This is a genomic window from Kribbella voronezhensis (assembly GCF_004365175.1).
GTDB classification, from domain to species: Bacteria; Actinomycetota; Actinomycetes; order Propionibacteriales; family Kribbellaceae; genus Kribbella; species Kribbella voronezhensis.
The window spans coordinates 1,258,431-1,316,101 of sequence record NZ_SOCE01000002.1; the positions used below are offsets into that span (position 1 = coordinate 1,258,431).

The following is a 57,671-nucleotide window of genomic DNA, read 5'->3' on the forward strand; positions in this document are numbered from 1 at the left end:
CGTATCGGACTGGCTCCGCCCAGCAGTCATCGGGCACCTCGCAGCTGGACCAGGTCGGCGAGCTCGGCGTCGGACAGTTCCGTGAGGGCGGCTTCGCCGGCGGTCAGTACTGCGTCGGCCAGTTCGCGTTTGCTGCTCAGCATCGCCGCGATCCGGTCCTCGATGGTGCCTTCGGCGATCAGCCGGTGAACCTGCACCGGGCGGGTCTGGCCGATCCGGTAGGCCCGGTCCGTCGCCTGGTCTTCGACCGCCGGGTTCCACCAGCGGTCGTAGTGCACGACATGGTCCGCGCGAGTCAGGTTCAGCCCGGTCCCTGCCGCCTTGAGCGACAGCAGGAACACCGGCACCTCGCCGGCCTGGAATCGCTCGACCAACTGCTCGCGCCGCTTCACCGGCGTACCGCCGTGCAGCAGCTGACTCGCGATTCCTCGGTCGGCCAGATGACGCTCCAACAGCCGCGCCATCGCGACGTACTGCGTGAAGACGAGCACCGCGCCGTCCTCGGCCAGGATCGTGGCGAGCAGTTCGTCCAGCAGTTCCAGCTTGCCGGACCGCCCGGCCAACCGCGCGCCTTCGGCCTCCTTCAGGTACTGCACCGGGTGATTGCAGATCTGCTTCAAGCCGGTCAGTAGCTTCACGATCAACCCACGTCGCGCCATCTGATCGCTGGCCTCGACCGCGGCCAGCAACTCGCGCACGGTCGCCTCGTACAGGACGGCCTGCTCGCGGGTCAGCGAAACCATCTGGTCGGTCTCCGTCTTCGGCGGCAACTCCGGCGCGATCCCCGGGTCGGACTTGCGCCGCCGGAGCAGGAACGGCCGGACGAGTCTCGCCAACCGCTCGGCGACCTCCTCGTCCTTGTCGGCCTCGATCGGCGTGGCCCACTGGCTGCGGAACGTACCGAGCCGGCCGAGCAGGCCCGGTGTCGTCCAGTCGAGAATCGCCCAGAGCTCCGAGAGATTGTTCTCCACCGGCGTGCCGGTCAGGGCGACCCGCGCCGCCGCCGGGATCGTGCGGAGCGCCTTCGCCGTACCGGAGGCCGGATTCTTCACGTGCTGCGCCTCGTCTGCGACCAGCAGCGCCCAGCGATGCGCCGCCAGCCGGGCCGCGTCGCGACGCAGAGTCCCGTACGTCGTGAGCACGAAACCCGAATCGGCTCCGTCCAGGGATCGACCGGACCCGTGGAACCGGCGTACCGGCGTCCCGGGGGCGAATCGCTGCACCTCGCGCTCCCAGTTGCCCAGGAGCGACGCGGGGCAGACGACCAAGGTCGGGCCGGACGTCTCGGTGGACTCCTGGCGATGGAGGTGGAGCGAGATGAGCGTGATCGTCTTGCCGAGGCCCATGTCGTCGGCGAGGCAGCCGCCGAGCCCGAGCGAAGTCATCCTGACCAGCCACTGCAGTCCGCGGAGTTGGTAGTCGCGCAGGGTCGCTTGGAGCGCGGCCGGCGGCTCGACGATGCCGTCGACCCGGTCGGGATCCGCAATGCGCTCGCGGAGCTCCTCCAGCCAGCGGGCCGGAGTGATGGTCACCTGGCGGCCGTCGATCTCGGCGGAGCCGGTCAGCGCAGCGCTCAGCGCGTCGATGGCGGTGACCGGCTTGAGGACGCGCTCACGCGCCTTGCGGGCCAAGTCGGGGTCGATCAGCATCCACTGGTCGCGCAGCCGGACCAGCGGGCGGGTCGCCTCGGCGAGCTGGTCCATCTCGGCCTCGGTCAGCGGGTCGTTGCCGAGAGCAACTTGCCAGCTGAAGTCGAGCGTCGCGCCGCCGCCGAAGAAGCCCGGCATGTCCGAGGGTGGGCCGTCGGCGGACGTGATCGCGGCGCGAGCGGTCAGCGCCCGGTTGAGACTGCGGGGCCAATGCACGTCGATGCCGGCCGACGCCAGGCGCTGGGCGGCACCTGCCAGCAGGTCGGCGATCTCCTCGTCGGCCAGCTCGATCCGGTCGGGCACGGGGGAGTCGAGCAGGCGGTTGAGTGGCGCCCAGACGCGTGCGGCCCGGCGGATCGCCAGGGTCGCGTCGATTCTCGCTCGCGGACCGAACCCGGGAACGTCCGACGACCACACATCCGCCGCATCGCGTACCAGGGTCGGGTCGTTGAGGCTGTGCAGCTGGACGTCGGCCCGGAACTCCTGCGACTCCGGCAACTCGACCCGCAACGAGACCCGTACGCCGGTGTCGAGGCCGGCCGATACCTCGTCGGCCCACGATCGTAGTCGCGGGACCTGCTGTGGTGCCTTCGCCGCAAACAACGGCCCATGTGCCTTGGCTGCCGCCGCCGACCGGGGCATCCCGTCCGCGACCGCGTCGAGAAACTCCCGCACCAACTCCTCAGCCACCGGCACCCGAACCCCGCCCAACCCCAACCCTGAACCAGAGGTCGACCCCTCACCCTCTCCCGCCATTGCTGGGGTCGAGCCGTCGCCTCCACCCAACGGTGAACCAGAGGTCGAGCTACCCAGCCCTCCCACCGAAGCTGAAGACGAGCGGCCCGCTGAGTCCGCAGCTGGTGAAGGCGAGGGTGAGCGGTTCGCTGAGTCCGCCGATGAAGAGGAGGACGAGGGGGTGGCTGAAGGTGCGGTAGAGGGTGAGGTGGCTTGGGTATCGGGGAGGGCGTCGTTGGTGAGGGGGAGGGCGCGAGCGGTGGGCGGCATGGCTTCGGCCAGGCGGAGGATTCGGTCGACGTCCGCGGCGTCGAGGGGGCCAACTCGCCAGGCGTCGTTGCCGGCGGGGGAGACGCCCGGGAGGAGACGGCCGCGGGCGACCAACTGGAGGGCGATCAGTGACACCGCACCCCAGAACGCCGCTGACGGATGCGCACCCGGCGAAGTCCGAGCCCGACCGAGCACCGGTACCGCGTCGGCAACGGGCAGCTCGATCACAGGCGTCGCCCGTACGCCGACGCCGTCGTCGCCGTCCACCACGAGGTCGAGCGTCGCCTGCTCACCAACCCCGAGCGGCAACGCCCCACCCGCCGGATCCCAGAACGTCATCCGCCCGTCCCGCGGCGGATCCGCCGCGCGAAACACCACCGCCAGCCCCGCCAGCGCTCCGGTCAACGCCCCCGCCTGCCCCGCCACCGCCGCCGTACCGGCCAACCCGACAAACCTCCTTCAACAGCAACAATCGTCAATCAGCTGATCACGCCAGTTCGCCGACGAGCCAGGCACCACGGCACCGGTCTCAGGGCACCGGGATTTCCGTGGCCGGTTGGTCGAACTGGGTTCGGTAGAGCTCTTCGTAGCGGCCGCCGTCGGCGAGGAGTTCGGTGTGGGTGCCGCGCTCGATGATGCGGCCGTCCTCGATGACGAGGATCTGGTCGGCGGCCCGGATCGTGGAGAGCCGGTGCGCGATCACCACCGCGGTCCGCCCCGCCAGCGCCTCGGTCAAGGCAGCTTGGACAGCAGCCTCCGACGTCGAGTCGAGCGCCGCCGTCGCCTCGTCGAGAATCACCACGCGCGGCTGCGCCAGCAGCAACCGTGCGATCGTCAGCCGCTGCCGCTCACCACCGGACAACCGGTACCCGCGCTCACCGACGACGGTCTCCAACTGATCGGGCAGCGACCGGATCAGGTCACCGAGCCTGGCCCGGGTCAGCGCGTCCCACAGCTCCTCTTCAGAAGCCTCAGGCTGAGCGAGCAGCAGGTTCTCCCGAATGCTGTCGTGGAACAGGTGCCCGTCCTGCGTGACCATGCCGAGCGTGTCCCGCAGAGAAGCCGCCGTCACATCCCGCACGTCGACGCCGGCAAGGCGGACCGCACCCGAGTCCACGTCGTACAGCCGGGGGATCAGCTGAGCGATCGTCGACTTCCCCGCACCGGACGAGCCGACCAGCGCGATCATCTGCCCGGGCTCGGCCCGGAACGACACGTCGTGCAGCACCTCGACACCACCGCGGGTGTCCAGCTTCGCGACCTCTTCCAACGACGCGAGCGACACCTTGTCGGCCGACGGATAAGCAAAGCTGACGTTCGAGAACTCGACCGCGACCGGTCCGGCCGGCACCTCGCCCGCATCGGGCTTGTCCTTGATCAGCGGCTCGAGATCCAGCACCTCGAAGACCCGCTCGAACGAAACCAGCGCGGTCATCACCTCCAGTCGCGCACTCGCCAGCGCGGTCAGCGGCGAGTACAGCCGGGTCAGCAGCAGCGCCATCGACACCACGGCACCGGCGTCGAGCTGATTCCGCAGGGCATAGAACCCACCGAGCCCGTAGACCACGGCCAGTGCGAGCGCCGAGACCAGCGTCAACGAGGTGACGAACACCCACTGCACCATCGCGGTCCGTACGCCGATGTCACGCACTCGCCGGGCGCGCACCGCGAACTCCGCGGACTCGCGCGCCGGCCGGCCGAACAGCTTCACCAGCGTCGCGCCGGGCGCGGAGAAGCGCTCGGTCATCTGCGTGCTCATCGTGGCGTTGTAGTTCGCCGCCTCGAGTCCGAGAGCGGCCAGCCGGTTGCCGATCCGGCGGGCCGGGATGACGAAGATCGGCAGGATCACCAGCGCGAGCAAGGTGATCTGCCAGGAGACCCGGAGCATCACGAAGAGCGTGAGCAGCAGCATGACCAGGTTGCTCACCACGCCGGACAGCGTGTCGCTGAACGCCCGCTGGGCGCCGATCACGTCGTTGTTCAGCCGGGAGACCAGTGCGCCGGTGCGGGTCCGGGTGAAGAACGCGATCGGCATCCGCTGGATGTGGTCGAACACGGCGGTCCGCAGATCCAGGATCAGTCCCTCGCCGATGCTGGCGGACAACCAGCGGGTGAGCAGGCCGATCCCCGCCTCACCCACGGCGATCACGGCGATCAGGATCGCCAGCCGCAGTACGGTGCCGAAGTCCTTGTGGCCGACGATGGCGTTGACCACCCGGCCGGCGAGCACGGGGGTGGCGACCGCCAGCATCGCGGCGCCGACACTCAGCACCAGGAACAGCGCGAGTTGTCGCCGGTGCGGCCGCGCGAACGCGAGGATCCGTTTCAGGGTCGCCCGCGAGAAGGGTCTCTTGTCCTCTTGGCGGTGCATGGCGTGGTACATCGAGGTCCACGCGGTCATTTCCATACTCACAGCGATACTCCGGCGGTTCGGTCGGCCTGGATGTCTGAGGTCTGCCGATGGTCCCGCAGGGCACCGACAGTTTCCGAAGGTAGGACCTCAACAGTGCTCGAGGTCAAGGTCAATCCATTTACTGAGGACGCTGCACGAAGTAGCCGGGCGAGTGTAGCCACGTCCAGGTGAGCCTGCGGTCTGGTAGGACGGACCAGCAAGCGGTTCGCCCCGAGAACCGCCCCAATGACGAAGATCGGCGAAAACAGAGTTGTGAGTGAGTACTCACTCAGTTACTCTCGATCGGGTGAGCCCCAGAGCAACCCCACTTCCGCCGGACGAGCGCCGTGCCGCGCTGGTGGAGGCCACGCTGCCCTTGCTCGAGGAGTACGGCACCGACGTCAGCACCCGGCAGATCGCCGAGGCGGCCGGCGTCGCCGAGGGCACGATCTTCCGCGCCTTCGGCAGCAAGGACGCCCTGATCGATGCCGCGATCAGGACCGCGTTCGACGTCGACCCGCTGATCGACGCGCTGGCGGCGATCGACCGGACGCTGCCGCTGCGGGAGCGGCTGGTCGCCGCCGTCGACGTCACCCAGACCCGGTTGCGCGGCGTCTTCAAACTGCTGCTGGCGATGCGGATGCACCGCCCACCCGACTGGAAGGCGGACCCCGACGAGGCCGCCCGCCGCAAACTGGACGGCGAACGAGTCGACGAGGCCTTCATCGACGTGTTCCGCCAGGACGCCGACCTGCTGCGCTATCCACCGGCGGAGGTCGGCCATCGGCTCCGGCTGATCACCTTCTCCGCCACTCACCCATTGATTTCGGACGGTCGGACCATGACCGCCGAGGAGATCGTCGACTTCGCACTCGACGGTGTCCGCAACCATGACCCCGGGGGCAACTGATGCTGCTTCGCCTGTTGCGTACGCACCTGCGTCCGTACGCCGGCAACCTGTCCATGGTGGTCGTCCTGCAGTTGATCGGGACGATCGCCTCCCTCTACCTGCCGACCCTGAACGCCGACATCATCGACAAGGGTGTGGCCAAGGGCGACACCGGCTACATCGTCGGCACCGGCGGCTGGATGCTCGGTGTCAGCCTGGTGCAGATCATCTGCACGGTCAGCGCCGTGTACTTCGGAGCCAAGACCGCCGCGTTGTTCGGGCGCGACGTCCGGGCCGCCGTGTTCCACCGGGTCGGCGAGTTCTCCGCGCGGGAGGTGAACCAGTTCGGCGCGCCGACGCTGATCTCCCGCAGTACCAACGACGTCACCCAGGTCCAGATGCTCGTGGTGACCACCTGCACGATGCTGGTCGCCGCGCCGATAACGATGGTCGGCGGCATCATCATGGCGGTCCGCCAGGACGCCGGCCTGTCCTGGCTGGTCGCCGTCGCCGTACCGTTGCTGGCGGCATCGATCGGCTTGATCGCGAGCCGGATGGTCCCGCAGTTCCGCAAGATGCAGGTGAACATCGACGCGGTCAACCGGGTCCTGCGCGAGCAGATCACCGGTATCCGGGTGGTCCGGGCGTTCGTCCGGGAGCCGCACGAGGTCGAGCGGTTCGGCGAGGCCAACTCCAACGTCACGAACACCGCGATCCGGGCCGGCCGGCTGATGGCCCTGGTGTTCCCGGTCGTGATGCTGATCCTGAACCTGTCCACCGTGGCCGTGCTCTGGTTCGGCGCCTCCCGGGTCGAGAGCGGCGCGATGCAGGTCGGTGAACTGACCGCGTTCATCAGCTACCTGATCCAGATCCTGTTCTCGGTGATGATGGCGACCTTCGTGATGATCATGGTGCCGCGCGCGGCGGTCTGCGCCGACCGGATCAGCGAGGTACTGGACACCGAGTCCTCGGTCCGCCCGCCGGTCACGCCGATCAGGACCTTCGTCGGCCGAGGCGAACTGGTCTTCGAGAACGCCGAATTCTCATACCCCGGTGCGGCCGAGCCCGTACTGCGTGATGTCAGCTTCACCGCGTCGCCGGGCAAGACCACGGCGATCATCGGGAGTACCGGCGCCGGCAAGACGACCCTGCTGTCCCTGGTGCCGCGGCTGTTCGACACCACGGGCGGCCGCGTGCTGGTCGACGGGAGCGACGTCCGGGAGATCGAGCCGGACCTGCTCTGGGAGCGGATCGGCCTGGTTCCGCAACGGCCCTACCTGTTCTCCGGGACGGTGGCCAGCAACCTGCGCTACGGCAACCCCGACGCGACCGACGACGAACTGTGGGAAGCGCTCGAGATTGCCCAGGGCAAGGACTTCGTCGCGGCGATGCCGCAGGGACTGGACTCGCCGATCTCGCAGGGCGGCACGAATGTCTCCGGTGGTCAGCGGCAACGGCTCGCGATCGCCCGGGCGCTGGTCCGCAAGCCGGAGATCTACCTGTTCGACGACTCGTTCTCCGCGCTCGACCTGTCCACCGACGCGCGACTGCGGGCCGCGCTCGCGCCGGTCACCGCCGACGCGTGCGTGGTGATCGTGGCCCAGCGGGTGTCCACGATCATCGACGCCGACCAGATCGTCGTACTGGAAGACGGCGCGATCGTCGGCAAGGGCACCCATGACGAACTACTCCAGACCTGTTCTACGTACGTCGAGATCGTGGAGTCGCAGCGGTCCGCGGAGGAAGCAGCATGACCGACCAGAAGGTGGAAGAAACGGCGGCCGAGGACCGGCCCGTCGAGACGATCAAGTCGACCGAGCGGCCGACCACCGGCCGCGCGTTCGGTCCGCCCGGCGGCATCCCCGGCGACAAGTCGATGAACTTCGGCCCGTCGGCGAAGCGGTTGCTCAGGCGGCTGCGGCCGCACCGGCTCCAGGTCGGCGGCGTCGTCCTGCTCGCGATCGGCAGCGTGTCGTTGTCGGTGGTCGGTCCGAAGATCCTCGGCCGCGCGACCGACATCATCTTCGCCGGCGCGATCGGCAAAGGGCTGCCGAAGGACCTGACCAAGGAGCAGGTGATCGAGCAGGCGCGGGCGGCCGGGAACGGCCGGGTGGCCGATCTGCTCGGCGGCATCGACCTGGTTCCCGGTGTCGGCATCGACTTCGATGCCCTGCGCAACGTGTTGATGCTGGTCCTGGCCCTGTACGTCGGGTCGTTCTTCCTGTCCTGGATGCAGGGCTACATCTTGAACGGCGTGGTCCAGCGGACCGTGTTCGAGCTGCGCTCCGAGGTCGAGGACAAGCTGAACCGGCTGCCGCTGAGCTACTTCGACGGTGCCCCCCGCGGTGAGTTGCTGAGCCGGGTCACCAACGACATCGACAACATCTCGACCAGCCTGCAGCAGACGTTGAGTCAGTTGCTCACCTCGCTGCTGACGGTGATCGGCGTGGTCACCTTGATGTTCGTGATCTCGCCGACGCTGGCGCTGATCGCCCTCGTCACGATCCCGATCTCGATGGTGCTCACAGCGGCGATCGCGAAGCGCTCGCAGACCCGGTTCGTCGCGCAGTGGCGGCACACCGGCGCGCTGAACGGCCAGATCGAAGAGGCCTTCACCGGTCACGAGCTGGTCAAGGTGTTCGGCCGGCAGAAGGAGATCGAGGCGAGCTTCGCGCAGAAGAACGAGGAGCTGTACCAGGCGTCGTTCGGCGCCCAGTTCATCTCCGGTCTGATCATGCCGTCGATGATGTTCATCGGGAACCTGAACTACGTGGTGATCGCGGTCGTCGGCGGACTCCGGATCGCGTCGGGCTCGATGTCCCTGGGTGACGTGCAGGCGTTCATCCAGTACTCGCGGCAGTTCACCCAGCCGCTCACGCAGGTCGCCTCGATGGCGAACCTGCTGCAGTCCGGCGTCGCGTCGGCCGAGCGGGTGTTCGAAGTACTGGATGCCACCGAGCAGGTGCCGGACGAGGAGACGCCGGCCAAGGTGACGGATGCGCACGGCCGGGTGGAGTTCGAGCATGTGTCGTTCTCGTACACCGCGGACAAGCCGCTGATCACCGACCTGAGCCTGGTCGCCGAACCAGGGCAGACGGTCGCGATCGTCGGTCCGACCGGGGCGGGCAAGACCACTCTGGTCAACCTGATCATGCGGTTCTACGAGCTGAACGGCGGCCGGATCACGCTCGACGGCGTCGACATCACCGAGCTGACCCGGCATGACCTGCGGTCGCGGATCGGGATGGTGCTGCAGGACACCTGGTTGTTCGGTGGGACGATCCGGGACAACATCCTGTACGGCAATCTCAAGGCGACCGAGGAGGACATGCTCGCGGCCGCGAAGGCGACGTACGTGGACCGCTTCGTGCACAGCCTGCCCGACGGGTACGACACGGTGATCGACGAGGAAGGCAGCAACGTCAGCGCGGGTGAGAAGCAGTTGCTCACCATCGCCCGGGCCTTCCTGGCCGACCCGCAACTGCTGATCCTGGACGAGGCGACCAGCTCGGTCGACACCCGCACCGAGGTGCTGGTGCAACGTGCGATGGCCGCGCTGCGCTCGGACCGGACCAGCTTCGTGATCGCCCACCGGCTGTCCACGATCCGCGACGCGGACCTGATCCTGGTCATGGAGGACGGCTCGATCGTTGAACAAGGCAACCACCACGAACTCCTCGCGGTGGACGGCGCCTACGCCCGCCTCTACAACGCCCAGTTCAGCGCCGCCGTCGTCGACCACGACGGCGACGAACCGGCCCCCACCCCGGTCCCACCCGTCCCCACCACAGCCCAACTGATCACCGACGACGAAGACGAGTCAGCCCTCACCCCCTGACCCCATCCCCACCTCGAGAAGGGGACGCCCACCCGGGCGTCCCCTTCCTTGTGGATTGAGAGGACAACCCGCGGTGGGCATGCATGGGGGCGCGCCGATCAGGTTGGGAGGGTGGCGAGGACGTAGTCGCGGAACTCGGGCGGGGTGGAGAACATTGGCATGTGGTCGGCGGTGGGGATGGTGGTGAGGGTGGCGTTGGGGGTCTGGGCGGTCAGGCGTTGGGCCCAGAGTTGGGTGGCTTGGAAGTCGCGGTGGCCGATGAGGACGGAGATCGGCGGCTCGAGTTCGGTGAAGCGGGTCTTGATCGGCGGGTCGAGTTCGAGGCCGTAGTACTCGGTCATGAGGCGCATCCGGGCGTTGGCGATCTGGAGGCCGATCAGGAGGCGGCGGGCGTTCTGTGGCGCGGCGGGACACCAAGCGTCGACGTCGAGGGCCGCGACGGCCGGGATGCCGTCGGCGGCCAGGACCTTTTCGCAGTCGGCGAAGTGGCGACGCATCACCTCGCGGGCCGCGGCCTCCTCGGGCGACGGGTCGGGGAACTCGCCGAAGGACGGGGCAACGGCACACACGTGCGTCACCCGCTCCGGGTGGCGATGTGCGAACCCCAACGCGCGACGACCACCCTCCGAGACCCCTACGAGAACCGCCTGGGAGACACCGGCTGCGTCGAGTACCGCGGTGAGGTCGTCGATCTCGCTGTACGGTCCGTACGCCGGTGCCGACAGCCCGGTGTCGCGATAGTCCCACGTGGTGACGCGCGCCCGTTCGGCCAACCAGTCGACGGTCGAGTCCCACATCCGGAGGTCGGCCAACCCTCCGCCGAGGAGCACCACATCGGGCCCGCGACCGTGCTGCTCGTAGTACAGGTAGCCGCCTGGTACGTCGACGAAGTCCTTCGTGTGCTCAGCCATGCACGAAGTCTCAGCCGCCGGCCGGGTCCGCGGTATCGGGAATTCTCCCTATCTGGCCAACCGAGTGGCGATCGGTTTCGGGATCGGGAGACCGCGACGGGTGAGTTCGTTGACGAAGGCCCGTACTGCGGAGTCGCCCGCGGCTGGGGTGAGGGCGACGATGTCGCGGGTCAGCGGAGGAGCGAGACGGCGGATGGTGCCGGTGTAGCCGGAGGGTAGGGCTGTGGTGGGGACGAGTGCGACGCCCAAGCCGGCCGCCGCGAGCTCGGCTGCGGTGGTGGTTTGGCGGGTGCGCATCACCGGAGTGAAGGCGACGCCGTGGCCGGCGAGGACTTCGGTGAGCCAGGCGTGCAGGCCGTTCTCCGGGTCATAACCGATGGTCCGGTACTGCGAGATGTCGGCGAGGCTGACCGAGTCGGTCGTGGCCAGTGGGTGGCTGGGAGTCATCGCGGCGACCAGTTCCTCGGTGCCGATGAGGTCGACGGTGGCCTGCCAGGTGGTCGGGCGGGGGCCGACGGCGAGGTCGGCCTGACCGGATTCGACCAGGCCGGCCAGGGCGTCGGCGCTGGTGAGTTCGGTGAGGGTGAGCTGGATTCCTGGGCGACGGCGGTGCCAGGTTCGCAGTACGGGGGCCAGCAGGCCGGCGGTCATGCTGGCGGCGCAGGCGATGCGGAGGTGACCTTCGGTGCCTTTGGCAACGGCTTGTCCGACGGTGACGACCCGCTCGGCGGCGGCGAGGGCGGCGCGGGCCTCGTCGGCGACGGCGCGGCCCGCGGTGGTCGGGCGGACGCCGCGGGGGAGGCGTTCGAGGAGAGGAGTGCCGATCTCGCGCTCGAGACCGGCCAATTGGTGTGACAGCGCCGGCTGGGAGAGATGCAGAGTCGCGGCGGCCTTCGTGACCGAGCCCGTGTCGAGGACGGCGACGAGGCATTCCAGGGCTCGCAGCGTTGTCATTCGTTCAGTTTATGGGAACTGTCGAGAAGCTTCATGGCACGACGGGATGCCGGCGGCCGTACCAGCGCGTTGGAAGGAGGGCAAGCACCGATCAAGGAGGACACATGAGCGTGGAACTACAGGGCAAGACGATGGTCGTCGCGGGCGGTAGTTCGGGCATCGGACGCCGGCTCGCCACTGACGCCGCCGCGGCCGGAGCCCGCGTGCTGCTCGCCGGCCGCAACCGGGAGAAGCTGGCCGCCTCGCTCGACGGCGCGGCGATCGAGGCGGCGACCGAGGCCGCGATCGGGGCGGCGATCGGGGCGGAGACCGAGGCTGCGACCGGGATGGCGATCGAGGTGGCGGAAGTGGATCTGGCCGACGAGGCGTCGATCGCGGCGTTGGCCGAGCGCGTGGGGACTGTCGACTATCTGGTGAGTGTCGCGAACGCCTCCGCGAACGGACCGCTCGGCGCGCTCGAGCGGTCCGCCGTACTGGCCGCGTTCGATGCGAAGGTGATCGGGGCGATCATGCTGGCCAAGCACTTCGGGCCGCGGTTCGCCGAGGGTGGGGCGATGTTGCTGTTCTCGGGGATCGTGGGCTGGCGGCCGTCGGCGGGAAAGACGGTGACGACGGCAACCAACGGTGCGGTCAGCTTCCTGGCTTCGGCGCTCGCGGTGGAGTTGGCACCGGTCCGGGTGAACGCTCTCTCGCCCGGGATCATCGACTCCGGCGCGTGGGACGGCCTGGGGGAAGGCAAGCAGAAGTTGTTCGACAACACCGCCGCGAAGGTGCCGGCGCGACGGATCGGTCAACTGGCCGACGTTTCGTCCGCGGCCCTGCTCGCCCTCACCAACCCGTTCATCACCGGTGAAACCCTGCACGTCGACGGCGGCGCCCGCTACGCCTAGGGACTGGGCGGCGGCATCGACAACCTTTGAACGGTTCACGGCGTCAGTGCAGTGAGCAAGGTGAAACAGTCGTCGGGGAGGCAGTGGTGGTTGTTCTGGGGATCTCACTCCTCAGTGGCTGGCTACCGGTGTCGATGGAGGCTGCGGCCGCTGTCGCCCTGGTAGCAGCGGTTATCAGGCGAGATCGACGATGGGCCACCCGCAGATTACCCTTCATCGCCGGAGCGGCGTTGGTGCTCGCCTTGGGCGCTGCCGCCGCGAGCCGGCCGTTGTTCGGCATCACGGATCCACTGCCGCTGTCTGTCTGGGTCTGGCTCGGAATGGCAGCGGCCGCACTGCTGGTGGTGACCATCGGCTGGCCGAGCGCCCGGTGGTGGCAGAGCGTCAGTGGCGTGGTCGCGCTCGGACTGGCCTGCCTCGTTTGCGGCAACAGCGTGAACCAGTTCGTCGGCTACTACCCGACGCTCGAATCGGCCATGGCCGCGCTGAGAGGACGCCCGCCCGCAGGCCAGATCACCCTGCAGCAGCTACACGGCAGCCGGCTGCCGGACGCCGCCCAGACCGGCGAACTGGTGAGCGTCGACATCCCGTCCTCGGCAGCGACCTTCAGCCCACGACGGGAGCTCGTCTACCTCCCGCCCGTCTGGTTCCGGCACGGACACCGGCCGCTGCCTGCCGTCGAGATGATCGGTGCCGAGCACGCCGCACCGGAGAACTGGGTGCGGATCGGCGGCGCGGTGCGGGCCAGCAATGCCTACGCGGCTCACCACCAGGGCCGGGCCCCGATCCTGGTCTTCGTCGACGCCACCGAGTCGTTCAACAACGACACCGAATGCGTGAACGGCCCGCACGGCACCGCTGAGGACTACCTGGTCAAGGACGTGCCACGGTTCGTCATCGCGACCTTCGGCGCTTCGCGCGACCCGCGCCACTGGGGCGTTCTCGGCTTCTCGATGGGCGGCACTTGCGCGATCGGCCTGACGGTCGAGCACCCGCAGACGTTCGGGCACTTCGTCGACATCGACGGCGATCTCGGCCCGAACGTCGGCACCAAGGCGCAGACGATCGCGACCCTGTACGGCGGGTCGGCGACGGCCTGGGCTGCCCACGACCCGCTCACGGTAATGGCGCGCCACGGCCATTACCGAGACGTCACCGGCAGGTTCGTCAACGGCAGCAACGAGCACCTGCTGATCAAAGAGTCGAAGCAACTCGCCGCCGCCTGTCACAAGGTCGCCATTCCCGCCGAAGTCGTCGTCCAGCACGGCAGCCACGTCTGGCAGTTCGCCGAGAACGTCTTCGCCCGGACCTTGCCCTGGCTCAGCGCCCAACTCGACCTCTCGTAACCGGGCCTCGGACTGCTACCAGAGCCTCGCAACAGCTGAGATCTAAAGCCCCCTGACCAGGCGGCGTACGGCGAGTTCGGCGAGGAGGCCGGCGGCGTCCGGCAGGACCGAGTCGTCGAAGGTGGCCAAGGGGGAGTGGTTGTCGGCGGCGGCCTCGGGGTCGGGCCCGGCGCAGGCGCTGACGTTGAGGTAGACGCCCGGGACCTCGTTGAGGACGTAGGACATGTCCTCGGCACCGCAGCGCGGGTTCGCGCGTTCGCGGAACCGGTCGGGGCCGAACAGATCGACGATCGTGTCGCGGGCGAACTCGTACTCGGCCGGATTGTTCACCGTCACCGGGTAGCCGATCTGGTACTGCACCTCGGCCGTCAGCCCGTGCGCGGCCGCCATCGACTCGACCAGCCGGGTCGACGTCAGCTGCACCTTCGCCCGGGCCTGCTCGGAGAACGTCCGGACCGTCGCGTCGAAGAACGCGTCGTCGGGAATGATGTTCTCCTTGGTGCCACCCGCGATCCGCCCGACCGTGAGCACGACCGGGTCGAAGACGTCGAACTGCCGGGTGATCATCGTCTGCAGCGCGGTCACCATCTCGCAGGCGACCGGAATCGGGTCCTTGCCCCGGTACGGCGTCGACCCGTGCGTACCGGCGCCGACGACCCGCACGTGCAACTGGTCGGCCGCGGCCATGAACGAGCCCGGCTTGCTGCTCCACATCCCGAACGGCTGCCCCGCCGACCCGACATGCAGACCGTACGCCGCGTCCGCCCGCCGGCCCGCTGCCTCCAGCACACCCTCGCGGATCATGATCGGCGCGCCGCCGCTCGTCTCCTCACCGGGCTGGAACATGAACACCACATCGCCGGCGAGCTCCGCCCGCAGCTCGTGCAGCACCTTGGCGGCGCCGACCAGACCGGCGACGTGCAGATCGTGGCCGCAGGCATGCATCATGCCCGGATGCTTCGACGCATAAGGCACGTCGACCCGCTCGGTCACCGGCAACGCGTCCATGTCGCCACGCAGCAACACGACGGGGCCAGGCCCGCCACCGCCCCGCAGTACGGCGGTGACCGAGGACAGCTCCTTGCCCAGGGTGATCTCGAGGTCGAGACCCTCCAGTGCCCGCAGGACCAGCGCCTGGGACTTGGGCAGGTCGAGATCGTATTCGGGCACCTCGTGGAGCGCTCTGCGAAGCGCGATGATGTCGTCGGCGTGACGCTGGGCGATTTCGAGGGTGCGGCTCATGCAGTTCCTTCCAGAACGGGGTTTCAGGCCTTCGGGCCGAGGTTGAGGGCGGACATCACGCGCTGGGCGCTGCCGCCGAGTTCGAGCAGTTCGACCAGGTCGAGCCAGCGCTCGGGATCCTTCACCTCGGCCGGCAGGGTTGCGTCGACCGTGCCGACCGGCGCGTCCTTGGCCACCGCGACGACCTTCGGCGCGACGTCCAGGTAGTCGCTGGAGTCGAGGATCTTGCGCTTGACCGACGGCGACATCGGCGTCGACGGATCGGCCGCCGCCGTCCGGATCTCGTCGAGTCCGCCGTACGCCGTGATCAGCGAGGCGGCCGTCTTGTCGCCGACGCCCTTGACGCCGGGCAGCCCGTCGGAGGCGTCGCCGCGCAGCGTGGCGTAGTCGGCGTACCGGCTGGCGGGGATCTCGTACTTCGCCAGCAGCGCCTTCTCGTCGTACACCTCCGCGCGCCCGACGCCCTTCGCCGCGGTGTAGATGACCCGGATCCCGCGCGCGTCGTCGATCAGCTGGAACAGGTCGCGGTCGCCCGTGACCACGTCGACCGGCATCGTCGCCTGGTGCGACAAGGTGCCGATGACGTCGTCGGCCTCGTGGTCGGCGGCGCCGACGATCGTGATCCCGAGTGCTTCCAGACAGGCCCGGATGTACGGCACCTGGATCTCCAGCCGGTCCGGCACGTCCTCGACCTGGTCGCCGCCGGACGTCACGAACTCGACCCGCTGCGCCTTGTACGACGGGATCAGCGCGACCCGCCAGGACGGCCGCCAGTTGTCGTCCCAGCAGGCGACCAGGTGGCTCGGGCGGTGGTTCTCCACCAGCCGGGCGATGAAGTCGAGCAGCCCGCGGATCGCGTTGGTCGGCGTACCGTCGGCCGCCTTCATCGTGTCGGGCACGCCGAAGAAGGCGCGGAAGTACAGCGATGCCGTGTCGAGCAGCATCAGCCGCTGTCCGGCGATACCAGTCGTGGAGGTGGTCGTCTCAGCCATGAGGCGATGCTTTCATGCCGGGGTCTCGCGGCAGTAGGGTCACACTCGTGGAGGACCTGGATCGCAAGATCGTCGAGCTGCTCGCGTCCGACGGGCGGATGAGCTTCACCGACCTGGGCAAGGCGACCGGCCTGTCGACATCGGCCGTGCACCAGCGCGTCAAGCGGCTGGAACAGCGCGGCATCATCCTGGGGTACGCGGCAACGATCGACCACACCGCGCTCGACCTGCCACTGACCGCGCTGATCTCGATCCGCCCGATCGACCCGTCCCAGCCCGACGACTCGCCCGAGCGGCTGCGCGATGTCCGCGAGATCGAGTCCTGCTACTCGGTGGCCGGCGACTCCAGCTACGTCCTGATCGTCCGGGTCGCCACGCCGGCCGCGCTGGAGAACCTGCTGGCCGTGATCCGCGCCCGCGCCAACGTCTCCACGACGACGACGATCGTCCTGAGTACGCCGTACGAACGCCGCCCGCCCGCGCTCTGATCCTGTGCCGCGGTTCTGAGATCTGGAGGCCTGGTGGCTGATTCGCCGGGTGTCGCGCCGGGCCGTGCGCTGCTGCGGCCGTGGCACTTCGTACTCGCGTTCGGCATCGTCAGCCTGCTGGCCGACATGGTGTACGAGGGTGCCCGCAGCATCATCGGGCCGTACCTGGCGACGTTGGGCGCGTCGGCCACCGTGGTCGGGGTGGTTGCCGGGGCGGGTGAGTTCATCGGCTACGGGCTGCGGGTCGTCTCCGGGTACGCCGTACGCCGTACCGCTCACTACTGGACCTGGACGATCCTCGGCTACGGGCTGACCGTGCTCAGTGTTCCGCTCATCGGCGTGACGGGTGTGCTGGCGCCCGCTCTGCTTCTCTATGGGACGGAGCGGCTCGGGAAGGCTGTGCGGTCGCCGGCCAAGGACACGCTGCTGTCCCACGCGTCCGCGCAGACCGGTCGAGGCCGGGCGTTCGGCGTACATCAGGCTCTCGATCAGACCGGCGCCATGCTCGGGCCGCTGCTGCTGGCCGCAGTACTGGGGTGGCGGGACGGCAACTACCGTCTCGCCTTCGCTGTGCTGGCTGTCCCGGGTGTGTTGGTGCTGGTGCTGCTGTTCTGGCTGCGGCATCGAGTGCCGAACCCGCTGGCCTACGAAGCGAGCACTGACAAGCCTCAGTCAGGCACCGCGACATCGCAGCGCTTGCCTGCCCGGTACTGGCAGTACGTCGCAACTGTCGCAGTGCTGTCGTGTGGCGTGGCGTCGTTCCCGCTGCTCGCGTACCACGCACAGACCAACGGCCTGCTGACCGATGCGCAGGTGCCCGTTCTGTTCGCCGTGGCGATGTTCGTGGACGGCGTCAGTGGTCTCGTGATGGGTCGCGTCTACGACTCGTGGGGACCGCTCACACTGCTGGCAGTACCGGTCGCGGCGGCCGCGTCGGTGCTCGCGTTCAGCCATGGCGTGGTGTGGATCTGGATCGGCGTCGCCGTCTGGGGTGTGGTCAACGGCGTACTGGATTCCACGGTGAAGGCAGTGGTCACGGAGTTGGTGCCGAGCGGTTCGCGGGCGGTGGCTTTCGGGTGGCTGGCCTTCGTCCGCGGGCTCGGGCTGCTGATCGCGGGCGCGCTGTTGGGGGCGGCCTACGACCGGAGCATCTCGCTCGCCGTCGGGCTGGTGCTGGTTGCCAACGTCATCGCTTTTGGCGGGCTCGCGTGGATTCTGCGGAAGCTCCGGAGCTAGCTCAGGTGTCCTCGACGTGGCGCTGGTACTCGTTGCCGGTGTCGAAGAAGGTGTCGAGGTAGTCGTCGGGCGCCAGGTCGCTGGTGCGGATCAGCGAGTAGACCTCGGTACCGGACAGGATCGTGCTGACGTCGTCGCCCAGGTAGAAGCACTGCGCGAGGCCGAGGTAGGCCCAGGTGGTGCCGTCGATGTACTCCGCGGCTTCGTCCTCGGCCAGCTCGATCGCGGTCTCGAAATCGGCGGCCTGCCAGAGCGTGATCCGCTCCTCGTACGGCGACTCGTCGTCGTTGTCATCGATCAACTGGAAGACGCACCGAACGCTGTACCAGCCCATGGCACCCACCCCCATCAGTCTCCGAACCCTACTGGTTGGCAGCTGAGAGCGGGAGGCTCGGGCAAACCGCCCGCTGGTGTCGGGGTCCCCTGTGCGACGACACCAGCGGGGTGCGGTCAGCTGATCTGGATCAGTTTCTGGGACTCGGCCGCCTCGCGGGACGCGGCCGCCTGGGCGGAGGCCTTCGCGATCGAGTCGCCGGCGTGCTGGCGCCACCAGTCCTGGCCCTCGGCGGGCAGGGTGTCGATCGGGTCGTAGTACTCGTAGGTGCGGTTCAGCGCCTCCGGGTCCTGCTGCTCGATCCCGGTGCGGTAGTTCTTCTTCCAGTACGAGATGCCGCGCACCTCGTCGTACTCCGACAACTGGTGCACCCAGCGCTTCCCGACGTACGGCACGTCGCAGACGATCCGCGGCGTCGCGAACCCCGGCAGGTACCCGAGGATCCCGTGCTGCAAGTGCTGCGCGTCCTTCACCGAAACTCGCCAGTGCTCGGAGAACGGGATCATGTCGCACATGTAGAAGTAGTACGGCGTGATGGTGGCGCCGTCGAGCAGGGCGAAGCACAGGTCCAGCAACTGCGGCACCGAGTCGTTCACACCGCGCATGAGCACGCCTTGGTTGCGTACGTCGCGCAGACCCGCCTCGAACATCGCCTTGGTCGCCTCGGCCACCAGGGGAGTCACCGACTGGGCTGCGTTCACGTGCGTGTGCATGGCGATCATCACGCCACGCTGCCGGCCTAGCAGAGCGACCCGCTCGACACCGGCCCGTACGTCGTCCGACAGCCAGTGCTGCGGCATGCCCATCAGCGCCTTGGTCGCCAGCCGGATGTCGCGGATGTTCTCGATCTCCAGCAGGCTGGTGAGGAACGACTCCAGCCGCGGCCAGGGCATGTTGGCCACGTCACCACCGGACACGACCACGTCGCGCACACCCGGCGTACGGCGCAGGTAGTCGAGCATGTCGTCCAGGCGCTGCTGCGGCTTGATGGTGAACTTCAGCTTGTCGATCACCGGCGTCGAGTTGCCGACCAGGTCCATCCGGGTGCAGTGACCGCAGTACTGCGGGCAGGTCGGCAGAATCTCCGCCAGCACCTTGGTCGGGTAGCGGTGGGTCAACCCCTCCGTGGCCCACATCTCGTGCTCGTGCAGCGAGTCCCGGGTCGCGTGCGGGTGCGACGCCCAGTCGGTGCGCCGGTCCGTGAACATCGGCAGCATGTAGCGGCGTACCGGATCTGCGTAGAAGGCTGCCGTGTAGTCGTCGGCGCCCTCGGGAACGATCGTGTTCAGCATCTGCGGCGGCAGCAGCATCGACATCGTGGCCCGCTCGGCCTGGTCACGCTCGAGGTCCTCGTAGACGCGCTCCTCGAGCAGGTGGCCCATCACGTCGCGCAACTGCTTCACGTTCTTCACGCAGTGCGAGCGCTGCCACTGCACGGAGCGCCACTCCTCGGCGGTCACGTCCTTGAACCCCGGCATCCGGGTCCAGTCGGGCTCGACGAGCTCGGCCCGGCGGTACGCGTACGGCTGCCCGTTGAGTTCGGCAGCGGCAAGCTCCGGGCTGATCAGATCGGTCACGAGTCCTCCTGGGGCTCCACTACGGCGTCGGTCTCATGTGAGGATAGCGATAGAACTTATGGTAGATCCAACGGAACACCGCAAGATTTCCGTCAGATGTCTATCAGAGTAGTATTTTGCCCGGCCATCGGCGAGTCTCGCCACCAGCCGCTCGACGAAGGAGGCCTTGTGCCGAACACTGCTGGTTCACCTGTCGGACTGCACCGCGTGCTCGAACCGGCCGGCGTACTGCCGCAGGCCGCGCGGAAGCTCGACGCGTCGCCCGAGTTGTGGCCGGACGAGGTCCGGATCTCGGTCGAACGGCTGAACCTGGACGCCGCGTCGTACCGGCAGCTGGCCGAGGCGCACGACGGCGACGGGGAAGCGGTGAAGCAGGCGGTGCTCGGGATCGTGGCCGAGCGGGGCAAGATGCAGAACCCGGTGACGGGTTCCGGCGGGATGCTCGTCGGCGTCGTCGAGGAGGTCGGCCCCGAGTCGCCGCTCGGGGTCCAGCAGGGCGACCGGGTTGCGACGCTCGTCTCGTTGACCCTGACGCCGCTGCGGATCACCGACGGACTGGCCCGCTGGGACGGCCGCGGCGAGCAGGTTCCCGCCGAGGGACACGCGATTCTCTTCGCCCGCTCGATCGTGGCGAAGCTGCCCGACGACCTGGTGCCGGAGCTGTCGCTCGCGGTGATGGACGTCTGCGGCGCGCCCGCTCTGACGGCGCGAGTGGTGGCCCAGTATGTCGACAAAGGCACAAAGCCTGTCGTGTCAGTAGTTGGCGGCGCAGGGAAATCGGGCTCGCTCTCGCTGGCTGCCGCCCGCCGCGCCGGCGCCGCCAGGACCATCGGCATCGTGCCCGTCGAAGCCGAGAAGACCAAGCTCGAAGCCGCCGGTCTGGCCGACCAGGTAGCTCTTGCCGACGCCCGCGATCCGGTCGCGCTCGCGCAGGCGGTCGAGGCGGCCGGGGGACCGGCGGACATCACGGTCGTCTGCGTCGACGTACCGGGCTGTGAGCACGGCGCTGTGCTGTCCACGGCGGCCGGCGGCACGGTGATCTTCTTCTCCATGGCGACGTCGTTCTCGGCCGCCGCGCTCGGCGCCGAAGGTCTCGCTGCCGACGTGACGATGCTGGTGGGCAACGGGTACGTGCCGGGCCACGCCGACTACGCGATGGACCTGCTCCGGTCGGAGCGGGGTGTCCGGGAGTTGTTCGAGGGCAGGCTCGCCGCGGAGGGGCAGGATTAGCCCTGTGCGCACACTTCTGACCAACGGTTCCGTCTACTCACCCGCCGACCCCCACGCCACCGCGATCGCCTTCGACGACGGCGTGGTCAGCTGGCTCGGCGACGACACCAGCGCCGCGGCCTATGTATCCGGTGCGGACGAGGTCGTCGACCTGCAGGGCAAGCTCGTCACGCCCGCCTTCGTCGATGCCCACGTCCACACCGCACAGACCGGCGCGCTGCTGACCGGCCTGGTCATGGCCGGTACGACGAACCTCACGCAAGCACTCGACCGTCTCGCGGCCTTCGCGGCGACCCTGGCGCCGGACGCGGTCATCGACGGCTCCGGCTGGGACGAGACCAAGTGGCCCGAGGGCCGCCCGCCGACCAACGCCGAGCTGGACCGCGCGGCCGACGGCCGTCGGGTCTACCTCTCCCGGGTCGACGGTCACTCCGGTGTCATCTCGTCATCCCTCGCTGCTGCCGTGCCGGGTCTGCAGGGCCAAGCCGGGTACGAAGAGAACGGCCGGGTCGAGCGCGACGCGCACCACGTCGTACGGGATGCACTCAGTGAGCTGGTCGGACCTGACCAGCGGCTTGCCGACGCGCGCGCGGCCGTCAAGGCGATGGGCGAGCGCGGCATCGGTGCCTTTCACGAGATGGCGGCTCCGCACATCGGACCGCTGTGGGAGCTTCCGCTCGTTCGCCAGGCAGCTGAGGAAGCAGGACTCGCCGCGACCCTCTACTGGGGTCAGCCTGGCGTCTTCGACAACGTCACGCAGTACGGGCTTGCGGGGCTGGCCGGTGACCTCAACGCGGATGGCGCGCTCGGCTCCCGTACTGCGGCGCTGCGCGACCCGTACGCCGATCGCCCGGACCATCGCGGTCATGCGTATCTCACCGCCGAGCAGATCGCCGGCCACGTGACCGCCTGCACCGAGCAGAACGTCCAGGCCGGGTTCCACTGCATCGGCGACGCCGCCCTCGACAACATCGCGCGGGGCTTCGAGCTCGCCGCCGAGAAGGTCGGCGTCCAGGCACTCGTTGCCGCCCGCCACCGCCTCGAACACGTCGAGATGGTCGACGACGCGGCGATCGCCACGCTGGCCCGGTGCGGTGTCGTCGCAAGTGTCCAGCCGATGTTCGACGGCCACTGGGGTGGCCCGGACGGCATGTACGCCGAGCGCGTCGGCGATCGCTGGAAGGGCATGAACCCGTTCGGTTCGCTCGCCCGCGCCGGCGTGGTACTCGCCTTCGGGTCCGACGCGCCGGTGACCGAGCTCGGCGGCTGGGAGGCGGTCCGCGCGGCCGCGTTCCACCACGACGCGGACCAGCGGATCACCGTGCGAGCCGCCTTCGCTGCTCACACGCGAGGTGGCTGGCGGGCGGCTGGGATCGACGACGCCGGAGTGCTCGCGCCCGGCACACAGGCGACGTACGCCGTCTGGGAAAGCGACGCGGCCCTGGTCGTGCAGACGCCCGATCAGCGGGTCGCCGCTTGGTCGACGGACCCGCGCGCCGGCGTACCGGTGTTGCCCGATCTCAGTGACGAGGCACCAGTGCCTGTTTGTCGGCGGACCGTGGTTGGCGGCCGCACCGTGTTCGACGCAGAAGGATGGTCCTCGTGACCCGAGCAGTGAAGAAGCTGGACCTCGACCCGGTCACCGTCCGGAAGGCGCGCACGCTGGCCCGTAAGGCCGGCAAGCCGATCGTCACCATCGCCAAGCAGCACACCACCGTCTCGGTGGAACGTGCGGTACTGCGGTTGGCCGGCCTGGCGGGTGCCGACAGCGAGGGCATCCCGTGGGTGAACCGGCTGGCCGACACCGTGCGCGCCGACGTCGGCCTGGAACACGGCCTCGCGCTGCCCGTCTGGGACGCGCTGCTGCGCGGCGAGGCGGAAGACCTCTCCGTCCTTGCGCAGAAGGCCGCCTCCGGATCGGTGACCTTCCGGCTGCCGGAGGGACGTGACGCCGTACGAGCCCGTACTGCGTCGCGCAAGGCGGCGGCCGCCGGGCTGAAGAAGGTCGATGCCCGGCGCAAGGAACGCGACCGGCTGATCAAGCGGCACGGCGATCCCGAGCAGCGGCCGTGGATCTACCTGATCGTTGCCACCGGCGACATCTACGAGGACATCCCGCAGGCCCAGGCGGCCGCGCGGGCCGGTGCGGACATCATCGCGGTGATCCGGTCGACCGGTCAGTCACTGCTGGACTACGTGCCCGAGGGCGCGACCCGGGAGGGCTTCGCCGGGACGTATGCGACCCAGGAGAACTTCCGGCTGATGCGGGCGGCGCTGGACGAGTCGTCGCGCGAGCTCGGGCGCTACATCCGGCTGACCAACTACGCCTCCGGGCTGTGCATGCCGGAGATCGCGACGCTGGCCGGGCTGCAACGGCTGGACATGATGCTGAACGACTCGATGTACGGAATCCTGTTCCGCGACATCAACCCGATCCGCACCTTCGTGGACCAGCGGTTCAGCCGGCAGATCCATGCCCGCGCGGGGATCATCATCAACACCGGCGAGGACAACTACCTGACCACCGCGGACGCGGTCGACGCCGCCCACACGGTGACGGTGTCGCAGTTGCTGAACGAGTACTTCGCCAAGGAGGCAGGTCTCGAGGACTGGCAGCTCGGTCTCGGGCACGCCTTCGAGATCACGCCGGAGATTCCGGACTCGTTCCGGATGGAGCTGGCGCACGCGATGCTGGCACGGCAGCTGTTCCCGGACGCACCGCTGAAGTGGATGCCGCCGACCCGGCACATGACCGGCGACGTGTTCCGCGGCTACCTGCTGGACGGGTTCTTCAACCTGGTCGGTGCGATGACCGGTCAGGGCATCCTGCTGGTCGGGATGATGACCGAGGCCGTGGTGACGCCGTGGATCTCCGACCGCGACCTGGCTCTGCAGAACGTTCGTTATGTTTTGGGTGCCGCCGGCAACCTTCATGAGGACTTCCACCCGGCGCCGGACGGCTTCATCGCCAACCGGGCGCGACAGGTGCTGGGGGAGTCCATCGACCTGCTCGAGCGGATCGTCGACGACGGCCTGCTGAACGCGATCGGCGACGGCACCTTCGGTCTGATGAAGCGCCCGCAGGATGCGGGCCGCGGTCTGGACGGCGTCGCGCGCCGCTCGTCGCAGTACTACAACCCGGCCATCGAACTGCTCGAGGAGGCGCAGTGAGCATCATCCGGCCTTATGGCGACACGACCGGCGATGGCATGGTGCAGATGTCGTTCACGCTGCCGATCCCGCACGACAAGCGGGCCGAGGGCGCGGCGATCCAGCTCGCCAACAAGATGGGAATGGACCCGGCGCTCGTCGTACATGCCAAGGCGATGGGACCCGACTTCACCTTCTTCGTCGTCTACGGCCCGGTGAATCACCTGGTCGACACGAGCAAGGTCGAGGTGATCGAGCGCGACTACCCACTGCTGTCGCCGAAGGACGCGAACCTTGCCATCCGCAAGGGACTCCGCCGCCGGCTGACCGTCGTCGGCGCCTGCATCGGCACGGACGCGCACACTGTCGGCATCGACGCGATCATGAACATCAAGGGATTCGCGGGGGAGAAGGGCCTGGAGTACTACCGGGAGCTGAAGGTGGTCAACCTCGGTGCCCAGGTCGCCGTACCGGAACTCGTCCGCCGTGCCAAGGCGGAGAAGGCCGACGCGATCCTGGTGTCCCAGGTGGTCACCCAGCGCGAGGCGCACGTGCTGAACACCAAGGAGATGTCCGCCGCCTTCCGCGAGGCGTACTCCGAGGAGACCCGCCCGGTGTTGGTTGCCGGCGGCCCCCGTTTCACCGAGGCGATGGCCGGCGAGCTCGGCGTCGACCGGGTGTTCGGCCGCGGTACCACGCCGGGTGAGGTGGCGAGCTATCTCGTCGACGCCCTGGTCACCCGCCGCAAGCACGCCCCCGTCCGGAGGACCGCATGACGAACTCGATGTCCAAGGCAACGATCGGTCTGAGCGTCACCCACCGCCGCTACATCCCGTACAGCCACGCGCACTACGCGGGCAACCTGGTCGACGGCGCCTACGTGCTCGGCCTGTTCGGCGACGTCGCGACCGAGGTGTGCATCCAGGCCGACGGAGATGAAGGATTGTTCGCTTCTTACTCCGACGTCCAGTTCCTGCAACCGCTGCGGGCCGGCGACGTGGTCGAGACGACCGCCACGATCACCCGGGTCGGCAACCGCAGCCGGGAGCTGTCGTTCGTCGCTCGCGTGGTCTGCCGGGGTCGCGCCGACCTGTCCGAATCGGCCGCCGAGGTGCTCGCGGAACCGCTCGAGATCACCCGGGCGACCGGCGTCGTCGTCGTACCCGCCCGGCAAGGTTGAGTGACGATTAAGTTGCCCTGGGTAACAATTACGTGGAGTACCGAGATCGCTCTGTAATGTAACTTCGACCATTCGGCTCCGAACCGCTTGGCAGCGCAGCCGAAAGTGTTACAACCGCCCGATGCGGCCCTGGCAGAGGTTGACACCGTCGCCCTGAGCGAGCATCGTTTTGGGAGTCGTCATATCCCGTTTCTCCTACGGTTCAACGAAGTTCGGCCACCGGAAGATCCCGCGACGCTGACCAGGCCAGTGCCAGGCTTGAGTCGACGGGGGCTGAGATCCCCGGTGGTTAGCCCCCCGCGGGGCAGAGGTGGAAGAGGCTCGGCGCCCAGTAGACAACAGCCGGGTGGCTCGCATCCAGCGGCCAGCCGGTTGGTCCGAAGGCCCGCCGAGCCTCTTTCCTTTGCCCGGCTTTCGGCCCCCGCGGTTCTCGGAATCCGTCGACCGCGCACGACGCGGCTACTGACCGGATACATCCGCGCGCCTCGCGCGTTGTACCGTCGTGCGACCGGTATCGGCCGGGTCGGTGAGGCGAAGGGGTGCGCGCGTGGAGCGGCTTAAGGCGTTGGGTCGGCTACTACCCAGGCTGTTGGTGGCGGTAGCGGCCGGCTGCGGCCTCGGGCTGGTCTTCGAACCGCACGACCACGCGTGGCTGGCCCTGATCGCCATCCCGCTCTTCCTGGCCACCCTGAACGGCGTCTCGATGAAGGGCGGCTTCCTGGTCGGCTCCGGCTTCGGCATCGCCTATTACCTGGTCCTGGTGCCCTGGCTCAGTGTCATCGGCGGCGACGCGGCGATCGCCCTGGCAGTCCTCGAAGGCCTCTTCTACGGCGTGTTCGGAGCGCTCGCCAGCCAGACTCTCAAGCATCGGCTCTGGATGCTCTGGATCCCGTGCCTGTGGGTCGCCACCGAGTTCGCGACCGGCTCGGTCCCGTTCGGCGGCTTCCCGTGGGGCCGGCTGGCCTGGGCGTTCTCGGACTCCCACCTCGGCCGGCTCGCGGCGTACGTCGGTATCTCCGGTCTCAGCTTCGTCATCGCGCTGCTCGGGGTCCTCGTCTACGCCGTACTGCGACGCCGTAGCGCCTTCAGCCTGCGCTTGGTGTCTTTGGTGGTCGGCCTCGCTCTGGTCGGTCTCACGTCGCTGCTCACTCTGTCGACCGCCGGCAACGGCAAGACGGTCACCGCGGCGATGGTGCAGGGCAACGTGCCGGGCAAGGGGCTGGAGTTCCTCGGCCGCGCCCGGACCGTGACGAAGAACCACATGACCGCGACGCTCGATCTGCAGAAGCAGGTGCTGGCCGGCACCCAGGTGAAGCCGGACCTGGTCATCTGGCCGGAGAACTCCACCGACATCGATCCGTACAAGGACGCCGAGACCCGGCAGGACATCGAGACGGCCGTCCAGGCGGTGAAGGTGCCGATCCTGGTCGGCGCGGTGACCGAGGGGCCGGGCCCGAACGAGCGGCAAACCACCGGCATCGTCTGGGACCCGCGCACCGGTCCCGGTCAGCGGTACGCGAAGCGGCACCCGGTGCCGTTCGGTGAGTACATCCCGTTCCGCGACCAATTGCTGCCCTACATCAAGCGGCTGGAGATGATCGGCCGGCAGACGGCTCCGGGCGTGGGGCCGGGAATCATGCCGATCGCCGGTACGACGTACGGCGATCTCATCTGTTTCGAGCTGGCCTACGACAACGTGGTGTCCGACGTGGCCAAGGGCGGCGCCCAGATCCTCATCGTGCAGACCAACAACGCGACGTACGGCGGCACCGGGCAGCCGGAGCAGCAGTTCGCGATCACCCGGATGCGCGCGATCGAGACCGGCCGGACCGTCCTGATCGCGTCCACCTCCGGGATCTCCGGGGTGATCCGCCCGGACGGTACGGTCGAGCACAAGTCGGGTCAGTTCGTCTCCGACGTGTACGTCGCGTCCGTCCCGGTCCGCGACGGGCAGACGCTGGCGACGAGGCTCGGCGGCTGGCCGCAGTGGATCTTGTCCGGCCTGGGGATCATGGGAGCAGCGCTGGCGTTGCTGGCGCGCCGCAACCGCAAGACTGCCGACCCCGGCACCCCACCGGCTCCGGCCGCCGACCGCGCCAAGGTGCCCGTCTAAGTCAAGGAGAGGGCTGAGAGCGATGCCGTGGTTCATTGCCGTCGCACTGCTGGTCGTGCCGATCATCGAGATCTACGTGATCATCCAGGTCGGACAGGTGATCGGCGGCTGGCCTACTGTCGGGCTGCTGCTGGTCGAGAGCGCGCTGGGGGCCTGGCTGATCAAGCGGGAGGGCAAACGGGCCTGGAACGCGCTGCGGACGGCGTTGCAGACCGGGCGGATGCCTGGTCGTGAGCTGGCGGACGCCGCGCTGGTCCTGATCGGCGGGACGCTGCTGCTGACGCCGGGGTTCGTCACCGACATCTTCGGGTTCTTCTTCGTGCTGCCGTTCACCCGGCCGCTCGCGCGCAAGGTGCTGTCGGGGTTCCTCGGCCGGCGCATCGTCGCCCAGCTCGGCGGCAACCCGATCACCGGTTTCATGCCCGGCACCTACCGCCCACCCACCGCGGAACAATACGAACAGGCCCGCCGCCAACCGTCCGACGACATCATCCAAGGCGAAGTCATCGACCCGGACCGCCCCCAAGACAAACCCCCAACAACCTGACCCCACCACTTGGCCGAGGTGAGAGAAGGCGTGGGGTGCGAGAGCTGACCCCACCGCTTGGCTGAGGTGAGGTAAGGCGTGGACTGCGAGAGCTGACCCCACCGCTGGGCTGAGGTGGGGAAGGCGGGGGCTGGACGTGCGAATGGGCCGTCACCACTTGGAGTGGTGACGGCCCATTCGGGTGGATCAGGCGCTGCGCTTGCCGGTGGTGCGGGTGCGGTGCAGGTGGGCGGGGCCGATCTCGCCGGAGCGGAGGAGGGCTACTCGCTCGGCGAGGAGTTCCTCCAACTCTGAGATGCTGCGCCGCTCGCGGAGCATGTCCCAGTGCGTGCGGGCGGGCTTCTCCTGCTTCGGCTCCGGCTTCTCACCGGTGGAACGGGCGGCCTCGCTGCCGCAGTGCGGGCACTCCCAGATCGCGGGCACCTCGGCGTCGTGCGCCATCGTGACCTCGACCACATGGCCGCGCGGGCAGTCGTAAGTGATCATCTGGCGCGGCGCGAACTCGACGCCGCGGTCATCCTCGAAGCTGACCCCACCCAGCCCCGAACCACGCAGTACGCGATTAGACATGTCAAACCTCCGAGATTCGTCATCCGTGCCAACGGTCGGCCGACCCGGATCATTCCCATTTTGGCATGCCCGCGCCCCAGGTTCGCACCTGACAGCACCGTCATCACGCCCTGTCATCGGGTGTTCACAAATCACCGTGTGTCGCAGGACACAGTGGTGATGACGCTGAAGAGGGCCGTGAGGTTCACAGCCTGTTGCCAGGAAGTGGGCAACGATTCCTCAGCAAACGGTCCTAGCGTCTGCGTCCATGGTCCTCCCACGCCACAAACTCCGTGGCCTCAGCGTGCTCAACGTGGCCCTGGTGGCCGTCGTCGTGGCGATCGCCGTCAGCGCCTACCTGCTGTTCTTCAAGAGCGACTCCCAGGCAGCCGGTACGACGCGGCCGTCGGTGGCCGTCAGTCGTGGGGACGTGACGGCGAGCGTGAGTTCGAGCGGCACCCTGCAGAGCCCGCAGACCGCGTCGCCGCAGTTCGAGACCTCCGGCACGGTCACCTCGGTGCTGGTGAAGGTGGGCCAGGTGGTGGCGAACGGCGCCACGATCGCGAAGATCGACCCGAGCGCCGCGGAGCGCGCAGTACGGATCGCCGACCAGAACCAGACCGCCGCGGCCGACTCCGTCACAGCCGCCGAGCAGACCCTCGACGACGCCCAGGAGGCCGTGGACGCGGCCGAAGCCACCCCGACACCGACTCCCGGCAACGGTCAGCAGAACCAGTCCCAGGGCCAGAGCCCGGAGGTCGCCCTCACCAACGCGAAGGCCAGCCTCGCCCGGGCCAAGGCGGACAAGGAACAGGCGGACCAGAATCTCGAAGGCGCCCAGGCAGATCTGGCCGCGACCACGCTGAAGGCACCCATCGCCGGCACCGTCACAGCGATCAACGGCACCGTCGGCTCGGTCGCCGGCGGCTCCGGCAACAGCACGGGCAGCTCCGGCTCCTCGGGTACCGGCCAGGGCAGCACCGGTACGACGAGCAGCGCGACCGCGTCGAGCGGCGGCTTCGTCGACATCTCGGACCTCAAGTCACTCCAGGTCGTGGCCGCGTTCCCCGAAGCCGACGCGATCAAGATCAAGGCCAAGCAGAGCGCCACCGTCACCCTGAACGCCGAACCCGGCACCACCCTCACGGCCACCCTCACCTCGGTCTCCCCGACCCCGACAACCACGAACGGCGTCGTCTCGTACTCCGCGACCTTCGCGCTGGCGAAGCTGCCGGACGGCGCGCGGATCGGGCAGACCGCGAACGTCTCGGTCCAGACCGCGAAGGCGTCCAACGTCCTTTACGTCCCGAGTACGGCGATCGTCACCAGCGGCACCTCCCACACGGTGACGATGGCGGACGGTTCAGGCACCCGCGAGGTTCAGCTCGGTGTCCGCGGCGACAGCTTCACCCAGATCACCTCCGGGCTGAACGAGGGCGACCGGGTCGAGCTGATCCAGGGCGCCATCGGCGGCGGTACCGCGGGCGGCACCGGGCAGGGCCGGAACGGGCAGTTCCCCGGCGGGCAGTTCCCGGCCGGCGGGATCGGCACGGGTACCGGCGGAGGCATCAACCGTGGCCGCTGACGCCCTGATCGACATCCGCAACGTCACGAAGACCTACGGCGCGGGGGAGACCGCGGTCCATGCGCTGCGCGGCGTCTCGCTGCGCGTCGAGGCCGGCGAGTACGTCGCGGTGATGGGCTCGTCAGGCTCCGGCAAGTCGACCCTGATGAACATCCTCGGCTGCCTCGACGTGCCCACGCGCGGCGAGTACTGGCTCGACGGCACGAACGTGGCCCGGCTGACCGAGGACCAGCAGGCGCTCGTCCGGGGCCGCAAGATCGGCTTCGTCTTCCAGTCGTTCAACCTGATTCCCCGGACGTCGGCGCTCGCGAACGTCGAGCTCCCACTCACCTACGCCCACCTGCGCCGGACCGAGCGGCGACAGCGCGCCCGGCGAGCTCTGGAACTGGTCGGCCTGGCCGATCGGGAGGATCACCGGCCGAACCAGCTCTCCGGTGGTCAGCAGCAGCGGGTCGCGATCGCGCGGGCCCTCGCGACCGGCCCGCGGATCCTGCTGGCCGACGAACCGACCGGCAACCTGGACGCGCACTCCACCGACGAGGTGCTCGGCATGTTCGACGAGCTGAACGCCGAGGGCCGGACGGTCGTGGTGATCACCCACGAGACCGAGGTCGCCCAGCACGCCCGGCGGCTTGTGCAGTTCTCCGACGGCCGCATCGTCTCCGACGAGAAGGTGACCCGCTGATGTCACCTCGCGATCTGTTCGGCGCGGCCCTGCGCGGCCTGGGGGCGAACAAGATGCGCTCGCTGCTGACCATGCTCGGAGTGGCGATCGGCGTCGGTGCCGTCATCGTTCTCGTTGCTGTCGGCAACGGCTCGGGCAAGGCCGTGCAGGATCGGCTCGAGGCGATGGGGACGAACCTGCTCACCGTCTCCACCAGCGGTGGCGGCGGTGGTTTCCAGCGCGGCCAGGCCGGTCCTGCCGCCCAGCAGTACAGCCTCACCCTGGACGACGCTGCAGCCCTCGCCGACGACCGCCTCGCGCCCGACGTGGCGGCGGTCGCTCCGGTGATGACCAGCAGCGGTACTGCGACGAACGGCGACGTCAGCTACACCATCAATCAGGTGATCGGCACGACCCCGGAGTACCTCCCGGCGACGAACACCCCGGTCGGCACGGGCGCCTCGTTCACCAAGCAGGACGTGGACAGTTCCCGGCGAGTGATCCTGCTCGGCCAGACGGCCGCGACCGAACTCTTCGGCCGCGTGACTGCGGCCGTCGGACAGACGGTCAAGGTGGGCGCGGTCGACTTCTCCGTGCTCGGGGTGCTGGCGAGCAAGGACAGCACCGGGTTCAACGACCCGAACGCGACCGCGATCGTCCCGATCAGCACGCTCCGGGCGACCCAGGCCGGCTACGGCCCGCTGAACCAGATCGTCGTTCAGGCCGCGGACAAGGACAAGGTCGACACCGCCCAGGCCGAGGTGACGCAGCTGCTGACGGCACGTCATCAGGTGCCGGCGACCACCACCTCGCCGTACCGGATCACGAACTCTGCCCAGATCCTGCAGACCAGCCAGGACACCGCGGCGACCTTCACCGCACTGCTGGCGACGGTGGCCGCGATCAGCCTGATCGTCGGCGGCATCGGCGTCACCAACATCATGCTCGTCACCGTCACCGAGCGGACCCGCGAGATCGGGATCCGCAAGGCCCTCGGCGCCCGGCGGCGCGCGATCCTCGGCCAGTTCCTGATCGAGGCCACCCTGCTGAGTCTGCTCGGCGGAACCGTCGGGGTGATCGCCGCGCTGGTCGTGAGCCGGTTCCAGCTGGCCGGCGTCCAGCCGGTCCTGGTGCCGTCGTCGATCGCGCTCGCCTTCGGCGTCTCCGCGGCCGTCGGGCTCTTCTTCGGCAGCATGCCGGCCCACCGGGCTGCCGGTCTCCGTCCCATCGATGCACTCCGCCACGAATGAGAGAGGCTCGCTCATGAGCACGCCCAACCAGACCCCGGACGAGTTCGCGCAGATCGGCAGCGACGACGAGGTGAACGAGGCCCTGAAGCCGAAGAAGACGGTGAACTTGCCGGCGGCAACCGCCGTACTGGCCGGTGTCGTCGTCCTCGCGATCGGCCTGGCCGGCGGCGCCGGACTGCACGCGGCCTTCGCCAAGGACGCCACGACCCCGCAGGCCGGTGCCGGGCGGGGCGCCGGTGGGTACGGCGGATTCCGTGGCCAAGGGCAAGGAACCGGGCAGCCCGGAATTCCGGGCGGTCAGGCCGGCAACGCCGCGATCGGCACGGTGGTGTCTGCGAACGACTCACAACTCGTGGTGAAGACCCAGAACGGTGACGTGACGGTCAAGCTGACCGGTGACACGGCGATCGACATCACCAGCAAGGGCAAGGCGAGCGACCTGAAGGCAGGCGAGCAGGTGGTCGTCAGCGGAGAGACCTCGAACGGCACTCTCACCGCCCGCACGGTCCGCCAGGGCGGCCTCGGCGGCTTCGGCCGCAACCCGAGCGCCTCGCCTTCCAACTGAACCGCCTACTGAGCGCGCTCGCGGACGACGCGAGCGATGTCCAGCCGCCGAACGGCCCGGACGGCAGGCCACTGTGACAGAGCGGCCGCGATCAGTACGCCGAGAGCAGCGGCCGGCAGCGCCCACCAACTGAGGACGAGGTCGAAGCGGAACAGGTCGCTCGAGAACGTGTCCAGGAAGGCGTGCGCAGCGACGACTCCGGCGACCAGACCGAAGGGCAGTCCCAGGCCGGTCGCTGCCAGGTTCTCGGTGGCAAGAGTGCCTGCGGTACGGCGTAGCGGAACCCCGGCCGCCCGCAGGGTCGCGAGCTCGTTGGTGCGCTCGACCACGTTCACCGCCATCGTCACGTAGATGACGGCGCCGGCCAGGATCGCGCCCAGCAGGACCATGATGGCGATGAACGCCCAGAACAGGCCGAGGTACTGATTGATGGCGGCGGTGACAGCGTGGGCATCGGCGTACGCCACTACTCCTGGCAGTCGGCTCACGTTCTGGCGCATCGTGTCGCGGTCGACTCCGTCGTCGAAGCGGACGAGGTAGGTGTTGACTGTGGAAGCAGGAAGTACCTGCGCTGCCAGGCGATCCGCACTGTAGAGCGAGGTGCCGACGGGTTCGTCGAGCAGTCCCATGAGCCGGGCCGAAACGGTGTGACCACCGGGTGCCGACAAGGTGAGTTGGTCGCCGACAGCGATGCCGAGTTTGTCGGCGACGGCAGCACCCGCAAGCACTCCGTCGTCCGGCAGCGGCAGCCATTGTCCCGAGGTCGAGCGGAAGCGATGCATCGCCGTACCGACAGGGAAGGCCTGGAGTTGCGTCGCGTAGGTTTTGTTGCCGAAGGCACCAACTACTTGCCCGGTCCGGCTCCGCTCGACTGCTGCGATCCCGCGTACTTCGTGCAGGCCGGAATCGGCTGTTCCGGTCGCCGTCACGACAGTGGCATCCTGCCGTTCGATCTGCCCGTACTGCTTGTCCAGGGCGGTGGACACGCTGGTGAGCATCCCGATCGAGGCCAGCACGAGCACCAGCGCCAGGACCGCACCGAGCATGGTGGCGAGAGTTCGCCGTGGTCCGCGGAAGACATCGCGCAGCGCCATCCGGGCGGAGACCGGCAGCCAGCGCATCCGGGCGACCAACCTGCTCCAGGCGCCTGGCGGCCGTGCCCCGGTTTGATTGCGCATCGCCTCTGCGGGCACGGTACGAGCAGCGGTCAGCGCTGGTGCTGCGGCACCGCTCAGCCCGACCGCGGCACCGAAGGCGAGGCCGATCAGGACCAGTCCCGGATGCCAAGCAGTCACCGTGTCAGGGATACCGAGCGCCCCGGTATAGGCCCTCGTGATCGCGCCGGTGGCAACCACTCCAACCGCGGCCCCGGCCAGGCCACCGAACAAGCCGACCAGCAGACCTTGCTGGAGATAGTGCCGGACCAGTCGGCCGCGACGGGCACCAGCCGCCATCAGAGTGCCGATGATCGACCGCTCGGCCAGCACCCGGCGTGCCAGCAGCACGTACGCCGCGACGGCCGCGGCTGTCAGGAACAGCAGCGGGAAGGCGATGGACAGTTCCGAGAACCCGTTCAGGTCTTCGCGCAGCGTTGCGTTGGACGCCTGGTAGACCTGCGCGACGACGTCGGTGGCTCCCGCGCGGCGCAGCGAGGCGCTCGTCGCGGCGACGTCGGCATGCGTCGGATCAAGTTCTGCCAGCACCTGGTTCGGGCCGCCTCCGGTCCACTGCCGAACGGCCTGCTCATCCGCGAACAGGACCGCGAACGCGTGTGGGTCGCCGAGCACGTCCTGCCGGCTGCGAGCCGGCCAGATGTACTCCGCCGAGCGCGCGATTCCGCGGATCGTGACGCGATGCCAGCCGTGGCCGGTGAAGACCTGGACGCTGTCTCCGACGGTCAGCCCGAAGGTGTCCGCGGCATGTCGCTCGACGAGCACGCCGTCAGGATCGTCGGCGCTGAGGTACTGCCCAGCACTCACGTCCACCGCGTCGACCGCCGGTTGATGCCCGGCGGGGAGTCCGACCACCCGGCCCACCAGTTTGGTGCCGTCGATCATCAGCGGCGGATCCGTCTGGGTACGAGTCGTCACAGCCGCGGCACCGGCGTCGCGGGCTGCTGCTGCGATCGACTCAGGGTTGCCGCCCGTCGCGCTCACGTCGGCGAAGTGCAGCCGGTCGTAGGTGAAGCGGTAGGAGTCGCTGAGGTTCCGGAACGCCCCCGCACTCGCGATGAACAGCGCAACGCCGAGCATCACCGTGATCCCGACCGCGATCACCTGTGCCCGTTGACGCCGCAGATCACGAAGGGTCTTCCGTGTCGTCGCGCGCATCTGGCTCACCAGGCCACGTCGGCAGCATCGGCCGGCTGGGCGTTACGCCGTACCGACTCGATGCGTCCGTCGACCACGGTGACGACCCGGTCGGCGACCTGTGCCACGGACGCGTTGTGGGTGACCGTCACGACCGTGCGGCCTTCGCGGTTCAGGCGCTGCATCAACTGCAGGATCTGCCGCCCGGTTGCCAGGTCCAGGGCGCCGGTCGGCTCGTCGGCGAGCAGCAGGTCGGGGCCGGTGGCCAGCGCCCGGGCGAAGGCCACCCGCTGTTGCTGTCCACCGGACAACTGGGCCGGGAAGTGATCCATCCGGTCCGCGAGACCGACGGCGTCCAGCAGTCCCGGTACGGCGGACATCTCACCCCGGCCGGTGAGCTCGATGATGACCTCCACGTTCTCGCGCGCCGTCAGGGTCGGGATCAGGTTGAAGAACTGGAAGACGAATCCCACGTGGTCGCGCCGGAACTCCGACAGATCGGCAGGGCTCCGGCCGGAGATCTCCTCACCGGCGACGACCACCTGCCCGTCGGTCGCCGCCTCGATGCCGCCGATGATGTTGACCAGCGTGGTCTTGCCGGACCCACTGGGTCCGAGCACGACCACGAACTCGTCCGGTTCGATGTCGAGATCGATGCCCCGCAGAGCCGAGACGGCGGCATCACCTTTGCCGTACACCTTGGTGACGCCGGACAGGTGCAGCCCTGCCCGGGTCGTCTTCGTCGTCTCGGTCTTCACAGTCATGATTCCTCCGATCCGAAGACGCCCTGGGTGTAGGCGGTGACCACGTCCGCGGCCCACCGGCGCATGCCGTCGGGTGTCAGCGGGTCGATCCCCAGGACGTCGGTGAGATGGTCACGCAGCAGCACGACGGCCAGGTCGTTGACCAGCAAGAAGGCGGCCCGGACCGCCGGGTCCTCGGCAGGACGCAGGACGCCGGCCGCGGACAGTTGCTCGGTCATCGCGGCCGTCGCCGCGTACCAGCGGCGGAACAGTTCCCTGCCCGTGCCGTCCCCGGTCAGCAGCAACCGCCGTAAGTAGGCAGGGACGGGGGAGTCCGTCGGCAGGCTGGTCAACATCAACTCGGCCAGACCGGAGGTCCCTTGCGGACTCGTGTCGGACAGCATCGCCGGATCGCCGGCCACGGCGGCGAACATCTCGTCGAAGATCCCCGCGACGTAGCTGTCCACGACCTCGCGAAGACCCTGCTTGGAGCCGAAATGGTGGATCACCAGGCCTGGTGACACCCCGGCCGAGGCCGCGATGTCGCGCACGGTCACGGCGTCGGGACCGCGCTGCGCGAACAGTTCGAGCGCGCGGTCCCGGATCTGTGCCCGGGCCGTCAGGTCACTGGAAGATGAACGCATGTACAGCATACTAAACATCTGTTCAGCCGACGGCAAGAGCGCGGCGACAGCAGACCTCCGATGAGTTATTGACTCTGAGCTTCGGAAAGCGCTATCTTCCGACGAAATGAGGCGCAAAAAGTACAAATCGCCTCTTCGTCGACAGGAGAAGATGGCATGCCGAGGTCGTTGAGAAAGTTCGCCGCAGGGTCGCTGGCCGGGGTACTCGTGCTGGCCGTGGCCGGTTGTGGTGCGGGTGGTGCCAAGCCGGTCGCGCAGGATCCGAAGGCGCCGCTGGAGTTGTGGACGCGGACCACGCCCGGTGGCGACGGCGAGAAGGGGATGAAGAAGCTGGCCGCGGCGTTCGAGGCGGCCACTGGTCAGAAGGTCGTGGTCACGGCGATCTTCGACGACTTCGAGACGAAGCTGTCCCAGCGTGCCGCCCAGAAGGACCTGCCGGACCTGGTGCTGAACGACTCGTCGCAGCTGGGCACCATGGTCAGCCAGGGCATCGTCCGCGAGGTCGACCTGGGCTCGATCAAGGGCAGCGACCAACTGCTGGAGTCCGCGCTGTCCGTCGCCAAGTCCGGCGACGGCAAGACGTACGGCGTCCCGTACTCCGCGCAGGCCAGCGCGCTGCTGATCCGCAAGGACTGGCGCCAGAAGGTGGGCCTGGCGGCGCCGAAGACCTGGGACGACCTGACCGCTCTCGCGAAGGCCTTCACCACGCAGGACCCCGACGGCAACGGGAAGGCCGACACATACGGCCTCGCCGTGCCGGGTTCGACCAAGCGCGGCTATGCCTCGTGGTACTTCTCCAACTTCCTCTGGGCCGCCGGCGGCGACTTCATCGCCAAGCAGTCCGACGGGAAGTACAAGCCCGCGATGTCGACGCCGGAGTCGGTGGCCGCCACCAAGTGGTTCCGCGACCTGGCCTGCACCAGCAAGGTGATCCAGCCGGGTGCGGCGACCATGGACACCCCGCCCACCAACGAGACGTTCGAAGCCGGCCGGACCGGTCTGTACGTCGTCGGTCCCTACCTGCTGCCGCGGTTCGACGCCGGCCTGGGCAAGGACAAGTACGAGGTGGTCCCGGTGCCGAAGGGGCCGAAGGACTCGACCGTCCTGGCCGAGGGTGGCAGCGTCTACCTGATGGCCGGGTCGGCCAACGAGGCCGGCCAGAACGCGTTCGCCTCCTTCATGATCTCGGCCGACGGGCAGAAGCTCGGCATGGCCGGCCAGAAGGCGTTCAACGTGCAGTTGCCGGTGAACAAGACCGTCGACATCACGGCCGTCCGCAAGGACCCGCGCTGGAAGGTCTACGCCGACGCGTACCGCGACAGCGGCCGCTACGCCCCGTCGATCCCGAACTGGACCCCGGTGCGGCAGGACACGGCCGACACGATCAACGCCTTGATCGCCGACTGCAGCCTCGATGTGACCGCCGAACTCACCAAGCTGGACAAGAAGCTGGCCGAGACCCTCGGCAAGCAGGGCGTCGCCGCATCATGAGCGTCAGCGAGGCGCCGGCGGCGACAGTGGAACCGCCGCCGGCCGAGCAGCCGGGTCGTGGCCAGTGGTGGTCGCCCGTACGGCGTACCGGCAACCGCCGCGCTCCGGGCAGGGCCGCGGGACAGCGGAGCCGGCAGGGTGGGAAGTGGTGGGTGCCGTGGTTGTTCCTGGCGCCCGCGCTGATTCTCTTCACCTACTTCAAGTTCATCCCGATGGGGCGGGCACTGGTGATGTCCGCCCAGGATGTCCGGCCCTATCTCGGCAACACCTGGGTCGGCACCGCCAACTACAGCGAGATCCTGGGTTCGGAGAGCTTCCGGTCCGCGCTCAAGAACACCGTGGTGCTGGCGATCGGGCAGACCTTCGGCTCGATGCTGCTCGGGTTCTGCCTGGCCCTGCTGGTGGAGGGGCAGACGCGCAAGCTGAGCTTCATCCGGTCGGCGGCGTTCCTGCCGGTCGTCGTACCGATGGCCGTGGTCGCCGAGTTGTGGCGGATCATGTACCACCCGACCAGCGACGGTCTGCTCAATCAGGTGATCGGGCTGGTGGGCCTCGGGCCGTCCGGCTTCATCAACGATCCGGACACGTCGCTCGCCTCGATCGCGGTCACCGGGATCTGGCGCGGCGCGCCGTACGACATGATGATCTTCCTCGCCGGGCTGGCCGGGATCGACCGCGGCTTGTACGAGGCCGCGACGGTCGACGGAGCCTCGACCCGGCAACGCATTCTGCACGTGACGCTGCCCGGTTTGCGGCCGGTGTTCGCCATCTTGTTCGTGCTCGCCGCGGTCCGGGGCTTCCGCAGCTTCACCGAGGTCTTCCTGCTGACCAACGGCGGTCCGAACGGATCGACCGAGGTCGTGATGACCCTGATCTACAAGCTCGGACTGGAACAGAACCGGCTCGGAGTGGGTTCGGCGGGCGCGGTCCTGCTGTTCCTCGCGACCCTCGTGCTGACCGTCTGCGTCCAGTTGCTGCGAAGGAGGAGGACCGCATGAGCGCCGCCACCGAGACCGCGTTGGGTCTCACCGAGAGCAAGGGGATCGGCGCGCGGATCGCCAAGCTGGTGATCTACTCCGGCCTGTTCGTCGTCTTCGCCGGGCCGCTGCTCGCCTTGCTGGTGAGCTCCTTCAACCACATCTCCGACCCGACCCAGTTGAGCGTCGTCCCGAAGACCCCGACGCTGGACAACTTCCGGATCGCCTTCGACCACGGCGTCCTGAAGTACCTGCTGAACTCGTTCTTCGTGGTCGGTTTCGGCCTGCTGCTCCAGGTGGCCGTCTCGGTGCTCGCGGGGTATGCGCTGGCTCGCAAGGTGTTCCCGCTGATGACCGTGGTGCTGGTCGCGATCCTCGCCACGATGATGCTGCCCGAGGAGATCCTGGCGCTGCCGCTGACCCTGGTGCTCGGAGATCTTCCGCTGGTGCACCTGAACCTGATGGGCACGCTGGCCGGGATGATCGTGCCGCTGGGTGCGTGGGCGTTCTCGATCCTGGTGATGACCGAGTTCATGAAGGACGTCCCGCGTGAGCTCGAGGAGGCGGCCCGGATCGACGGCGCCGGCGAGCTGCGGATCTTCGCCCAGATCATCCTGCCGCTGTGCAAGCCGGCGCTCGGGGTGATCGGGGTGTTCGGCTTCACGATGATCTGGGACCAGTACCTGCTGCCGTTGCTGGTAGCAACCAATTCCGACAGCTACACCCTGCCGCTGGCACTGCGGACGCTCCGGATCGACCCGGTAGTCACGCCCGGCGTGGTGATGGCGGCGTCGCTGCTCGCCCTGCTCCCGTCGGTCATTGTGTTCCTGCTGTTCCAGCGATCCTTCGCCCGTGGCCTCACCGCGGGTGCCTTGAAGGGATGACAGTGATGAAGGACTGGTTCCGCCACGACCGCTTCGGCATGTTCGTCCACTGGGGCCTGTACTCGCTGGCTGCCCGCCACGAGTGGGTGAAGAACCGGGAGAAGCTCACCGACGCGCAGTACCAGCGGTACTTCGACCGATTCGACCCGGATCTGTACCGGCCGCGCGAGTGGGCCTGGGCGGCACGGTCGGCCGGCATGCGGTACGTCGTCCTGACGACCAAGCATCACGACGGGTTCTGCTTGTGGGACAGCGAGCTGACCGACTACACGGTCATGAACACGCCGTACGGCAGGGATCTGCTCGAGCCGTTCGTCGACGCCTGCCGGGCCGAGGGGCTGAAGGTCGGCTTCTACCACTCGCTGATCGACTGGCATCATCCGTCGTTCCCGATCGACGGCCTGCATCCGCAGCGGGACGACGAGGAAGCCAAGGCCGCGCCGCGCGACCTCGCGACGTACCGAAAGTATCTGCACGGACAGGTGCGCGAACTGCTCACCAGGTACGGCACGATCGACTACCTGTTCTTCGACTTCTCGTACGCCGGGCGTTCGCACACCTGGGGCGGCAAGGGTGCGGAGGAGTGGGGTGCCGAGGAGTTGCTGGCGATGGTTCGCGAGCTGCAGCCGGACATCCTCGTCAACGACCGCACCGGCCTGCCCGGCGACTTCGTCACCCCTGAGCAGTACCAGCCGTCCGGACCGATGACCGGGCCGGACGGGCCGATCAGGTGGGAGGCCTGCCAAACCCTCAACGGGAGTTGGGGCTACGACCGGGACAACTTCGACTACAAGAGCCCGGACCTGCTGGTGCGGATGCTGATCGACGGCGTCGCCAAGGACGGCAACCTGCTGCTGAACGTCGGGCCGACCGGCCGGGGACTCATCGACCCCGTCGCGCAGACCACGCTCGAGGCGATCGGCGACTGGATGCGGCTGCACGAGCGGTCGATCTACGGGTGTGGCGCCTCCGGGCACGTGCCGCCTGCCGATTGCCGCTACACACAGAACGGCAACCGGCTCTACCTGCACCTGTTCAGCTGGCCGTTCAAGCACGTGCACCTGCCCGGACTGGCCGGCAAGGTCCAGTACGCCCAGTTGCTCTCCGACGCTTCCGAGATCCGGCTGATCGAACCGGATCCGGAGCGGATCGCGGAGAACACCCAGCCCGGCAGTCAGCCGCCGGGCACGCTCACCCTCGAACTGCCGGTACGCCGGCCGGACGTCACCGTACCCGTCATCGAACTGTTCCTCACGCCATCCGCCTGATCGGGAGCACCTCATGGAACGTCGTACTTTTCTCACCGCCGCAGGTGGCGTCGCCGCCGGAGCGGCGGGTCTGGTGGCCGCTGCCGCCGGCGCGCTCCCGGTGACGGCCGCGCCGTCGTCCACCGGGATCGGCGGGCTCGCCCCTGCCGCCGATCCCACCGAATCCGAGTCGGCGGGCCGGCGGCGGCTCGTGCAGTCGCTGGACGAACTGCGGCAGGCTGTCGGTCAGGCGGTCCCGGGCACCGTGATCACTGTTGCCAACGGCACCTATGACGTACCGGCCGGCGCGCCGATCGCCCTGGCCGGTGTTCGCGGCCGGCCCGGCCGGCCGGTCGTCGTCCAGGCCGAGTCGCCGGGCGGTGTCGTCCTGACCGGCGAGCAGAGCTTCGTGCTGACCGGCTCGACGGACGTCACGCTGAGCGGGTTCGCGTTCCGGCAGCAGACCACGCTCGACATTCCGCCGGACTGCAAGCGGATCCGGCTCACCCGCAACGACTTCCAGCTGGCCGATATCGCGGGTGTGCACTGGGTGATGGTGCGCGCGGACTATTCGAGCGTCGACCACAACGACTTCCACGGGAAGTCGACGCTGGGCATCTACCTCGGCATCGAGGGCGCCGGGACCGACGGGATGGCCCGCGGCGTCCACATCACCCGCAACCACTTCCGCGATCACACCTTCCCCGGCGACAACGGCGGCGAGCCGATCCGGCTGGGCGTGTCGCCGAGAGCGCTCTCCACCGCGGCTGCGGTGGTCGAGTTCAACCTGTTCGAGCGCGCCAACGGCGACCCCGAGGCGATCTCGGTGAAGTCGTCCGGCAACGTGATCCGGCACAACACGATCCGGGACAGCATCGGGGGGATCGTGCTGCGGCACGGCAACGGCACGCGGGTCGAGGGCAACTACCTGCTCTCCGGAGCGAACGGGATCAGGATCTACGGCAACGACCACCAGATCCTGAGCAACTACCTGGAGCGGGTGAGCGGGATCGTGCTCGGCAGCGGGAGCCTGCGCGATCACTACCCGGGCGAACCGCCGACGTCGCGGACCGGCAACGACGCGCCGGACCGGGTCCGGATCGCGTTGAACAGCTTGCTGGACTGCACGGGCGGTATCAGCGGCGAGAGCCACCGGACCCTGCCGCCGCTGGACTGCACGATCGCCGACAACCTGCTGGTGGCCGACGCGGGACAGCACGTGAACATGCCCTTCCAGGACGGCATCAGCTGGTCGGGCAACCTCGTCTGGGGCGCTGCCGCCGATGGCAACGCCCCGGCCGGCACCTTCACCCGGGTCGATCCGAAGCTGGTGGCGGGACAGGACGGCGTACGGCGGCTGTCGGCCGGCAGCCCGGCGATCAACGCGGCCACCGGCTCGTATCCGGGCGGCACCCTCGACCTGGACGGTGAGCCGCGCGGCCGCCGGGCCGATGTGGGAGCCGACGAGTACGGGTTCCGCAAGCCCAGGTTCCGCCCGCTGACCGCGGCCGATGTCGGGATCCACGCCCGATGAGCACCGAGCGCGCCGCGGTTGCCGTCCGAGGTGACGAGGAGATCATCCGCACTCACCTTGATCGGCTCCGGCTGGATCTGGTGGTGGCCAGCCGGATCACCCATGTCCACCGCGAGTGGTACCGCCCACTGCAGCCCGATCCGTTCTCGCGGCTCTACCTGATCCTCGAAGGCGAGGGCCGGCTGGTGGTGGGGGAGCAGGAGCTCTACCCGAAGCCGGGTGAGCTCTGCTACCTCCCCGCCGACGTACCGATCTCGTACTCGACGATCAGTGACAACACGTTCCGCAAGCACTGGCTGCACTTCTCCGCGCTGATCGGCGACCGGGACATCGGCGAGATGCTGACCCTGCCGTTCATCGTTCCCAGTCGTGCGCCGGCGGAAGCGGCTGCCCTGTTCGAGCAGGTCGGCGCCGCGGATCGCGACCCGCCGGGTCTGGCGACGCCGCTGCGGATCCGGTCGGCGTTGACCGCGTTGTTCGCGCACTACCTGGACAGCGCGCCGCCCGGTTCGATCCGGTTGTCGGCGCAGCAGACCGAAGAGTCCGGCATCGTCCGCTACATCGAGGACAACCTCGCCTCGGCGCTGACCGTCGAGCAGTTGGCCGCCGAGTTCGGGTTCGAGCTGAGTGCGTTCATCCGGCACTTCCGGACCGAGTTCGGGTTGTCGCCGAAGCAGTTCATCAAGCGGGCCCGGATCGAGCGGGCGCAGCGTGAGCTGGTGACGACCGCGCGGCCGATGGAGGAGATCGCCGCCTCGGTCGGGATGGACCAGTCGTACTTCTCGAAGGTGTTCCGTCAGGTCAGCTCGGTGACCCCGAGCGAATACAGAAAGCTCTACCGCCAGCGTAGTTAGGAGCTTGTCATGGATCGTCGTACCTTCTTGGCCGGCGGCACCCTCGGTGTCGCCGCAGTCGCCCTGCAACTGTCCGGCGGGCGTCGTGCCGACGCGCAGGTGTCGGCCGTCGTCACCTCGCTGTCCCAGCTGCAACAAGCGATCAACAGTGCCGGCCCCGGCACCACGATCACGGTCGCGAACGGCTCGTACGCCGTACCGTCGGGCTCACCCGTCACGATCAGCGGCCGCCACGGCACCAGCACGGCGCCGATCACGATCGTGGCCGAGTCGCGCGGTGGCGTCACGCTCACCGGTGCGCAGAGCTTCGTGTTCGCCAACTCGTCGTACGTGACGATCAGCGGGTTCGCGTTCCGGCAGAGTACGACGCTGGAGATCCCGGCCGACTGTCCCCGGATCCGGCTGACCCGCAACGACTTCCAGCTCGCCGCGGCTGCGGGGCACTGGGTCGTCGTGCGGGGTGACGACGTGAAGATCGACCGGAACGTGTTCCACGACAAGTCCACCCTGGGCGTCTATCTGGTGATCGACGGACCGGGCAGTACGGCGATGGCGCAGCGCACGAACATCGCCCGCAACTACTTCCGCGATCACACGTACTCCGGCGACAACGGCGGTGAGCCGATCCGCCTCGGTGTCAGTGGACGCGCACTGTCCACGGCGGACGCCACCGTGGAGTACAACCTCTTCGAGCGGGTGAACGGCGACCCCGAGGCGATCTCGGTGAAGTCGTCGGGCAACACGATCCGGTACAACACCATCCGCTCGTCGACCGGTGGGATCGTGCTGCGGCACGGCAACGAGAACCGGGTCGAGAGCAACTATCTGCTGTCCGGTGCGAACGGGATCAGGATCTACGGCAACGACCACCTGATCGTGAACAACTACGTCGGTGGGGTCGGCAGCGCCGGGATCGTGCTCGGCAGTGGAACCGAGCGCGATCACTACGAAGGCGAGCCCGAAGACAGCCGGCGCGGCAACGACGCTCCGGACCGGGTCACGATCGTGCTGAACACCCTGCGGAACAACGCTCAGGCAGTGGTCGGCGAGAGTCAGCGGACGATACCGCCACTGGGCTGCCGGATCTCGGACAACCTCCTGGTCGGCGACAGCGGTTCCCTGGTGGACATGCCTTACCTGCAGGGCATCACGTGGTCGGGCAACATCCTGTGGGGCTCGGCGTCGAACGGCAACATCCCGTCGTCCGGCTTCACCCGGGCCGACCCGAAGCTCGTCGCGGGCTCCGACGGCGTCTACCGGCTCAGCACCGGCAGCGCCGCCGTCAACGCCTCCAGCCAGGACCACTCCAGCCAGGTCACCGACGACCTCGACGGCCAACCCCGGGTAGCCCCGTACGACGTCGGCGCCGACGAACTCTCCACCGCCACAACCCTCCGCCACCCCCTCACCCCCACCGACGTCGGCCCCAACGCCCCGTAGCAAGACCCGGCTGACCTCGCAGCGTCGTGGTACCGGCGTGCGCTCGGCCCGCGCGAGGCGGGTCGAGCGCACGCCGTACAGGTGTCAGACCAGGGCGGGCTGGGTGTTGCCGGCTTCGGTGATGCCGCGGCGCATGTCGACCCGGGCGAGCAGGACCAGGCCGACGACGAAGAAGATGCCGAGGGCAACGATGGCGGGCCGGTAGGAGCCGGTGAGCTGGTGGACCAGGCCGAAGACGAGGGTGCCGAGCCACGAGGTGCCGCGTTCGCCGGCCTGGTACAGGCTGAAGTACTCCGCCTCGCGGCCCTTCGGAATCAGTTGGCTGAACGCCGACCTCGACAGCGCCTGGGTGCCGCCGAGGACGATCCCGATCGCCAGGCCCATCGCGAGGAACGGCGCGATCTGGTGCGCGGGCAGCAGGAAGCCGGCGATCACGATCACCATCCAGACCACCAGGCCGCCCATGATCGTGCGCTGGCTGCCGTAGCGCCGGGCGAACCGGCCGAAGGCGAGCGCGCCGAAGAACGCGACGAACTGGACCAGCAGGATCGTCATGATCAGGATCTGCGTCTCGAAGCCGAGTTGCTTCTCGCCGTACGTCGAGGAGACCGAGATGACGGTCTGGATGCCGTCGTTGAAGAACAGGTACGCGACCAGGAACAGCAACGTCATCGGGTACGACCGGACGTGCCGCAGGGTGGCGAAAAGCTGCCCGAAACTCTGCTTGATCAGGTTGCCGCCGACCGGTACGACGCTCGCCGGTGGCCGGTCCTTCAGCCGCAGGTAGGGGATGAGGGTGAACAGGCCCCACCACAACCCGGCGCTCAGCAGACTGAGCCGGACCGCCGTCCCCTTGCCCAGGCCGAGCGCGTCGTGCGCGGTGACGACGCCGAGGTTGATCGCCAGCAGGATGAATCCGCCGAGGTAGCCGAACGCCCAGGCGCGCGAGGAGACGTCGTCACGATCGTCCGGCGCCGCGATGTCGATCAGGATCGAGTCGTACACGACCAGCGACGACCCGAGACAGAGGTTGCCGAGGAACAGCAGCAGCGCCCCCAGCGCCCAGCGGTCGCCGCTGACGAAGACCATGCAGCAGGCGGCCAGGGCACCGGCCCAGGCGAAGCCGCACATCAGCACTCGCTTGCGAGGCGACCGGTCCGCGATCGCTCCGACGACCGGCAGGAACAGCGCCGACATCAAGGTGGCGACGGTGACGACGTAGAAGGCCAGCGAGCCGGGGGAGATGCCGAGACCGAGGACGTGCAGGTTGGTGTGGCAGGGGTCGTCCGTCGTACCGACTCGTCCGCAGGCAGCGGTTTCGGCCACCGAGGTGAGGTACGGCGCGAACAGTACGGTGCCGACGGTGGTGACGTAGCCGGAGTTGGCCCAGTCGTAGAGGCTGAACCCCCAGTATTCGCGCTTGTCCACGCTGTCCGGGGCGGAGAGGATTCCCATGCGGAGGAGTGTGGCAGGTACGGGGCCGATCCGGGCTCAGGCCCGGCTCACGGCCACTGCCCGCGTTCGATCAGTATGTCGCGGAGCAGGTCGGTGCGATCGGTGATGAGCCCGTCCACTCCGGCGTCCAGGAGGCGGTGCATGGTCGCCGGGTCGTCGACGGTCCAGACGTGCACCTGCTTGCCGAGGGCATGCGCGCGCCGCAGCAGTCCCGACGTGAGGACCTTGAGGCGGCCGTAGTACTCCGGGATCTGCAGGCAGGCGCCGGGGGAGTCGAAGCGAAAAGGGGAGAACCGGATCCGGGCGATCTCCTGCTCACCGAAGCCGGTCGCCAGGCGTTCCCCGAGCTCGGCGCGGATGCGCTTGACCCGGGCCTGGGAGAACGACGAGACGCAGACGCGGTCGATGGCGCCGGCCTTCCGCAGTACGGCGGCCGCGGGCAGGACGCCGTTGTCGGCCTTGATGTCGAGGTTGAGCCTGGTCGCCGGGAAGTGCTCGAGCACGTCGGTGAGCAGCGGGATCGGCTCGTGACCGTTGATCCGGGCCTTCTTGACCTCCGACCACGGCAGCTGGGAGATCACGCCGGTGCGATCGGTGACGCGGTCGAGCCGGTGGTCGTGGAAGGCCACCACCACCCCGTCGCTGGTCGCGTGCAGGTCGGTCTCCAGGTACTGGTACCCGAGTCCGACCGCCTGCTCGAAGGCATGCATCGAGTTCTCGTAGCCGACGTTGTCAGGGTGCAGGGCGCCGCCGCGGTGGGCCATCGCGATCGGCCCGTCGTGGTCGAGATACGGATACACACCCGGCAGTATCGCCGAGTGCCGGCAGCCCGGAGGCTTGTAGGTCAATCGATTGCACGGCTAGGTTCAGGATTACCGTGCGCTTCGACGGCACTTATCCGGGCGACTGGCCCCATCGAGAACGCCCGACGTGTACCGCGAGCGGCGGCACTGTGCGGTCCCCGACCCTCCCGAGCCGGGGGCCGCGTGCACTGAGGCTCGACTCGGCCGGGCGGGGGCTGGTTGGGTAGCGTGGTGTCGGTGACGGATATCAGCCGACCCCGCCCCGAGCTGTGGACTCTCGATCCCGGCGTCCTGCATCTCAACCACGGCTCGTACGGCGCGGTGCCGCGGCGTACCCAGGACGTTCTGGCGTCCCTGCGGGCGGAGACCGAGGCCAACCCGATGGCGTGGTTCCGCTCGGTCGCCGACCGGCTGACGGCCGCCCGGCTCGAGTTGGCGTCGTACCTGGAGACCGACCCGGCCGGCTTCGCGCTGGTGCCGAACGCGAGCGCCGGCGTCACGGCCGCGCTCGCCACCGTCCCGATCGCGCCAGGCAGCCGGATCGTGCTGACGAATCACGCGTACGGCGCGGTGCGGTTCGCGGCGGAACGCTTCGCCCGGCAGCACCAGGCCGAGGTCGTCGTCGTCGACGTGCCGCTGGAATCCGACGACGACACGGTGGTCTCGCTCATCTCCGCGGCCCTGGGCAGCACCACCGCCGCCCTGGTGGTGGACCAGATCAGCTCGGCGACCGCGATGATCTTCCCGATCCGGCGCCTGGTCGAGGCGTGCGCGCGGTACGACATCCCCGTCATCGTCGACGGCGCCCATGCACCCGGGCTGCTCGACGCCCCGGCCGGCGACGGCGCCGACTTCTGGACCGGCAACTTCCACAAGTGGCCGTGCTCGCCGCGCGGGACCGCCGGTCTGGTGGTCGCGGAGAAGTGGCGGGCGCGGACGTTGCCGCTGATCGTGTCCTGGTCGGAGTACGACGAGCGGCTGCCGGAGCGCTTCGACATGCAGGGCACCTTCGACTACGCGCCCTGGATCGCCGCACCCGAGTCGTTGCGGGTGCTCGCCGACCTCGAGTGGCAGCGGCGCCGGACGCAGCTGTCGGCGACCCTGGACGAAGGTGCCCGGGTGATCGCGAAGGCGCTCGGCTCGTCGGTGCCCGAGGTGGTCCACCCGGCTCCGACGATGCGGTTGGTGGAACTCCCCTTCCCGGGCGAGCCGACGCCCGAGGCCGGCGCGGCTTTCAAGCTCCGGGTGTCGCGCGAGCTCAAGGCGGAGATCACCCTGACCGCCTTCGACACCCGGGTCTTCATCCGCCTCTCCGCCCACGCCTACAACAGCCTGCGCGACTACGAATTCCTCGCCGAGCGCTTGCCTACCTTGTTCTGAGGGTCGCTGAACGATCGTTCGCCGTGAACCGCGAGCTCGGCCAGCACTGCGGCGGGGTCGCCGGCCTCGACGAGCTCGAGCAGGTGACGGTGCCTGGCGACGTGCTCGTTGAGATCTTCGTGGTAGTGCTCGCGGGCGTAGAGGTTGCGCGCCATGCAAAGCAGGAGCTGCTGCTGCACCGACGCGTAGGCCTCTTCGAGTCGCCGGTGTCCCGCCAGCGCGACGAGGGAGGAGTGGAACCGGTAGCCGGCCTGCACGAGGCTGCCGCGGTCCTCGGCCGCCGCGCAACGCTCCATCTCCACCAGCGCTTCCTGGGCGACCTTCAACCGGTCCGGGAATCGCACGGGGACCGCGAGCTCCATCGCCAGCCGCTCCAGCGCGGATCGCAGGGTGAGGATCTCGAAGACGTCCTGATCGGTCAGCGTGGCCACCATCGACCCGCGCCGCGGCCTGGTCACGATCAGCCCTTCCTGCTCCAGCACCCGCAGCGCTTCGCGCAGTGGGGGACGGCTGATGCCGAGCTGCTCGGTGAGCCGTTCCTCGATCAACCGCTCACCCTCGGCCAGCTCACCGGCCAGGATCATCCGCCGGATCGCGTTGGCCGCGAGCTGGACCAGGCTCAGTGACTCCAGTGCACCCTGCGACTCGCTCATTCCCACCGACTCCTAGCTGCCATTCGACGTGCCGCCCCGAACCACCGCGGGGGCCGATCCCAGACCCTGCAAAGTAGCGGGTCATCCCTCGAGTTGTCGCCGCCACCCTTGTCAGCGTCGATTATCTATTGTAGACAATAGTTCATAGACAGGGCGGCCGTGAACTGGAGGCGTTCCCGTGGCCCAGCATGAATCTCCCGCAATCTCCGCCGGAACAGCACGGCTCGGATTCGCCGGCCTCGGCAATCTGGGCAAGCCGATGGTGCAGGCACTGCTCCGGAACGGCTGGACAATCTCGGTCCTGGACCGGGACGCGGCCCGGGCCGGGGATCTCGACGGCGTCCGGGTCGTTCCCACAGCGGCCGGGCTCGCCGACTGCGCGGTGGTCGCGCTAGCTGTTCCGGACGACGAGGCGGTCAGCCAGATCCTCGACGAACTCGTCCCGCTCCTCGCGGCGGGATCGGTGGTCCTGATCCACAGCACGATCCTGCCCGGTACGGCGAAGCGCCTTGCAGAGCAGGCCGAGCGCCACGGTGTCGGGTTGCTCGACGTACCGGTCAGTGGTGGAGCCGAGAGAGCGCTCGCCGGCTCTCTGACGGTGATGGCCGGTGGTCGGGCCGAGGTGCTGGAACGGGTCGGACCGGTGCTCGATTCGGTCGCCGGCGAGGTGATCCATGCCGGACCGGCCGGTGCCGGCGCCGCGGTCAAACTCGCGAACCAGTTGATGATGTTCGCCGCCCTGGCCGGGGTCCAGGAGGCACTCGAGTTGGCCGCAGCGTACGACGTACCGGAGCGGACCGTGCTGGAGGCGGTGTCCACGAGCACAGGGGACTCGTGGATCACCCGCAACTGGGGCTTCTTCGACCAGACCGTGGCCGCCTACGACAGCGCCGGTACGCCGGTCCGCGACCGGCCGTGGAGCAAGGACCTGTGGGACATCGTGGCAGCGGCCCGAGATCGCGCTCTCCCGTTGCCGGTCGCCGGTCTGCTCGCGCAGCACCTCGCCGAGCGGGTCGAGGAGCACGCACGCAAGGGATCCGGATCGTGAAGAACTCGGAGCGGACCGGACGCGAAGGGCTGACGGCGTACCTGTTCCTGAGCCCCTGGCTGGCCGGGATCCTGCTGCTGACGATCGGGCCGATGCTGTACTCGGCGTACCTCGCCTTCACCGACTACGACCTGCTGAGCGCGCCCAGGTGGATCGGCCTCGGGAACTTCCGCCGGATGTTCTCCGCGGACCCGAGGTACCTGTCGTCGGTCAGGGTCACCCTCGTCTATGTCGCGGTCTCGGTGCCGTTGCTGCTGATCGTGTCGATGGCGCTCGCCCTGCTGCTGAACAAGGGAATCAGGTTCCTGTCCGGTTACCGCGCGCTGTTCTATCTGCCCTCGCTGATGGGCGCGAGCGTCGCGATCGCCGTGCTGTGGCGGCAGATCTTCGGTGGGACCGGGCTGGTGAACCAGGTGCTCGGTCTGTTCGGCATCAAGCACGGCAGCTGGGTCGGCAGTCCCGGCACCGCGCTGTGGACGATCGTCACACTCAACTTGTGGGCGTTCGGCGCCACGATGATCATCTTCCTGGCCGGCCTGCGCCAGGTCCCGGCGGAGTTGCACGAGGCAGCCGCGGTCGACGGCGCCGGGCCGATCCGTCGCTTTTTCAGCGTCACGCTGCCGCTGATGACGCCGCTGATCTTCTTCAACCTGCTGCTCGACACGATCCACGCGTTCCAGGCGTTCACCGGCGCGTTCGTGGTCAGCCGTGGCACGGGCGGCCCCACCGACTCGACCTTGTTCTACACGCTCTACCTGTACCAGCAGGGATTCGCCGAACTGAAGATGGGCTACGCCTCGGCGATGGCCTGGGCGCTGGTGATCGTGCTGGCTGCCTTCACCGGTTTCCTCTTCCTCACCGCCCGGCGCTGGGTCTACTACGGAGACGAACGATGACCACCTTGTCGATCAGCCGCCCGTTGTTCGGCCGGCGCCGGACCCGCAGCCCGATCGTGACCGGACTCGTCCGGCACGCCCTGCTGATCGCCGTCCTGGTCGTGATGCTCTACCCGGTCGTCTGGATGGTGGCCGCGTCGTTCCGGCCGTCGGCCGAGGTGATGAACAGCCTCGGGCTGTTCTCGAGGAACTACACGCTGGACAACTACAAGCACGGCTGGAGTGCCGGGCAACTGAACTTCTCCCGCTACTTCCTCAACTCGATCGCGATCACCGCGCTGTCGATCGCGGGCAACCTCTTCTCCTGCTCGCTGACCGCGTACGCGTTCGCCCGGCTGGAGTTCCCGTTCAAGCGGGTTCTGTTCGGCCTGCTGCTGGCCACGATGCTGCTGCCGTACCACGTGACGCTGGTGCCGCAGTACATCTTGTTCAACCGGCTGGCCTGGATGAACACCTATCTGCCGCTGGTGGTGCCCAAGTGGCTCGGGGTCGAGGCGTTCTTCATCTTCTTGATGGTCCAGTTCATCCGGACCCTGCCGCGTGAGCTCGACGACGCGGCCCGGATCGACGGCTGCGGGCACTGGCGGACGTTCAGCCGGATCATCATGCCGCTCGCGCTGCCGGCCATCGGCACCACCGCGTTGTTCACCTTCATCAACAGCTGGAACGACTTCCTCGGTCCGCTGCTGTACCTGAACCGGCCGGAGCTGTGGACCGTCTCGCTCGGCCTGAACTCGTTCCTGGACGTGACCGGGGAGTCGGCGTACGGCTCACTGTTCGCCATGTCCACCCTCGCCCTCGCGCCGATCGTGGGGTTCTTCCTGGGCGCCCAGAAGCTGCTCATCGAAGGCGTCGCGACCACCGGCCTCAAGTAAACAGGAGACAGTCATGAAGAGACTCGGTACGGCGGCCCTGGCGTGCGCGGCACTGCTGGCGGTCGCCGGATGCAACGGTACGTCGGTCAGCGGATCCGGTGGCGGCGACACCGGATCGGCCCAGAACGGCAAGGGTGATGTCACCGGCAAGCTGCAGCTGACGTTCTGGGGCGGTGCGAACCGTGCGGCCAAGACGAACGCGGTGGCGGACCTGTTCGTCAAGGCGCATCCCGGTGTCACGATCGACCGGCAGAACGCCGATTTCGGCAACTACTTCAACAAGCTGAACATCCAGGCCTCCAGCAAGACGCTGCCCTGCGTGATGCAGTTGCAGGGACGGCAGCTGAACGACTACACCAAGCGCAAGGTGCTGCTACCGCTCGACCCGATGATCGAATCCGGTGCGATCAAGGTGGACGACATCCCCAAGGAGGTCGTCGACACCGGCCGCGGCCCGGACGGCAAGCTCTACTTCCTCCCGTACGGCGCCGCGTACGACGCGGTCGGCGTCAACGCGACGCTCGCCAACCAGGCCGGGGTGGGCCTGCCGCCGGAGGGCTACAACTGGACGCAGTACACGGAGTGGATGGCCAAGGCGCAGGCGAAGCTGCCGGCCGGCACCTTCGCGGCCGGCTCCCGCGGCGGTCTGCCGAACTTCTTCATCGCCTACAACCTTGCCAACGGCAAGCAGTTGTTCACCAACGACGGGAAGCTCGGTTTCGGCAAGGACACCCTCGTGGAGTACTGGACGATGTGGGAGAAGCTCCGCAAGGCCGGTGTCACGATGAGCGCCGACACCCAGGCCGACGAGCCCGAGGGCGCCGAGCAGGGCTTCATCGCGCAAGGCAAGCTGATGACCGACAGCATCCCCGGCAACGCGCTCACCCCCGCCTCGGCCACTCTCGCGAGCAAGGGCGGGGGGCAGAAGCTGACCACACTGCCGATGCCGTCCGGTCCGAGCGGCTCGGGCAACGCGATGTTCACGTCCGGGTTCGCGATCCCGACGAACTGCGACAACGTCCCGACCGCGGCCGCCTTCATCGACTTCTTCACCAACGACCTCGAGGCAGGCAAGGTGTTCAAGTCCGACAACGGCGCGGCGACCAACACCAAGGTGCTCGAGGCGCAGATCAAGGATCCGGCCCTGCCCGCGCTGAAGAAGCACGAACTGGAGCTCTACCGGCAGATCGTGGCCAAGAACCCGCCGACGATCCTCTACCCGCCGGGCTACCAGGCCACCTTCGAGTCGGCGTACACCCGGGCCTACGAGGAAGTTGCCTTCGGCAAGAAGACGGTCGAGCAGGCGGCGGACTCGTTCCTCAAAGAGGCGAACGCGGGACTGGGTGGCTGACGTGGCCGAGGGCGCACTGGACGGACTGCGGGTGCTGGACCTGACCCAGGTGATGGCAGGGCCGTTCTGCACGATGCTGCTGGCCGACCTGGGGGCCGACGTGATCAAGATCGAGAACCCGGCGACCGGCGACCAGACGCGGCGGTCCTGGGGCTACGCGGTGACGGGGGAGGACAGCCGGGCCTTCCTGGCCCTGAACCGGAACAAGCGCAGCGTCTGCCTGGACCTCAAGTCCGCGCAGGGTCTGGCCGACTTCCACCGGCTGGCCCGGTCGGCCGACATCGTGGTGGAGAACTTCCGCCCCGGCGTGACGAAACGCCTCGGCGTCGACTACGAGACGCTGTCCGCCTTGAACCCGCGGCTGATCTACGCGAGCGTCTCCGGGTTCGGCCAGACCGGCCCGTACGCCGACCGGCCGGGCTACGACCTGATCGCGCAGGCGATGTCGGGTGTCATGAGCATCACCGGGACGCCGGGCGGGGTGCCGGTGAAGTGTGGACTGCCGGTCGGTGATCTCGGGGCGGGCATGTTCTGTGCCTTCGGCATCGTCGCCGCGGTGCACGCCCGGGAGCGGAACGGGCGCGGACAGCAGGTGGAGACCTCGCTGTTCGAGTCGGCGCTGGCGATGTCGGTCTGGGAATCGACGGAGTACTGGGCGACCGGCGAAGTGCCCCAGCCGCTCGGCTCCGCGAACCGGATGTCGGCGCCGTACCAGGCGCTGCGAACCAAGGACGGCTACCTGACGCTCGGGGCCAACAACGAACGGCTGTGGCAGCGACTGTGCGCGGCTCTCGAGTTGCCCCAACTGCCGGCCGACCCGCGGTTCGTGACCAACACGGACCGGATGAAGCATCGTGATGAGCTGGCCGGCGTACTGGAAGAGGCCCTTGCGTCGGCGACCACCGACGAGTGGGTTGACCGGCTTCTCGCTGCCGGCGTTCCGGCGGGGCCGATCCGTAACTATCGCCAGGTGCTCGACGAAGATCCACACGTCCGGGCCCGCGGGATGGTGCAGGAACTGGACCATCCCGTCGAGGGACGGGTGCGGGTGCTCGGGTCGCCGGTCAGGTTGAGCGGTACGCCGGCGCAGTTGCGAAGGCACCCACCGCTGCTCGGCGAGCACACCGAAGAGGTTCTCTCGGAGCAGCCGTCGTGAGTCCGGCCGAGCTGATCGTTCGGTCCGACGGCCCGATCCTCCGCCTCTGGCTCTCGAACCCGGGTCGCCGCAACGCCATCACCTGGTCCATGTACGACGGGCTGCTCGGGATCCGCGACGTCGTGGCCGATGATCCCTCGATCCGGGTCGTCGTACTGCGCGGCGCCGGTGGTGAGGCGTTCGCGGCGGGGACCGACATCCGGCAGTTCGGGGACTTCAGGACCGGCCAGGACGGCGTCGACTACGAGCACCGGGTCGGCGAGGTGCTGACCAGCCTGCTCGGGATCCGGGTGCCGGTGGTCGCGGTGGTGGACGGACCGGCCGTCGGCGCCGGACTGGCGATCGCCGCCTGCTGTGACCTGGTGGTCGCCACGCCCGATGCCGTCTTCGGCGCACCCGTCGCGCGGACCCTGGGCAACACCCTGCCGCCGCTGGTCCTCGCCAGGCTGCAGCAGCGGCTCGGAGCAGGACGAACGATGGCGCTGCTGCTGACCGCTCGGTTGCTGCCGGCAACGGAGGCCGAGACCGCGGGTTTCGTCACCAAGATCGTCGATGCCGAGGCGCTGGAGGAGTACGTCGAGGATCTCTTGCTCACGATCCGTTCCAACGCACCGCTGACGTTGGCCTCGTTGAAGGAGATCGAGCGCCGCGTCCTGGCCGAAGGCGCGAACGCCGCCGCGGACGACGTCCTGGCCGCCGTCTACGGCAGCCGGGACTTCCGGGCCGGGGTGGCCGGCTTCCTCGAGCATCAGCCGGTCGAATGGGAAGGACACTGAGATGCCGGTGATCGACGCACATCACCATTTCTGGCGGGTCGCCGCGCAGGAACAGCCCTGGCGGAACGACCGGCACGGCTCGATCGCGCGCGACTACACCCCCGACGACCTGCGGCCCGAACTGATCGCCGCCGGAGTGGACAGCACAGTGCTCATCCAATCGGTCGACGAACCGGCCGAGAACGACCGGCTGGCCGCCTACGCGGCCGAGGCGCCGTTCGTGGCGGCTGTGGTCGGCTGGCTGCCACTGTCGGATCCAGCGGCCGCCAGGGCCGAGCTCGAGCGGCTGGACAGTCCCGTACTGCGTGGTGTCCGCTGCCTGGTCGGGCGGGATCCGCTGGACTGGTTGACCGAGCCGGACTCGGTCGCCCTGTTCAAGGAACTCGCCACGGCCGGCCTGAGCTGGGACGTCGTACCGGTCACCGCGGCACAGACCGCCGCGGTCGTGGCGCTGGCGCACGCCGTACCGGAATTGCGGATCGTGGTCGACCATCTCGGCCGGCCGCCGATCGATTCAGGTGGCTGGGAGCCGTGGGCAGGACAGTTGCGGCAGTTGTCCGAATGCCCCGGGATCGCGCTGAAGGTGTCCCTCGGCATCGACCTGCTGTCCGCGGTGCCCGCCTGGCCGTCGGACCTGGATCGCTATCTGCGCTGGGCGGTCGACTGTTTCGGCGCACAGCGGTTGATGCTCGCCAGCAACTGGCCCGTCGTACTGCTGCGGGCCGACTACCAGCACGCGTGGAACAGCCTGCGCGAAGTCGTCGAGCGCGCGCTCGACGACCCGAACGAACTCGCGGCGGTCCTCGGAGGCACCGCCGCGCACTACTACCGGATCAATGGAAAGGTCTCTTGATGACTGTCAGCGAAACTGCCAACGCGAACGACCTGTCCAGCCTGTACCGGCACCTGCGGGTGGTGGACGTGGCCGATGCGCTCGACGGCATCGGCTACTTCGACATCGGGCTGATGTCGCCCGACGTCCGGCCGCTGTGGCTCGGGATGAAGTTCTGGGGCCAGGCCGCCACCATCCGGGCGGTGCCGTCGAACCGGCCGATGTGGAAGCTGGAGTCCACCCAGGACATCGTCGAGGCCCACCGGATCTGGTTCGAGGAGACGGGCAACGTGAAGCTGCCCGACGAGCTTCCGGCCGGTCACGTCGTGGTGATGGATGCCGGCGGCGGCAAGGAGGTCGGCTTCTGGGGCTCGGAGAACGGCATGGGCGCGGTCCAACGCGGTGCGGCCGGGATCGTCACCGACGGGTACTGCCGCGACACCGCCGAGATCACCGCCCAGCGCACCCCGATCTGTTCGAAGGCCCGCGGCCGGACGATCATCCCGGGCCGGATCAAGGTGGTGGAGACCCAGACCACCATCGCCTGCGGCGGTACCCAGGTGAGCCCCGGCGACATGGTCGGTTGTGACGACGACGGGGTCATCGTGGTCCCGGCCGACGTCGCCGAGGAGGTCGCCGTACATGCCCGGGCCATCCTGCTGGCCGACATGCGAGCGCGCCGCAAGCACTACGACGCGCTCGGCATGAAGCCGGACAGCTCGGTCGACTTCGACGCCGTCGAGCGGTACTACGCCGAGTTGTAGCCGATGGCCGTCGGGAGCGATCAGCCCTTGATCGCTCCCGAGGTCATGCCGGCGACGATCTGGCGGTTGAAGAAGAGGAACATGATCAGGGGCGGGATCGTGATCAGCAGGATGTTCATGAACAGCAGGTTGTACTGCGTACTGAACTGACTCTGGAAGTTGTAGAGGGTCAGCTGGACCGTCGCGTTCTGGTCGCCGGGCAGGAAGTACAGCGGGTTGGTGAAGTCGTTGAACACGGCCACCGACTGGACGACGACCACCGTCACGATCACCGAGCGCAGCAGCGGGAAGATCACCCCGAAGAACAGCCGCAACGGGCCGGCCCCGTCGATGGTCGCCGCCTCGTCCAGCTCCCGCGGAATGGTCGCGACGAACGCCCGGAACAGCAGCACGCAGAACGACAGCCCGAAAGCGATCTCGATCAGGATCAGTCCGGGCATCGTCTTGAACAGGCCGAACTTCTGCAGCACCCAGATCGTCGGCACCACGGCCGGCGGGATGATCAGGCCGGACAGCACCAGGAAGTTGATGAAGCCGTTCCACCGGCTCCTGCGGCGCTGCAGGACGAAACCGGCCATCGCCGCCAGCACGACCATGCCGGCGACGCTGGCCACGGTCAGGATCGTGCTGTTGATGAACGCGATCACCAGCATGTAGTCCCGTGCCTTGACCACCTCGACGAAGTTCTGCACGATCCGCAACTGGTGCGGCCAGGAGAAGTCCAGCGAGGCCGCCTGCTGGCGGTCCTTCACCGCGGTCAGCACGATGAAGGCGAACGGGATGATGAACACGACGATCGACACCACGATCGCGACCGCGCTGAGCAGGTAGTTGCGGCCCGGCTTGTGGTTGACGAGCTCGGCGGTGCTCACAGATCCACCTCCTTGCGGTTGAGGAAGTACGACAGCGGCAGCACGATCGCGGTGACAGCGATGAACAGCACCACGTTCCCGGCGGTCGACAGACCGTAGAAGCCGGCCTGG

52 protein-coding genes (1 of these 52 only partly in view) are annotated in these 57,671 nt (G+C 68.4%); 35 read left to right on the forward strand and 17 right to left on the reverse strand.

Annotation, left to right across the window (positions count from 1 at the left end; translation table 11 throughout):
* Positions 1-26: 26 nt before the first annotated feature.
* On the reverse strand, positions 27-2,654 hold the full coding sequence (locus tag EV138_RS33025; protein WP_500778650.1) for an SCO1167/SCO6262 family helicase: 2,628 nt from the start codon (positions 2,652-2,654) through the stop codon (positions 27-29).
* Here EV138_RS33025 and EV138_RS37765 point away from each other — a divergent pair.
* Positions 2,598-2,786: a hypothetical protein gene (locus EV138_RS37765; RefSeq protein WP_202867098.1), complete on the forward strand. Its 189-nt coding sequence runs from the start codon at positions 2,598-2,600 to the stop codon at positions 2,784-2,786. The genes EV138_RS33025 and EV138_RS37765 overlap by 57 nt on opposite strands.
* A 397-nt stretch (positions 2,787-3,183) precedes the next feature.
* On the opposite strand, the gene EV138_RS33030 is transcribed toward EV138_RS37765, so the two are convergent.
* Positions 3,184-5,055 carry an ABC transporter ATP-binding protein gene (locus tag EV138_RS33030; RefSeq protein WP_202867085.1) on the reverse strand — a complete coding sequence of 624 codons (1,872 nt, stop codon included), beginning with the start codon at positions 5,053-5,055 and terminating at the stop codon, positions 3,184-3,186.
* A 298-nt stretch (positions 5,056-5,353) separates the two neighbouring features.
* On the opposite strand from EV138_RS33030, the gene EV138_RS33035 reads away from it, so the two are divergent.
* Genes EV138_RS33035 through EV138_RS33045 form a run of 3 tightly spaced genes read left to right on the forward strand, consistent with a single transcriptional unit; the run spans position 5,354 to position 9,773 of the window.
* On the forward strand, positions 5,354-5,956 hold the full coding sequence (locus tag EV138_RS33035; protein ID WP_133983842.1) for a TetR/AcrR family transcriptional regulator: 603 nt from the start codon (positions 5,354-5,356) through the stop codon (positions 5,954-5,956).
* Positions 5,956-7,689, forward strand: coding sequence for an ABC transporter ATP-binding protein (locus EV138_RS33040; RefSeq protein ID WP_133983844.1), 1,734 nt, complete (start codon positions 5,956-5,958; stop codon positions 7,687-7,689). Before EV138_RS33035 ends, EV138_RS33040 begins: the two co-directional genes overlap by 1 nt.
* Complete coding sequence (locus tag EV138_RS33045; protein ID WP_133983846.1) at positions 7,686-9,773, forward strand: ABC transporter ATP-binding protein; 2,088 nt, start codon at positions 7,686-7,688, stop codon at positions 9,771-9,773. Before EV138_RS33040 ends, EV138_RS33045 begins: the two co-directional genes overlap by 4 nt.
* A gap of 98 nt (positions 9,774-9,871) precedes the next feature.
* Here EV138_RS33045 and EV138_RS33050 read toward each other — a convergent pair whose 3' ends face one another.
* Together EV138_RS33050 and EV138_RS33055 are read right to left on the reverse strand one after the other, a co-directional pair.
* Positions 9,872-10,684 (reverse strand): alpha/beta fold hydrolase, encoded by an 813-nt coding sequence (locus tag EV138_RS33050; RefSeq protein ID WP_133983848.1) that lies wholly within the window; start codon positions 10,682-10,684, stop codon positions 9,872-9,874.
* Between the two features lie 48 nt (positions 10,685-10,732).
* Positions 10,733-11,638 carry a LysR family transcriptional regulator gene (locus tag EV138_RS33055; protein ID WP_133983850.1) on the reverse strand — a complete coding sequence of 302 codons (906 nt, stop codon included), beginning with the start codon at positions 11,636-11,638 and terminating at the stop codon, positions 10,733-10,735.
* Positions 11,639-11,742: 104 nt separating this feature from the next.
* Here EV138_RS33055 and EV138_RS33060 point away from each other — a divergent pair, with 104 nt between their 5' ends.
* Together EV138_RS33060 and EV138_RS33065 are read left to right on the forward strand one after the other, a co-directional pair.
* Entirely contained in the window at positions 11,743-12,528 is a 786-nt protein-coding gene (locus tag EV138_RS33060; RefSeq protein ID WP_202867031.1) for an SDR family oxidoreductase, read from the forward strand.
* An 86-nt stretch (positions 12,529-12,614) separates the two neighbouring features.
* Positions 12,615-13,874 (forward strand): alpha/beta hydrolase, encoded by a 1,260-nt coding sequence (locus tag EV138_RS33065; RefSeq protein WP_133983851.1) that lies wholly within the window; start codon positions 12,615-12,617, stop codon positions 13,872-13,874.
* Between the two features lie 42 nt (positions 13,875-13,916).
* Here EV138_RS33065 and EV138_RS33070 read toward each other — a convergent pair whose 3' ends face one another.
* The gene (locus EV138_RS33070) at positions 13,917-15,116 is read right to left on the reverse strand and encodes a M20 metallopeptidase family protein (RefSeq protein WP_133983853.1); all 1,200 of its coding nucleotides are present in this window, start codon (positions 15,114-15,116) and stop codon (positions 13,917-13,919) included.
* 23 nt (positions 15,117-15,139) lie between these two features.
* Positions 15,140-16,060, reverse strand: coding sequence for a 5'-3' exonuclease (locus tag EV138_RS33075; RefSeq protein ID WP_133984651.1), 921 nt, complete (start codon positions 16,058-16,060; stop codon positions 15,140-15,142).
* 95 nt (positions 16,061-16,155) lie between these two features.
* Between EV138_RS33075 and EV138_RS33080 the strand changes: the two genes are divergently transcribed.
* Together EV138_RS33080 and EV138_RS33085 are read left to right on the forward strand one after the other, a co-directional pair.
* Positions 16,156-16,596: an Lrp/AsnC family transcriptional regulator gene (locus tag EV138_RS33080; RefSeq protein WP_133983855.1), complete on the forward strand. Its 441-nt coding sequence runs from the start codon at positions 16,156-16,158 to the stop codon at positions 16,594-16,596.
* A gap of 33 nt (positions 16,597-16,629) precedes the next feature.
* Positions 16,630-17,832, forward strand: coding sequence for an MFS transporter (locus tag EV138_RS33085; protein ID WP_202867032.1), 1,203 nt, complete (start codon positions 16,630-16,632; stop codon positions 17,830-17,832).
* Position 17,833: 1 nt separating this feature from the next.
* On the opposite strand, the gene EV138_RS33090 is transcribed toward EV138_RS33085, so the two are convergent.
* Both EV138_RS33090 and EV138_RS33095 read right to left on the reverse strand, forming a co-directional pair.
* A complete protein-coding gene (locus tag EV138_RS33090) occupies positions 17,834-18,166 on the reverse strand; it encodes a DUF4288 domain-containing protein (RefSeq protein ID WP_166678843.1) in 333 nt (110 codons plus the stop codon).
* 116 nt (positions 18,167-18,282) lie between these two features.
* Complete coding sequence (locus tag EV138_RS33095) at positions 18,283-19,743, reverse strand: KamA family radical SAM protein (RefSeq protein WP_133983859.1); 1,461 nt, start codon at positions 19,741-19,743, stop codon at positions 18,283-18,285.
* 168 nt (positions 19,744-19,911) lie between these two features.
* Here EV138_RS33095 and kdd point away from each other — a divergent pair, with 168 nt between their 5' ends.
* The 7 genes from kdd to EV138_RS33130 all read left to right on the forward strand — a co-directional run bounded on the left by kdd (position 19,912) and on the right by EV138_RS33130 (position 27,963).
* Entirely contained in the window at positions 19,912-20,973 is a 1,062-nt protein-coding gene (kdd, locus tag EV138_RS33100; protein WP_133983862.1) for an L-erythro-3,5-diaminohexanoate dehydrogenase, read from the forward strand.
* Between the two features lie 4 nt (positions 20,974-20,977).
* Positions 20,978-22,579 (forward strand): amidohydrolase, encoded by a 1,602-nt coding sequence (locus tag EV138_RS33105; protein WP_133983864.1) that lies wholly within the window; start codon positions 20,978-20,980, stop codon positions 22,577-22,579.
* On the forward strand, positions 22,567-24,144 hold the full coding sequence (gene kamD / locus EV138_RS33110; protein ID WP_238158537.1) for a lysine 5,6-aminomutase subunit alpha: 1,578 nt from the start codon (positions 22,567-22,569) through the stop codon (positions 24,142-24,144). The genes EV138_RS33105 and kamD overlap by 13 nt, the downstream gene beginning before the upstream one ends.
* Positions 24,141-24,899: a lysine 5,6-aminomutase subunit beta gene (kamE, locus tag EV138_RS33115; RefSeq protein WP_133983868.1), complete on the forward strand. Its 759-nt coding sequence runs from the start codon at positions 24,141-24,143 to the stop codon at positions 24,897-24,899. Before kamD ends, kamE begins: the two co-directional genes overlap by 4 nt.
* Positions 24,896-25,303, forward strand: a complete 408-nt coding sequence (gene kal, locus EV138_RS33120; protein WP_232828190.1) for a 3-aminobutyryl-CoA ammonia lyase — start codon at positions 24,896-24,898, stop codon at positions 25,301-25,303. Before kamE ends, kal begins: the two co-directional genes overlap by 4 nt.
* A 547-nt stretch (positions 25,304-25,850) precedes the next feature.
* The gene (gene lnt, locus EV138_RS33125; RefSeq protein WP_133983870.1) at positions 25,851-27,416 is read left to right on the forward strand and encodes an apolipoprotein N-acyltransferase; all 1,566 of its coding nucleotides are present in this window, start codon (positions 25,851-25,853) and stop codon (positions 27,414-27,416) included.
* Positions 27,417-27,438: 22 nt separating this feature from the next.
* Positions 27,439-27,963 carry an FxsA family protein gene (locus EV138_RS33130; RefSeq protein ID WP_133983872.1) on the forward strand — a complete coding sequence of 175 codons (525 nt, stop codon included), beginning with the start codon at positions 27,439-27,441 and terminating at the stop codon, positions 27,961-27,963.
* Between the two features lie 186 nt (positions 27,964-28,149).
* Here EV138_RS33130 and EV138_RS33135 read toward each other — a convergent pair whose 3' ends face one another.
* On the reverse strand, positions 28,150-28,533 hold the full coding sequence (locus EV138_RS33135) for an RNA polymerase-binding protein RbpA (protein WP_112247234.1): 384 nt from the start codon (positions 28,531-28,533) through the stop codon (positions 28,150-28,152).
* Positions 28,534-28,780: 247 nt separating this feature from the next.
* Between EV138_RS33135 and EV138_RS33140 the strand changes: the two genes are divergently transcribed.
* Genes EV138_RS33140 through EV138_RS33155 form a run of 4 tightly spaced genes read left to right on the forward strand, consistent with a single transcriptional unit; the run spans position 28,781 to position 32,576 of the window.
* Positions 28,781-30,097 carry an efflux RND transporter periplasmic adaptor subunit gene (locus tag EV138_RS33140; RefSeq protein ID WP_133983874.1) on the forward strand — a complete coding sequence of 439 codons (1,317 nt, stop codon included), beginning with the start codon at positions 28,781-28,783 and terminating at the stop codon, positions 30,095-30,097.
* A complete protein-coding gene (locus EV138_RS33145; RefSeq protein WP_133983876.1) occupies positions 30,087-30,782 on the forward strand; it encodes an ABC transporter ATP-binding protein in 696 nt (231 codons plus the stop codon). Before EV138_RS33140 ends, EV138_RS33145 begins: the two co-directional genes overlap by 11 nt.
* A complete protein-coding gene (locus tag EV138_RS33150; protein WP_133983878.1) occupies positions 30,782-32,011 on the forward strand; it encodes an ABC transporter permease in 1,230 nt (409 codons plus the stop codon). Before EV138_RS33145 ends, EV138_RS33150 begins: the two co-directional genes overlap by 1 nt.
* A gap of 13 nt (positions 32,012-32,024) precedes the next feature.
* Complete coding sequence (locus tag EV138_RS33155; RefSeq protein ID WP_133983880.1) at positions 32,025-32,576, forward strand: DUF5666 domain-containing protein; 552 nt, start codon at positions 32,025-32,027, stop codon at positions 32,574-32,576.
* 5 nt (positions 32,577-32,581) lie between these two features.
* Here EV138_RS33155 and EV138_RS33160 read toward each other — a convergent pair whose 3' ends face one another.
* The 3 genes from EV138_RS33160 to EV138_RS33170 are packed head-to-tail and all read right to left on the reverse strand — an operon-like array spanning position 32,582 to position 36,272.
* Positions 32,582-34,906: an ABC transporter permease gene (locus tag EV138_RS33160; RefSeq protein ID WP_133983882.1), complete on the reverse strand. Its 2,325-nt coding sequence runs from the start codon at positions 34,904-34,906 to the stop codon at positions 32,582-32,584.
* A gap of 5 nt (positions 34,907-34,911) precedes the next feature.
* Positions 34,912-35,649 (reverse strand): ABC transporter ATP-binding protein, encoded by a 738-nt coding sequence (locus EV138_RS33165; RefSeq protein ID WP_133983884.1) that lies wholly within the window; start codon positions 35,647-35,649, stop codon positions 34,912-34,914.
* The gene (locus EV138_RS33170; RefSeq protein WP_133983886.1) at positions 35,646-36,272 is read right to left on the reverse strand and encodes a TetR/AcrR family transcriptional regulator; all 627 of its coding nucleotides are present in this window, start codon (positions 36,270-36,272) and stop codon (positions 35,646-35,648) included. The genes EV138_RS33165 and EV138_RS33170 overlap by 4 nt, the downstream gene beginning before the upstream one ends.
* Before the next feature lie 156 nt (positions 36,273-36,428).
* Here EV138_RS33170 and EV138_RS33175 point away from each other — a divergent pair, with 156 nt between their 5' ends.
* Genes EV138_RS33175 through EV138_RS33205 form a run of 7 tightly spaced genes read left to right on the forward strand, consistent with a single transcriptional unit; the run spans position 36,429 to position 44,699 of the window.
* Positions 36,429-37,763, forward strand: coding sequence for an ABC transporter substrate-binding protein (locus EV138_RS33175; protein WP_133983888.1), 1,335 nt, complete (start codon positions 36,429-36,431; stop codon positions 37,761-37,763).
* Positions 37,760-38,761: a carbohydrate ABC transporter permease gene (locus tag EV138_RS33180; protein WP_238158538.1), complete on the forward strand. Its 1,002-nt coding sequence runs from the start codon at positions 37,760-37,762 to the stop codon at positions 38,759-38,761. The genes EV138_RS33175 and EV138_RS33180 overlap by 4 nt, the downstream gene beginning before the upstream one ends.
* The gene (locus tag EV138_RS33185; protein WP_133983890.1) at positions 38,758-39,624 is read left to right on the forward strand and encodes a carbohydrate ABC transporter permease; all 867 of its coding nucleotides are present in this window, start codon (positions 38,758-38,760) and stop codon (positions 39,622-39,624) included. Before EV138_RS33180 ends, EV138_RS33185 begins: the two co-directional genes overlap by 4 nt.
* Positions 39,625-39,629: 5 nt before the next feature.
* A complete protein-coding gene (locus EV138_RS33190; RefSeq protein ID WP_133983892.1) occupies positions 39,630-40,892 on the forward strand; it encodes an alpha-L-fucosidase in 1,263 nt (420 codons plus the stop codon).
* Between the two features lie 13 nt (positions 40,893-40,905).
* Positions 40,906-42,405: a polysaccharide lyase 6 family protein gene (locus EV138_RS33195; protein ID WP_133983894.1), complete on the forward strand. Its 1,500-nt coding sequence runs from the start codon at positions 40,906-40,908 to the stop codon at positions 42,403-42,405.
* Positions 42,402-43,259, forward strand: a complete 858-nt coding sequence (locus EV138_RS33200; protein ID WP_133983896.1) for a helix-turn-helix domain-containing protein — start codon at positions 42,402-42,404, stop codon at positions 43,257-43,259. Before EV138_RS33195 ends, EV138_RS33200 begins: the two co-directional genes overlap by 4 nt.
* A gap of 9 nt (positions 43,260-43,268) precedes the next feature.
* Positions 43,269-44,699 carry a polysaccharide lyase 6 family protein gene (locus EV138_RS33205; protein ID WP_133983898.1) on the forward strand — a complete coding sequence of 477 codons (1,431 nt, stop codon included), beginning with the start codon at positions 43,269-43,271 and terminating at the stop codon, positions 44,697-44,699.
* 84 nt (positions 44,700-44,783) lie between these two features.
* Here the strand turns inward: EV138_RS33205 and EV138_RS33210 are convergent, their stop codons facing one another.
* Both EV138_RS33210 and EV138_RS33215 read right to left on the reverse strand, forming a co-directional pair.
* Positions 44,784-46,154: an MFS transporter gene (locus EV138_RS33210; RefSeq protein ID WP_133983900.1), complete on the reverse strand. Its 1,371-nt coding sequence runs from the start codon at positions 46,152-46,154 to the stop codon at positions 44,784-44,786.
* A gap of 47 nt (positions 46,155-46,201) precedes the next feature.
* Entirely contained in the window at positions 46,202-46,954 is a 753-nt protein-coding gene (locus EV138_RS33215) for a glycerophosphodiester phosphodiesterase family protein (protein WP_133983901.1), read from the reverse strand.
* Positions 46,955-47,194: 240 nt separating this feature from the next.
* Here EV138_RS33215 and EV138_RS33220 point away from each other — a divergent pair, with 240 nt between their 5' ends.
* Complete coding sequence (locus EV138_RS33220) at positions 47,195-48,337, forward strand: aminotransferase class V-fold PLP-dependent enzyme (protein WP_133983903.1); 1,143 nt, start codon at positions 47,195-47,197, stop codon at positions 48,335-48,337.
* Here EV138_RS33220 and EV138_RS33225 read toward each other — a convergent pair.
* Entirely contained in the window at positions 48,298-48,990 is a 693-nt protein-coding gene (locus tag EV138_RS33225; protein WP_133983905.1) for a GntR family transcriptional regulator, read from the reverse strand. The genes EV138_RS33220 and EV138_RS33225 overlap by 40 nt on opposite strands.
* Before the next feature lie 178 nt (positions 48,991-49,168).
* Here EV138_RS33225 and EV138_RS33230 point away from each other — a divergent pair, with 178 nt between their 5' ends.
* The 8 genes from EV138_RS33230 to EV138_RS33265 are packed head-to-tail and all read left to right on the forward strand — an operon-like array spanning position 49,169 to position 56,688.
* A complete protein-coding gene (locus EV138_RS33230) occupies positions 49,169-50,038 on the forward strand; it encodes an NAD(P)-dependent oxidoreductase (RefSeq protein WP_238158539.1) in 870 nt (289 codons plus the stop codon).
* Positions 50,035-50,934 carry a carbohydrate ABC transporter permease gene (locus EV138_RS33235; protein ID WP_238158540.1) on the forward strand — a complete coding sequence of 300 codons (900 nt, stop codon included), beginning with the start codon at positions 50,035-50,037 and terminating at the stop codon, positions 50,932-50,934. Before EV138_RS33230 ends, EV138_RS33235 begins: the two co-directional genes overlap by 4 nt.
* Positions 50,931-51,809, forward strand: coding sequence for a carbohydrate ABC transporter permease (locus tag EV138_RS33240; RefSeq protein ID WP_133983909.1), 879 nt, complete (start codon positions 50,931-50,933; stop codon positions 51,807-51,809). Before EV138_RS33235 ends, EV138_RS33240 begins: the two co-directional genes overlap by 4 nt.
* Before the next feature lie 13 nt (positions 51,810-51,822).
* Positions 51,823-53,160, forward strand: a complete 1,338-nt coding sequence (locus EV138_RS33245; RefSeq protein ID WP_133983911.1) for an ABC transporter substrate-binding protein — start codon at positions 51,823-51,825, stop codon at positions 53,158-53,160.
* Between the two features lies 1 nt (position 53,161).
* Positions 53,162-54,316, forward strand: a complete 1,155-nt coding sequence (locus tag EV138_RS33250; protein ID WP_238158541.1) for a CaiB/BaiF CoA transferase family protein — start codon at positions 53,162-53,164, stop codon at positions 54,314-54,316.
* Positions 54,313-55,092, forward strand: a complete 780-nt coding sequence (locus EV138_RS33255; protein WP_133983913.1) for an enoyl-CoA hydratase — start codon at positions 54,313-54,315, stop codon at positions 55,090-55,092. The genes EV138_RS33250 and EV138_RS33255 overlap by 4 nt, the downstream gene beginning before the upstream one ends.
* Before the next feature lies 1 nt (position 55,093).
* A complete protein-coding gene (locus tag EV138_RS33260) occupies positions 55,094-55,945 on the forward strand; it encodes an amidohydrolase family protein (protein ID WP_133983915.1) in 852 nt (283 codons plus the stop codon).
* A complete protein-coding gene (locus EV138_RS33265; protein WP_133983917.1) occupies positions 55,945-56,688 on the forward strand; it encodes an RraA family protein in 744 nt (247 codons plus the stop codon). Before EV138_RS33260 ends, EV138_RS33265 begins: the two co-directional genes overlap by 1 nt.
* A gap of 20 nt (positions 56,689-56,708) precedes the next feature.
* Here EV138_RS33265 and EV138_RS33270 read toward each other — a convergent pair whose 3' ends face one another.
* Together EV138_RS33270 and EV138_RS33275 are read right to left on the reverse strand one after the other, a co-directional pair.
* Complete coding sequence (locus tag EV138_RS33270; RefSeq protein WP_133983919.1) at positions 56,709-57,560, reverse strand: carbohydrate ABC transporter permease; 852 nt, start codon at positions 57,558-57,560, stop codon at positions 56,709-56,711.
* Positions 57,557-57,671: the final stretch of a carbohydrate ABC transporter permease gene (locus tag EV138_RS33275; RefSeq protein ID WP_133983921.1), read on the reverse strand. 806 nt of this gene lie beyond the right edge of the window; the window shows 115 of its 921 coding nt (coding positions 807-921); the start codon falls outside the window, past its right edge — the gene reads right to left on this strand; it ends in the stop codon at positions 57,557-57,559. Before EV138_RS33275 ends, EV138_RS33270 begins: the two co-directional genes overlap by 4 nt.

Coding starts and splice junctions, on each gene's coding strand:
- EV138_RS33025 (WP_500778650.1), bottom strand. CDS start 2,654: ATGCCGCCCACCGCTCGCGCCCTCCCCCTCACCAACGACGCCCTCCCC.
- EV138_RS33030 (WP_202867085.1), bottom strand. CDS start 5,055: ATGACCGCGTGGACCTCGATGTACCACGCCATGCACCGCCAAGAGGAC.
- EV138_RS33040 (WP_133983844.1), top strand. CDS start 5,956: ATGCTGCTTCGCCTGTTGCGTACGCACCTGCGTCCGTACGCCGGCAAC.
- EV138_RS33045 (WP_133983846.1), top strand. CDS start 7,686: ATGACCGACCAGAAGGTGGAAGAAACGGCGGCCGAGGACCGGCCCGTC.
- EV138_RS33050 (WP_133983848.1), bottom strand. CDS start 10,684: ATGGCTGAGCACACGAAGGACTTCGTCGACGTACCAGGCGGCTACCTG.
- EV138_RS33055 (WP_133983850.1), bottom strand. CDS start 11,638: ATGACAACGCTGCGAGCCCTGGAATGCCTCGTCGCCGTCCTCGACACG.
- EV138_RS33060 (WP_202867031.1), top strand. CDS start 11,743: ATGAGCGTGGAACTACAGGGCAAGACGATGGTCGTCGCGGGCGGTAGT.
- EV138_RS33070 (WP_133983853.1), bottom strand. CDS start 15,116: ATGAGCCGCACCCTCGAAATCGCCCAGCGTCACGCCGACGACATCATC.
- EV138_RS33075 (WP_133984651.1), bottom strand. CDS start 16,060: ATGCTGCTCGACACGGCATCGCTGTACTTCCGCGCCTTCTTCGGCGTG.
- EV138_RS33090 (WP_166678843.1), bottom strand. CDS start 18,166: ATGGGCTGGTACAGCGTTCGGTGCGTCTTCCAGTTGATCGATGACAAC.
- kamD (WP_238158537.1), top strand. CDS start 22,567: ATGGTCCTCGTGACCCGAGCAGTGAAGAAGCTGGACCTCGACCCGGTC.
- kal (WP_232828190.1), top strand. CDS start 24,896: ATGACGAACTCGATGTCCAAGGCAACGATCGGTCTGAGCGTCACCCAC.
- EV138_RS33130 (WP_133983872.1), top strand. CDS start 27,439: ATGCCGTGGTTCATTGCCGTCGCACTGCTGGTCGTGCCGATCATCGAG.
- EV138_RS33135 (WP_112247234.1), bottom strand. CDS start 28,533: ATGTCTAATCGCGTACTGCGTGGTTCGGGGCTGGGTGGGGTCAGCTTC.
- EV138_RS33140 (WP_133983874.1), top strand. CDS start 28,781: ATGGTCCTCCCACGCCACAAACTCCGTGGCCTCAGCGTGCTCAACGTG.
- EV138_RS33150 (WP_133983878.1), top strand. CDS start 30,782: ATGTCACCTCGCGATCTGTTCGGCGCGGCCCTGCGCGGCCTGGGGGCG.
- EV138_RS33155 (WP_133983880.1), top strand. CDS start 32,025: ATGAGCACGCCCAACCAGACCCCGGACGAGTTCGCGCAGATCGGCAGC.
- EV138_RS33160 (WP_133983882.1), bottom strand. CDS start 34,906: ATGCGCGCGACGACACGGAAGACCCTTCGTGATCTGCGGCGTCAACGG.
- EV138_RS33165 (WP_133983884.1), bottom strand. CDS start 35,649: ATGACTGTGAAGACCGAGACGACGAAGACGACCCGGGCAGGGCTGCAC.
- EV138_RS33170 (WP_133983886.1), bottom strand. CDS start 36,272: ATGCGTTCATCTTCCAGTGACCTGACGGCCCGGGCACAGATCCGGGAC.
- EV138_RS33175 (WP_133983888.1), top strand. CDS start 36,429: ATGCCGAGGTCGTTGAGAAAGTTCGCCGCAGGGTCGCTGGCCGGGGTA.
- EV138_RS33180 (WP_238158538.1), top strand. CDS start 37,760: ATGAGCGTCAGCGAGGCGCCGGCGGCGACAGTGGAACCGCCGCCGGCC.
- EV138_RS33185 (WP_133983890.1), top strand. CDS start 38,758: ATGAGCGCCGCCACCGAGACCGCGTTGGGTCTCACCGAGAGCAAGGGG.
- EV138_RS33190 (WP_133983892.1), top strand. CDS start 39,630: ATGAAGGACTGGTTCCGCCACGACCGCTTCGGCATGTTCGTCCACTGG.
- EV138_RS33195 (WP_133983894.1), top strand. CDS start 40,906: ATGGAACGTCGTACTTTTCTCACCGCCGCAGGTGGCGTCGCCGCCGGA.
- EV138_RS33200 (WP_133983896.1), top strand. CDS start 42,402: ATGAGCACCGAGCGCGCCGCGGTTGCCGTCCGAGGTGACGAGGAGATC.
- EV138_RS33205 (WP_133983898.1), top strand. CDS start 43,269: ATGGATCGTCGTACCTTCTTGGCCGGCGGCACCCTCGGTGTCGCCGCA.
- EV138_RS33210 (WP_133983900.1), bottom strand. CDS start 46,154: ATGGGAATCCTCTCCGCCCCGGACAGCGTGGACAAGCGCGAATACTGG.
- EV138_RS33225 (WP_133983905.1), bottom strand. CDS start 48,990: ATGAGCGAGTCGCAGGGTGCACTGGAGTCACTGAGCCTGGTCCAGCTC.
- EV138_RS33240 (WP_133983909.1), top strand. CDS start 50,931: ATGACCACCTTGTCGATCAGCCGCCCGTTGTTCGGCCGGCGCCGGACC.
- EV138_RS33245 (WP_133983911.1), top strand. CDS start 51,823: ATGAAGAGACTCGGTACGGCGGCCCTGGCGTGCGCGGCACTGCTGGCG.
- EV138_RS33260 (WP_133983915.1), top strand. CDS start 55,094: ATGCCGGTGATCGACGCACATCACCATTTCTGGCGGGTCGCCGCGCAG.
- EV138_RS33265 (WP_133983917.1), top strand. CDS start 55,945: ATGACTGTCAGCGAAACTGCCAACGCGAACGACCTGTCCAGCCTGTAC.